The following is a 57,671-nucleotide window of genomic DNA, read 5'->3' as shown; positions in this document are numbered from 1 at the left end:
CAAAATCAGTAAGGTTATCTTTAAGGCCCTCTGCCCACAGGGTATCATCTTCAATAATAAGTATAGATATATCTTGCTGCATGATTACAGAGCGTGCGTGGTAATTGTTTTAAAGGTTTGTCCCTGCTAAAGTAATGATTTTTTTGTATACGGTAAAAGCCCGTTTATCCCCGGTAATACCCCTATTCGTCCCCTTCGCGTCATCAGCTCAAAAATATTTCTCCATATTCAGTAATAAAACCTGATCATCCCATTGATCAATGATCAATGGGGTTTGATTATAACAATGCTTTTTTAAACCATAAGGAATTGAACCTTAAATAATTAAAAGTATAATTAATACTAATAAACCTACATTCTTAACACATTTTTTATGACCATTCAAATCTTACAAGAGCAGGTCTCTAAAAACCTCTCACATGGTAAATTAACCATCAACGATACCCTGCTTGGCCTGTCCAAGTACTCAGGCTTTTTCGGTTTATATAAAATAGAGGGCATCTATTGTACCGGGGCTGCTGTAGGGGAAATTACAGGGAGTCAGTTTACAGTATCGGCAACCGGTATTGAAATCTTGTTCGGCTTCAAAGGGATCAACCTGTCCGGTGGCCAGGGTATCGTTTTTTCTGTGGACGATAGCGGTGAGGCACAAATCAGTTTTACTTACAATCTGCAAAATACCAACCTATCGCAGGTTATATCAAACTTTTTCGGTTTAGAGGTTAGCAACTATCTTCCGTCATATATTAATACATTGGGCAGCGGCACCCCTACATTAACTATTTCAACAAGCCCGGTAACCTTCCAGTTCGGTTATGCGGTAACCCTTAATATTTTTGAGGGATGTCCGCTTAACCTATCAGTAACTTTAGACCTTGGCAAAAACGATAAGGATTATACCTTAAATGCCGGCGGCAACGTCTCGCTTGCCGACCAGGAATTTACCCTTACATATAGTTCGCAGGATTATACTTTTACCGGCGCCTGGCAGTCATCCGGTGCCCCGCTCTTAACAAACGTTATTGATGCCATGGGCTTTAGCCCCCAATATTCGTTATCCGACTATAGCATCATAGATATCACCCTTGATTCTGCAACCTTCACCTACACCTATAACACCAGCGATAAATCAGCAGTACCGCAACTCAACTTCTCGGGTGTTACTACTATTGATAATGAGCAACTAACAATAGATGTTGGTGCCACCAGCCAGTCGGAATATTATGCCGCCGTTTATCTTAACGCGCAAACTTCCTTATCATCCCTCTCATCCGGGCTATCACTGTTTGACGGCATTGTGCTTGATAACGCGCTATTAGTATTATCTGGATTTGAAAACCCAACCTTTGCCTTTCAAAACATACCCTATACCGGCATTACTAAGGGGGTAGAGCTACGCGCTGTACTTACCATGGCTGCCAACGGCAGCGGGGTTTTAGCCACCGCCCTTGGTTATCTTGAAGATGTATTTGACGGAACTACGGTAAATGTTACCATTAGTTACGATGATGGCGATTTTTCACTAACCGGCGAAGTTGATACCGATACTAAGCTGAATTTCCCTAATTCAGTAAATAAATATTGCACTATTAATGATATATCCCTCACCATCAGCACCGAATCGCCGCAAATAACTTTAGGGTGCGGGCTAAGTGTTGATTATAATTTTGATACCAGCAACATACCGTCGGTAACCCAGGTGCAGGTTAACGGCGAAATTGCTTTTGGCTGTACCGAGCAAAGCGCTACAGTTGAATTTACCACCATAGAAACTACTTCTTTAACCGATCCTTTCGGGATATCAGGTCTTACTATAGACAATGTAGGGGTAGCTGTTGGCGGCACCATAAGCGACTCGGTAGGGGCCGATATTTTTGTTTTGCTGCAAGGCGATTTTATAGTACAAACTGCTAATGGCCAGGTTCCGGGGAGTTTGGGGGTTAGCGTTGAACTTGTGGATGAAGCCATCAATATACCTTATTTAGAGTGCAGCACCACCAAGTCGTATACACTTCAGGAGGTGTGGGACGCTTGTTCTATCCTGCCTGCTCCGCAATTTCTGGGCGATGTGACCATCGATAAACTGAACTTTTACTTTTGTGATCAGTCCGGTATCACTTTGCCGGATGGTAAGGAGGCAGACAAGGGAGTTAATTTCCTGGCCAATTTCTCTATCGGCGATTTTGTGATGTTTTGTAGCCTGTCACTCAGCTCAGATGCTGTCGCGGGCGAATTGCTCATGTCGCCGATCTCGCTCAGCTACGATAGCATCCCAATCGCCTCTGTCACAGGTAACAGTCCCGGCAACCTTGAGTATGGTATAAGCAAAGGGGGCGCCGCATTTGATTGCAATTTAAGTACCAATGGGACAGAAACGATCAGCACAACTGTTGACGCCACCATTTTAGGCATAGCCGGAGTTCAAGTTGCCGCGAACATCGCTATCGGAGACAATGACAGTAATACACTATCGCTTAGTTTAGATACTAATATCGATATTATCGGAGATACCACTTTTGATTTTAATTTCACCAGCCTTACCGATATGTTACTTACCTATAAGGTTGTTGTACCAAACTATACTTATGCGATAAGTAATGTACTGGGGCTGGGGAATATTAACATTGGCGGCACCGGCTCAAACGCTACCGATCTTACCATAAGGTTGCTGATAGGCGCGTCCGAAAGTGTATATACAGCAAGTATTAGCTGCGATTTCACCTGGTTCAATACCCCAATTACTTTAAACGCCGATGTTTCGGCCAATTTAACCGACCTGACGCAGCTTATGTCCGTTATTGAGAACGAACTGGAGAACCAAGCCTCCGAACTGCTGAATAAGGTGCTGGGTAGCGATGCCGGAAAGTATATTGAGGCCATCATACAGGGCTTTATCGAAAATGGCGAATACGTTTTGAATATACTTGTTAGCGCTTTCCATGTGGCATCTGATGACCTGGCTACTTTATTTAGTGATATTGTACAGATCAACAAAACCGGCCACATAGATTACCAGGTAAATTTCCACGTTGACCATTCTATCACTGTTAATCCACCCCCGGTGTCGCTTGACTTTGGGCATATTGATACTATCCTTCACACAAATGTAAGTGTGACTATCCCACTGCCTAATTTCAGTATTCCGATAATCAACGTATCAGCCAACCAGCATTTAGATTTTGCAACTACGGCAATTCATGTGGATGTTTCTGATACCATACCGATTGTAGATCCGCCGCACCTGGATATTGAGGGTTATGGCGTTGGTTTAACGGCTACCTTAAATTTTGATGTGGATGCGAGCATACCACTTGGAGACTTTTTCGATACCAACGGCGATCCTAATTCTGATGTAGACCTTGATGTGCACGTTAATGTAGTAGGTAAAGCACAACTTCTGGATTGGAGCGATACAGCCAGTTTCAGCTTCACAATAGATTAATAAAATGGCAATAGAACTTAGGCCATTAAGCGTAAAATGCAATATTGCCTGCCATTATTGTTATCAGCAGCCCCAACGCGATGCTGAAGCAAAGAACGGGCAGTACGATATGCAGAAAATGAAGGACGCCATCCTGCGCGAAGGCGGCCCCTTCATTTTATTCGGTGGCGAACCTTTGCTGGTGCCACTTACCGATCTGGAAGAGCTTTTTGCGTGGGGGTACCAGCAGTTTGGTAAAAATGGGATCCAAACCAATGGCTCGCTCATAACACCGGCGCATGTAAACCTGTTTAAAAAGTACAAGGTGCATGTGGGGATATCTGTGGACGGGCCTGTATTGTTAAACGATATACGCTGGGCAGGCACATTAAGCAGAACCAGGGAACTGTCGGAAAAAACCCATCAAAACATAAAGCTACTGATAGACAATGGTGTAGTACCTGGTATTATCGTAACCCTGCATACCGGCAATGCGCTATCCGATACACTGCCCGCCATGGGCACGTGGATGAAAGAATTGGACGATATGGGTATAAGATCGGCCCGGTTGCATTTGATGGAGGTAGACAATGCTATGGTAGGCGAGAATTTCAGGTTAAGCCCCAGGCAAAATATTGAGGCCATGCTATATTTTCATGCGCTTGAAAAAAGTTTCAGGAATTTAAAGTTCGATGTTTTTGGCGAAATAGAACGCTTATTAAAGGCCGACGACAAACAAACCAGCTGTGTTTGGAATGCCTGCGACCCATATACCACAAGCGCTGTAAAGGGTGTGGAAGGAGATGGGAAAAAGACCAATTGCGGCCGGACTAATAAGGAAGGGATTGATTTTGTAAAGGCCCCGCTACCATCATATGCAAGATATATAGCACTATACAACACCCCGCAGGAATTTGGAGGTTGTAAAGGCTGTCGTTTTTTTGCCATGTGCAAAGGGCATTGCCCGGGCACATCTATAGAGGGCGACTGGCGCAACCGCACCGAACATTGCGACGTTTGGAAAACCTTATTCAGTATTAAAGAAAAAGAAATGATAGATAAAGGCCAAAAGCCATTATCTACTTATCGCCATTTACCATTTATTGAAGCAGTATTGTTAAAAAACTGGGCTAAAAATAAAAACCCCTCACTTAGAGGCATATTGCACCACATTAAACAGGCGCAACCAGCATGAATAACTACAGGGATATATCATTAATGTGGGTGTCGCTTGCGGCCCGGGGCCGCTGGCATTATGTGTTTGCTGATATCCGGCGATCGCTGATCGGCAGCACACTATCGGGCGTTCATGATGGCGTGTGGTTAAACCGCGACCTGAACCTTTATGGCAACTCGTGGGCTATATTTTTATCCATGGTTAAAGCATATAACATATCGTATACCGCGCAAATGGTAAACCACCGGTCTAATACAGCTCGGGTATGCTATAGCGTTTATCTTACAAATGCCAATGCAGAGCCGGATAAGGCACCGCCTACAAGCCCGGCACCGCAGGTGCTGTCTTTCTGGGACATTGCCTGCGCTTCGCCCGGAAGCCAGTTCAAAACACCAACATTGATCGCGCACGACAAAACCGCAGCTTCGTTATTACTTTGGGAAGACATAGGCCTAAGCTTGTTTGCAAACGCTCCCGAAAGCCTTTCGTGCAATAAATGCGAGCAATTGCTTGTATCGCATTTAAATTGGATGCGGGACAGCGGGCATGGCACAGATGCCGGCCTTTTACAGGAAATACTTTCGTGGCCGGTGGAGTGGTCGTCTTTTCACGGCATTGAAGAATTGCGTACCCCAATATTTAAATTACAGGCTACTAATTGGGCCAACCCATACCACCAAAAGCACTGTGTGCAGGTTATGGGCGACAGCTACCCCGCCGAAGGTGCTGCCGGCTTATATTTCCCCTATCAGCAAAAAGCCTTTAAACCTGTATCAGATTCGGCATCATTCAAAAAGGGCATCCTACATAACACTCCGGCAAAATGACAGTAAATACCGAACCTCAAAACGCCATGGCGGTGCCACAAGCCAACGGAAACGACACGCTTACTTTTCTGCGGCTGTTAAGCGATAACCCGATAGTAAAGGTGCCCGGTCCGCAGGCTAATGAAACTACCATATTCGGCGGTAAAGTGGCAATCCGTTTTTCTACAGTACCAGATGTTAAACTGGAAGATGCACCCGCAGATCACCACCATATTTACAAGGCGGAAGCACTGCTGTTACAATGCTGGCCCGAAATTTACACCCAATTTGGCCATATCATTAATGAGTTTCATCCCAAATATATGCCCGACAATACCGGCGATGGGGCTTTTGGTTCCATGAGCCATCAGCCAGCAAACGTGTATGGAAGCATGTGGGCCACGGTGAACGATCGCATTTGTTTAAGCCAGGCCTTTGTTCATGAAATGGCCCATAATAAACTGTTTGCCATTGGCCTGCCGTTTGCAGACGCGGCGCCATTGTTTTTAAACAGCAATGAAGAATTGTTCGACAGCCCCATAAGGGTCGATATTCCGCGACCTATTTCGGCCATATTTCATGGTTTTTATGCCTTTACGCATGTGCTGGCGCTCGATCGCAAAATACTTGAACATGCCGGGCTTGATGAGGAGGAAGAGAACTATGTGATCGGCTTAATTAATAAAAATGCTAACAGGGTACGCATCGGGATGGATACCGTTTCTAAATGTGCCAGGTTGACCCCCTTTGGCGAAAAATTTGTTAACGACACGATCGATTGGGCTAAGGAAGAATTGCGGCTTAGTGAAAAGTATATTAAAAAGATAAGGCAGGGGCAGCAATTATTGATTGTTGGGCCAACAGGGGCAGGAAAGACAACCTTCTCTAAAACATTATCTAAAAAAACCGGTGTGGGCTTTATTCCGCTCGACTTGATCTGTTGGGAATACTGGTATCAAACCCCTTTACTGCAAAACTGCTTTTTAAGATCGGTTGGTGAACAAAAATTAGCTTTATGGAATAAAACACTAAAGCAGGAGCAAAAAAAAGAGCTATTTAAAGAACTGGTTAATAAAAAAGTAATTGACCAGGATACCATGGACCGGTTAAAGTATCAATTGTTATTTTTTGCTATTGAAAAATTTAAAGGCCAGATAATTGATACCGGCAGCGGCCACGTTGTTTTTAAAAACGATAAATACCTTAAACTATTAAAAACGCTATTGCTGCAAAATGATATCAGGGTGGTACAGTTAAGGCCGTTGGCACACGTTGAGCAGGCGACCTCAATTTTAGACGGCCGGATAAAATACCGCGGATATACGGACGAAGAGGTTGACAGGGCAAAAAAGAACATGCTTAATCCATCCTATCGTACTTTAAGCGATCATGTGATAGATTCAAACGACCCGGTTGAGACCTGTATCAGTACCTTTTTTGAACTTACTGAAATAACACCGGTATTAGAGGCGAACTGATAGCCCAAAGAGCATATCGTTCTGGAAAACATGAGCTACCTCAGCGATCAGTTTGCGCTTGGTCTCTTCTTTATTTTTCAAGGCGGCTTACATTTAATGTTACCCAATTATTATATTGTGGTTATCGTGAAGGCTTTCCTGCTCTAATAGATGTTGGATCAGCAGCCATAACGCAAACCGCATGTTATATGCACCTTTTATAGTCAGTTTAAAAAATCTTCTTCTATTATAGCGTTATTTAAAAATACTCCTGTATTATTCCCTGTTGATATAGCGTAAGAAACAGCACGTAGAGGATTAGTATTGTCTCCACAAGCGAATATATTATCTACTGTCGTTTTCTGAAATGTATCTACTTTGATAAGTCCCTGTTCTGTCAATTCACAGCCCAATAATTCAGGGATTTTACAATGTTGTTCAAAAGGAGGTCTTGAATAGATTGCTTTTAATTGAAAAGTTGAATTGTCTGAAAAAATTATTTCTTCAACTATTCCGTCTTTGTGTTTCAATGAGGTAATTTCCCTTTCAACTATTGAAATATGGTGTCTTTTGATTTCATCGGTTTGCTCTTGTGTCAATTCCGATTTCCCATTGGTAAATATGGTTAGATCCTTTGTCCAGTTACTAATGAGTCGGGCCAAATGAAATGCAGCGTATCCATTTGCCAAAATCCCAGTTTTTTGATTCTTTACTTCATATCCGTGGCAATAGGGACAATGAAGTACCGTAATTCCCCAACATTCAGAAAATCCCTTAATGTTTAGCATTGTATCTTTTAGTCCTGTTGCAAAAACTAATTTTTTAGCTGAAAATATTTTTCCTGATTGAGTTGAAATCTCAAAGCCTTTATCGGTTTTCGTTCCATTAACGGCAAGGTCAGTTAAGAATTTTACCGTGTCGTATTTCAACACCTGTCCTTTTGCTTTTTCCGCAATAACGCCTGGTTTTTCACCGTCTTGCGTAATGAAGTTATGTGAATGGGGTGTTTGCCGGTTACAGGGCAACTCGCTGTCAATGATTAAAACATTTCTTAATGCCCGTCCCAAAGTCATTGCTGCCGAAAGGCCTGCATAGCTTCCACCAATTATGATTACATCAAAATTTTTGTTATCTGTCATTTCGTTAAAATTTAAAAATGTTGTTAATGGAAAAGGTAAAGCTAAAACTGATAAAACAAGTCCCCTTGTTTTATCAGTTCTCATCTTAATATTTTTTTCGTTTCAGTCAATTGTTTTTTAGATGTGTGTCGTTTTCCAAATGTGGCGGAATCAGTTTGTACATTACAGGGGTTACAATTCGCGACAGTATAGTTGAGCTGATGAGTCCGCCGATCAGTACAATAGCTAACGGTGCGATCAGCGGATTAGGGTTCAAGGCAATTGGAAGCAAGCCGCAAATGGCAGTGATGGATGTCAATACCACCGGCAGGAAGCGCGTTTCGCCGGCCATCGCAATTGCTTCATCTATGCTATGGCCCTCCACACGTAGTTGGTTGGTAAAATCAACCAGCAATAGTGAGTTTTTAACCTGTATACCTGACAGACCTATAAAACCAATAATAGATACCATTGACATTGGGTTGCCTGTCATGAGTAACAGAACCACCCCACCCAGTATGCCCAGTGGTATGATTGATAGCACGATGATGATTCCTTTAAACGTTTTGAACTGCAGCAATAGTACACCGACGAAAAGAAACGTGCTCAGGATGATCACCGACAAAAAGTTACCGCCTAATGCATCGCCTTCAGATTCTGCTTCTCCCGAAAGTTTGTAATAGTAACCTGGCGGCATCTTCAATTTATTCAATTCAGGAACGACCTCTTTCAGGATATCGTTGGCCAGTACATGCGCTTTAGTTAGGGAGGTCACCTTCGCAAAGCGTGATTTATTAAAATGGTTAATCGCTGTGGGCGACATTTCAAACGAAACAGTGGCGATCTGATCAACCAGGACCGGCGTGCCCTGCACATTGTTGACATACAGGTTTTTTAAAGCATCGAGGTTAGAGAACTTATCCCTTGGAAGCGTGATCACCACGTTGCGCGAATCGCCCCGGTCATCGATATAGTCCCCGACAGTTAATCCCGCTACCGCCATACGGATCACTTTGTCTATGTCACTGGTCAGTACGCCTAAGGTACGGGCCTTCTCTTTATCGATCTTTATTTTAACATCGGATTTATAAACATTCAGCTCATTGTTGACATAAAAAGTACCGGGATGCTTTTTCAGGATCTCTTCGACTTTAAACGAAAGGGACCGTATCATATCCTGGTTTTCCCCAAATACCCTGACTACAATATTCGCTTCGATCGGCGTCCCCTGTTCAAAGTCTTTCACTTCGATCCTGGCATAGGGAAAGTCGTTGAACTTCTTTCTCAGTTGCTTAATCAGTTCGGTCTTTTCACCCGGGCTGGCCTCCTCATCCAGTTGAACGAATACCTGGGCAAAATCAGGCTTTACATCCTGCTGGTGGACATTGTAATAGATCTGGGGATTTCCTTTGCCCACATTAGAGGTATAAAAAACAATCTCTTTGTGTTTCTTCAGTTCACCTTCTACCAGTTTTGTCACCCGGTCGCTTTCGGGGATATCTGCCTGCAGGGGTAATTTGATATTGATCAAAAACATCGGCTTTTCAGAAGTGGGGAAGAGCTTGAACCCGGTTTGTGTGAACAGGAAAAAAGCAAGTCCGCTTAGGGCTAACGATATCCCGATAGTGACTTTAGGCCATTTCAGTGCAAGCGGCATCACCCGGGCATAAGAGCGGGTCAAAAACCTTTGCAGGTGCTTTAAAAAGAAATTACCTTCGCCATGGGTATGCGTTTTTAACATCCGGCTGCCCAAAAAAGGCACCAATGTTAAAGCTACGATCATGGATGCCAAAACACTGGTCATCACAGCCACCGGCAGGCTGCGGATAAATTCACCAGCTGCATCAGGTAAAAAGGCAAGTGGTAAAAACGCGATAACCAGGGTAGCTGTACAGCCTACAACCGCCACACCAATCTGTTTTGTCCCTTTCAGGATAGCATCCATACGGGAGTGGCCTTCCCTGAGCCAGCGCTCAATATTTTCCACCACCACAATACTGTCGTCTACCAGCAGCCCTAATGCTACAACAAGTCCAACAATACTCAGTTGATTTAAAGAATACCCTAAGAAATTCATGGCGATAAGGCCCAGGCCCAAAGAAAGCGGAATAGAGATCATCACGATCAGCGATGCCCGGAACCCCAATGGCAGCAGCGTGATGACGACCAGAACGATGGCTAAACCAAAGTCGAAGCCAAGGTGGCCCAAACGCCTGGATACCATATCGGCCTGATCAAAGTTTTTGACCATACGGATGTTTTGCGGCAGGCTTTTGCCAAATTCGTCCAGTACCGGTAAAAACTCTTTCTGAACGCTGGCAATATTCACATTGCCTTTCATTGCCGCCGTAACCAGTACGCAACGGTGCCCGTTTAAACGGGTGATGTGGTTGATCGTGCCGTCCTTATAACTTACGTTGGCCACATCTTTCAGATAAATGATCTTGCCGTTCGCATTATAAATAACCGTATTGGCCACATCATCAACACTCTTGAACTTGCCGCTGGTTTTTACATTAAAGACCTTGCTGTCCAGGTTGATGCTGCCGCCGGGGATATCCGCAGCTTCACTTTGCAAACTGCCGATGACCACATTAAGCGGTATTTTCAATTGCGCCAGTTTATTGAGCTGCATATCGATCCGGATCTCCTGTTCGGGCATACCGAAATACTTCACCTCCTTTAAATTGGTGATCTTTTCTAATTGCGTTTTCAGGATGTCTGCTTTATCCCGCAGTAATTTACCGGAAGCGTTATCTGACACGAGCGCAACCTGCAAAACTTTTACGTCTGATGAAGATACCTTTTCTGTTTTGATCAGGTAGATATCTTTCGGAAGTTCACTGTTCTTTAACGCGTTGATCTCAGTGGATATTTCCTGGTATTTGTTGTCCACATCTACGCCATATTTAAACTTGGGCTGGATGACCGCTACACCGTCCTCTACGGTTGTCAGGATCTTTTCAATGTTTTCCAGTCCATAGATCTTGTTTTCGATGGGTTTTACAACCTGCTCTTCCATATCCTTTGGACTGGTTCCCGGATAAATCACCGTGATGATGTATTGCGGCGGATGGTTGGTCGGATCTTCCGAACGGGGCATGGTAAACAGCGTAAGTAAGCCTACAACTGCCACCAAAAGGAATATGATTAGGGTGAACTGATAGTTCTTAACGGCAAAATTTGTGATTTTCATGGCCTTACTTGATAATTTTAATGGTGGATTGTTCGTTGAGGTAGGCGCTGTTGGAGATCACGATCTGGTCTATACCTTCCAGTTTATCCTTCAGGTACACATTTTCGTTATCAAACTTCAGGATGGTAACCGGCACCCTTTTTACCCTGGTTGCGCTAATGGTGGTAAATACGAAACCTTTATCGCCGTCAGCTTCTACCAGTGATCCGTATGGGATAATCATCACGCTTTTATCTTGGTGTGTGGCTATCTCCGCTTTACCAAACATGCCAACCGCGGGCTTTACGCCGTTCAATTGCAGTTTCAGTTCTATCTGGAACGAGCCTAGTTCACGATCAGCCGCCTGCGACTTACGGAACACAGTGGCATCAAAGGTTTGACCGGCATATCCGTCGAGCGTTACTTTGGCGGTTTGTCCGGGCTTGATGAGTGCCCATTCGCGGTCGGTCACACCAATTTTAAGTGAATAACTATTTCGCTGTTCTGTAGAGTTGGTCAGCAGCACCGGCATCCCTCCGGCAATTACTTCGCCTTCGTTTGCTATTTTCTTGCTTACAAAACCGTCAGATGCCGCGTATATCTTAGAGTAGCGCTCATTAAAGGCTGTTGCTTCCCTGGTTTTTTTGGCAATATCCAAAGCGGTTTTGGTATTCTGCAATTGTTCCAAAGTGTAAACACTGTCTTTGTAAAGGTTCAGTGCGCGGCTATAGTCACGCTGTGCCTTTTCCACACCCAAACTGGACTGGGCTAAACCAGCTGAAATTTCAGTAGAATTGAGTGTTGCCAGCAATTGACCCTGTTTAAAGAACTGGCCTTCCTGTACCAGGATACGGTTGATCACGCCCCCTATCTTAAAGGCATATTTGGCTTCATCCTCCGTACTGACCAGGCCTGTGGCGGTGATTTGATCGGGTACACCTAATGTAGACACCGATGCGATTTTAACCGGTATGATATCCGGTTCTCCTATTGGATTTTCTTCCTTGTGTTTTGCTTTGCAGGAAACCATTAAGATTAGCGCTGCTATGATAATGCTGAATAATTGTATTTTTTTCATGACTGTATGTTTTTTTAAGGTATTCAAGAGCCCTTCGGGGGTTTTCATGATCTTATTTTTATTGAATGGTGAAACTGGCGTTGGCACGTTCGATGGCCGTATTGGCTATCCAGGTATCGTAAAGGGCAATATTAGCTTGTAGCTGAGCATCGATCCATTGGTTCTGTGCATCCAGCAGTTCAATGTAAATGGCCGTTCCCTGTTTGTATAACTTGAGCATGTCACTGTAATAAGTCTGACTGGTCTTCAATTGAGACTGTGCCGCCTCGTATTGCGCGATAGCGCTTTGCATACCGGCCTGGCGTACCTTCAATTCTGTAAGCAGTTGTTGCTGCACATAATCGGTTTGTGATGCTAAGGCTTCCCTATCAGCGATAGCCTGCTTTACCCGGTAATTGTTTTTCCCGGAGGAGAACAGGTTCCATTCCAGGGAAATCCCGAATAAATAATAACGGCTTTGGCTATTGAACTTCCAATCAAAAGCCTGCGAACCCAGATCGATAAAGGTTCCCAGCTTAGGGATGATATAAGATCTGGCCAGCCCGGTGAGGTTACCGTTGATATCCCTCGCAGTCCTCAGTTTGGACAATTCTTCCCTGCCGCTAACGCTGTTTCCCATGAGCTGCTCCCCGGTGGGAAGTGTCTTCATGTCATCCAAAATGACGCTGTCTGTAAGCGGCCGGTTAAGCAGGAAGTTAAAATAGTAGCGGGCTGATTCTGCTGTTTTCCGGGCTCCGATAAGCGAAGCATTCATCCTGGATACTTCATTCTGGCTTCTGAGCACCACGGTCCGGTTTACCTTGTTATTCTCGTACAGTTTAGTATTGATACGCTGCCCTTCTTCAACCAGGCGCAGCGATGATTCGTAGATCCTCGTTGCACTGGTTGCTTTCAAATAGGTATAGTAAGCCGTTTTGATTTCTTTAACCAGTTCTCGTTTATAAAGCAGCACCTCGGTTTTTTGCAGGTCTACCTGTTGCGCTTTGATCCGTTTGTTATAGATCAGTTCTGCATTCAGGATGGGAAGCGTTGTACGAAACTTTGCATCATAAAAATTGTCCGGATTAAGCTGTATCCGCTGATTTTGCAGCTGCGGAAAGGCATTGCTGCCGGTCAATTTATTCAGCGTGGAATAAACTCCGTTAAACAGGTCGCCGGTAGGGAAATCTATCGTACGGCCGCCATCAGCTTTCGTATAGGTTGTTGAAAAGGTTACATCCGGCAGGAACATGCTTTTCGCTTCCTTCAGCGCATAGATATTTTTTTCGAGCACAAAGTTTTGTTGCTTGATACTCTCATTAGAGGCAAGGCCCTGCCGGATATACTCATCCAGCTTGCCCTGCGCTTTTGCAAAGGGTGCAGCCAGTAAGGCTGCCGATAAAAGCAAAAGCTGATAAAATGTTTGACTCGTTAATTTCATTTTAAATCATTGTTATAATTTTAAACACTGTTCAATAATATATTAAAAAAAGGGGTTAACTTTTTTCGAGCAAGGCCACAAAAGACTCGTAGCCGTTCTGCATGAGCTCTTCATTCGTCTTGCCGACAAAGCTGGTATTGCGGTGTTTGCAAAAAAGCGCGCAGATGCCGTGTACTACGGAGATGATCAGGAAAGTAAAGTATTCTGTGTCCATATCTACGAACTTGCCTTTCTGCTGACATTCCTTTATCATGGCCTGCATATAACCGATCGCTTCTTCTGCGATCTGAAATCCCTCGGACTGGGAATCTTTAACCGGTTCATCAACAATAAACATCAGGTTATAATAATCTTTATTTTCCTGGGCAAATTGAATAAACACGCGTCCGGATGCCTTTAACCGCTCAAAAGGATCACCAACTTTGTCCAGTACTTTCAACTGGTTCAACAACAGGCGAAAGCCTTCCTTATGCAATTCGTGGAAGATCTCGCTCTTATCTTTGAAGTAGAAATAAAGTGAACCCTGGCTATAATTAATCTCAGCGGCGATATTGCGCATACTGGTTTTTTCATAGCCCTTCTCCAAAAATATCTTACGCGCACCGTTAAGGATGCGTTTGTGCATTTCCTGCTTCTCTTTTAGTTTTCTTTCTGCTATGCCCATTTTTAGATGATGATAAGATACAAATATAAGATCGCCGTTTGTGTGGCCAAATTTCGGATTGGAGTTTCTGCTTAATTCTGTATGCCGGGGCTTATTTTGCCCATAATGCTTACTGCTGCAACTCTGGGTAAAAACTTGAAACCGAATAGCATAAAACGATTTTTCCAGCCCTGCACCACTCTTGGCTTCTGCCTTTTTTCCAGGGCTTTAACCAGTTCTTTTGCGACATCTTCAACAGAAGACATTACAAACTTGGGAAAATCACTGGTATGCCCGCCTGCGTTTGCATGGAAATCGGAGTTTGCGGCGCCAGGGTTAAAGCCCAATACAAAGATGCCCTGGGGCTTAAACTCATACCACAACGATTCGGAGAAATTGGCAACAAAGCTTTTGGTGGCCGCGTACACAGAACCACCAGGCAGCGAAGAATGGGCCAGCAGCGAGCCGATATTGACCAGCGCATCCCCCCTGGTAGCTTGCTGTAAAAAGCTATAAGACAAAGTTACCAGAGCCTGCATATTGAGCTGCATGGTGGCCAGCTGGTCTTCCAATGGTATATCCGTAAATTTTCCGTAAGTACCGTTACCCGCGTTATTGATGAGCACATCGTACTTTTCAGCGCTGAGATGTGCCGCCAACTTTTGCAGATCCTCTTTATTGTTCAGATCAGCAACCAGGATGGTATGGCCGTTGCCATTTAAACTGCTTAACGCCTCTTCGAGGCGGCCCCTGTTACGGGCTACCAGAGTGATCTGGTAATTCTGTTGAGCCAACTGCCGGGCTGTTTCGAGTCCGATGCCTCCGCTGGCGCCTGTGATCAATGCTTTTTTCATGATTGTTTGAATTAATTTTAAACCGGTACAAATTTATTGAACACTGTTCAATAAAACAAAAACAATAAGCATCATTTTAAAAAACTGACATTAAAAACATAAAACGTTGGACGATGAAATTCATTTGCAGCAGGTTATCATCCTGAAAGTGATAGAATCAATTTGTTTTATTGTATTATGAACACCTCGTAAAAATGTTCCATTATTGCCGACTTTTGTATCATAATAGCTACCAGGAATTAACGGAGGTTTGCATCGTATTAAAAAATAAAATATACGATAATGGCAAAAACAATTTTTATAACAGGCGCATCCCGCGGATTAGGCCGGATATGGGCTGAAGCTTTTCTAAAACGCGGCGACCAGGTAGTGGTAGCGGTAAGAAATCCCGACTCGTTAAATGAACTGGCTAACGAACATCCTTTAAATCTGCTGGTTTTAAAACTCGACGTTACCGATAAAAAAGCTTGCTTTGCTGCTGTGGCAAAAGCCAAAGCTCATTTTGGGGTAATTGATGTACTGATCAACAATGCAGGATACGGACATATGGGTACGATTGAAGAATTGGAAGAACAGGAGGTCCGGAAACAGATGGAAACCAATGTATATGGTTTGCTATGGATGACACAGGCCATTATACCAATCATGCGCGAGCAAAAATCTGGACACATTATCCAGCTTTCCAGCGCTTTGGGTATCGTCGCATTTCCTACAATGGGAATATACAGTGCCTCTAAGTTCGCTGTTGAAGCCATCAGTGAATCATTAGCGGCCGAAGTAAAGGGATTCGGGATTAACGTAACCATTGTGGAGCCAAACGGTTATTTAACCGATTTCAGTACTTCATCAATTGCGCAAAGTAAGCCAATTGCTTTATATGATGATGTAAGGGCGGCACTTCAGGCCACAAATAAGGCCGAAGATTGGGGTGTGCCGGAAGCCACGGCAGAGGCGGTGCTGAAACTGACCGATACGAAAAACCCTCCTTTAAGATTGATCTTAGGTAAGGCCGGTTTCGAGTGGATCAAGTACGTTTATGCTGAACGCATGAAAACCTGGGAAGAATGGCAGGAGGTCTCTGTTGCCGCTCACGGAAAATAAATAGCTAAATTTGCAGAATCCGGTTAGCCGGATTTTGCTTTATCTTAAAACGGAATCAATGATTCATTTCAATAAAATAAGCAGCCTTAATCAGGCCCTTAAAATAAAGCCGCCAGAACACCCTTTGTTCTGCATTTCGTATGGCGCTAAAGGTGATAACAGCGTTAGTGATGTGGAATTCTCCTCAGACTTTTATGTCATCGGGTTTAAAGGATTGGATTCCGGGAGCGTATATTACGGTAAAACAAAATATGATCATGATTCTGGCAAGATGTTTTTTATCGGACCACGGCAAATCATTGCTTGTAAAAACATCAGTTTGCAGGAAGAGAGCTTTTTCATTGTTGTGCATGAAGACTTTTTATCCGGGACTGCTTTGCATCATGAAATAAAGAAATATGGTTATTTTGATTACCAGGTTAGCGAAGCCTTGCATCTTTCGCCAAGCGAGGAAGAAACGATCTGGAATCTGGTATATACGATGGACAAGGAATATCACAACAATACCGATGACTATAGTAAAACCATTATAATTAGTCACCTGGATACCTTGCTTAAATATGCGCAAAGATTTTATAAAAGGCAGTTTATTAACCGGGCCGAATTAACGGGAGCAATAGCTACCAGATTCCATATCATACTTGCTTCTTACTTTGAAGAAAGAAAAATAAAAGAGTCGGGGCTTCCTACTGTAGCCTACATGGCGGAAAAGCTAAACGTTTCTTCCCGCTATTTGAGCGACCTGCTTAAGCAGGAAACGGGCAAGACTGCTTTAGAACTGATCCATCTCTATTTAATTTCTGAAGCTAAGAATTTGTTAACCGAAGGAAAAATGAATATCTCTGAGATTTCGTTTTCACTGGGCTTTGAAAATGCCACCTACTTTTCGCGTTTATTTAAAAAAGAGGTGGGAGTTTCCCCAAATAAGTTTCGGGCTCATCTATTAAATTAATTGGTGCCAGTTTATAATATCTAACACCAATTAAGCAATTGCTACGTGCACATTTAGGTACTTGAAAGTTTACATAATGCACCGCTCGCTTTTAATTTTAAGATCCCATGCCCAGCGAAAACGGATAATGATAGGTACGACCATATTTTTGTGATATAGCCATGTTTTCAAGATCAAAATAAGAAAATAGAATTCGCTTCCTTTCCTGGGATGGGAAAGATCATAAATGATTTATGCGCGGACTATTACATGGCTCAAAACTTAAAGCGTTTTTTTTGATGCACAATGTAAGAAACTAATTGATAATCTGTTGAGTGAAAATAATTACCCCATAGCGAATGTATTGAATCACGCAATGGGGTAAATTATCAGTATAACTAAAACAGTTCGGCCTTTATCGTTTTAACCGGATTGCCCCGCTCCAGGGCGTTATGCTCCTGCCACTGGCTTTGTTGTTGCGCCATCAGTTGTTCTGTTTGCCAAACCATTATTTTAGCTTCGAGCCGGGCCAGGCAAAGCTTTTTGTTCTCCAGTTGTGAGCGTGTATCCATTGCCATTACTTGTAAGCCAGATGGCAAATGCGTTCCCCGCACCGCAGTTTCTACCTTATTTACGTTTTGCCCACCCGGGCCAGATGAACGGCAGGTTTCCAGCTTCACATCTTTAGGGTTCCAGTGCATTAGTTCTTTCACATCAAAAGCGGCGATGCCCACAAACCAGTTTTTACGCTTGTGGTATTTGCGAAATGGGCTTTGCGCTATCCATTGAATAGTGCCGGTCCATTTCTTTACAAATGTTTCCAGATGATGGCCGGTGGCGATCATTGTTGCAGATAGTAAAGTTCCATTCAATTCGCCTGTTTTGTTTTCCAGTACTTCAATTTGGATACCTTGCTGTTTGGCCTGTTTCATCAACAAGTTTTGCACGCAGGCTACAACCCGGCAGCATTCTGCCGGGCCTTTGCCTGAGGTGATTTGTATCATCATCTTTTTCATCACTACTCCTTATTCATTCTAACAATACGTGGATAAAACTTGCCCTGGATATCAACCAGATCGCTTTGTGCAGCTATCACCGTCTCAATGTCCTTGTAAGCCAAGGGGTTTTCTTCAACCGTGCCGCCAATTAAGGTTACGTCCGCATTGGTCAGCATTTTTTTCATAGCCGACACTGTCATGTTATCCTTAGCCTTTTGCCTGCTCATGGCCCGACCGGCACCGTGTGATGCAGAGTATAAAGCATCACTGGTTCCTTTGCCCGATACCAGATAGGCCGGCGTGGTCATACTACCGGGGATAATACCCAGTTCGCCCTTATGCGCCGGTGTGGCACCCTTGCGATGGATGATCACATTTTGACCATCGGCCAACTGATCTTTCCAGGCAAAGTTGTGGTGGTTCTCCACTACTTTCAAAGCTTTCAAGCCTAATGTTTTTAGCAGATTAGCATGAATACGTTCATGACAAGCCTTAGCATAATCACCGGCCAGGGTCATGGTTAACCAGTACTCCTGGCCGGCCTCGCTATTCATATCCAGCCAGGCTAATTGCTGCGCATGGCGCGGCAGCTTGCAGGTATTCATGGCGATCTGCGTATAATGCCTTGCTATTGCCGAGCCTAAACCACGACTACCTGAATGCGTTAACAAAGCCGTGTACTTTTTAGCCGGCAAGCCTAAGGTATTATCAGCTAACAATTCAATCTCGCCAAACTCCACAAAATGGTTGCCGCTGCCCGATGTACCTAATTGTCTTACCGCCTTGCTGCGCAAGGGTTTCAGAAATGAGATCTCATTAAACACCGGGCTATCCAGCACTTCATGCTCCTGCCTGATATCCAAACCACCTTCCATCCCAAAATGGGTGTGGTTTTTTAAGGCTTGTTTAATCTGGTATTCAAACCGTTTCAGGAAGCCGTCGCTTTCGTCAATAATAGACAGCGCCATACGGCAGCCTATATCCATACCCACAGCGTAAGGTATTACAGCATTATCTGTAGCCAACACTCCACCAATAGGCAAACCAAAACCCATGTGCGCATCGGGCATTAATGCACCTTGTACGCTTACAGGCAGCAGGTTAGCCAGCTCCATTTGCTTTTTAGCCGATTGCTCAATGCCTTTTCCGCCATAGGTTTTACAATACACCGGTTCATCCCGGAGTTCATGCGTTTTAAACAGAGGTGCATCTGTTTTACCAATTACCTTTTCGGCTATCTTGCTTAACATTATACCTTAATATACAAATATTATTCGATAATATCAAGTTGCTCCGGCACCTTATAACGCTCCAGCGTTTCATACAATTGTTTCTTGATTTGTTTGACCAAGATCCTTGGGCCAAGCACCCGAAGTTTTGCGCCGAAGCCCAATAACTCACGCTCCAGTTCAAAATTCATAATTACACGGATGCTGAAGATCTTACCTTTATCATCTTCACTCAATAGCTTTTGAGTATGGTGCAGGGGTTTAGTGATTACGTAGGGTGCGTTTTTGGCATCTATCCAAAACACTACTTCCACATCGTGCTGACCGGGTGATTTGGTTACCCCTATTACGTCGTTATAATAAGTTGAAAAATCGATAGTGGTATTCTCGATATAATCATCATCGTGCGCGGTAATGGTTTGGATCCTGTCCAAAGCCAGGTTAAGCAGCGGTTTGTAGCGTTGATGCGAGATGCCTAATACAAACCAACGATTGCGATATTCTTTCAACAAATATCCGCTAAAGCAAAAAGTACTGGCCTCGCGCGCTTTGAATGATTGATAGGTGACACACATGGTTTTCTTAGCCACAATATATTTGCGGATCACTTCAATCCACTCCAACCCTTTCAGATTATCATTCTTCTCAAAATCTATCACCGGTGCGCTTTGCGTTTTTTGAGTATAAATCTTATCCTCCAACTTACTCACCATCTCATTCAGGTCGGTAAAATGGTTAAAGCCCTTAAACTGTTTTAACAGACCAGATACTTCGCTCAGTACCTGCATATCCTGTTGGTTAAGCGGACTGTTGGTAATGCTATAATTCTTATCGCTGTACGTATAATACTTTTTATCAACCACCACAATAGGCGCTTCGTACCCCAGCTTATTACTGCGCATCATCTCCATATCGGCCTGTACAGTACGGCGACTAACGCCGGTATCAATACCCTGGTATTCGTATAGGGCATCGCTGCAGGCATCTATCAGATCGTCAAGCGTCCATTTTTTAAAACGGTTTTGCAGGCATTGGTCAATGGTGCGGTAGCGGATAAGGGCGTTACGGTTAACTGGCATGGGATCAAAATTTTCAGAATTAAAGAATTTTCAGAATGCTAAAACCACAACTAATATTCGTGAATCTTAAAATTCTGTAAATTCTGATTAAAGATTATAAAATATTTTTTACTGCGCAAATAGATTGCGCACTTGATGTTTCTCTTTGTACTGTCGAAAGGCTAAACCTGTTCACAAACGCCCCCTCTCTCAATCCGGGGAGAGGGGTTTTAGCCCGGAGACTTTTTAAATTGTTAAATTACAAGCTCAGGTTTATGAGAAAGCAAAATACAAATTCCTCACTCCCCCTTCAGGAGGCCGGGGGGTTAAAGGTTAGCAACAACGAGTTAAAGGCATTAGGCATTAACGATGTAGAAGTATTGGTGAACTTTAGTCGCGTGGCTAATGGTTTGCTTAAACACAACGTAATGGCCAAGCCCGAGATACTGGCCAACCTGGAAGCCCTGATAGATGACCCGATGCCTTACGCATTAAAGAAAGGCGGCAAATTTAAAAACCTGGCCGAGGATGTAATTGCCATGCGTAAAGAGGGCAAGTTTGTCAAACAGGAACGCAGCAACTTTAAGCTGAAAGAAGAAATAGCCGACTTCCCGGTATGGGGTTTGGAAAATATTGAGGTAGGCGCTTTAGCACAAATGCGTACTGCCGTACAATTACCCATTGCAGTTGCCGGTGCTTTAATGCCCGACGCGCACCAGGGTTACGGCCTTCCTATTGGCGGCGTCTTGGCTACTACGGCCAATACCATTATCCCATTTGCTGTGGGTGTGGATATTGCCTGCCGGATGTGTTTAAGCATTTTTGATTTACCTGCCGAAGCTATTGATACCGAGACCGACAAGTTGAAAAATATATTGGTAGATAACACCTACTTCGGGATGGGTTGTACTACTAAATCGTACTTTGATAGTTCGTTGTTTGATAGTAAGACTTGGGGCGAAACCAAGTTGATCCGTACACTTAAAGATAAGGCTTATGCGCAATTAGGCACCAGCGGCACCGGCAACCACTTTGTGGAATGGGGCGAGTTGGACATTGCCGAGGGTGCGTTGGCTGAGATCCCGGCCGGTAAGTATTTGGCCTTGCTCTCGCACTCCGGCTCGCGTGGGTTTGGGGGTAGCGTGGCCGACTATTACAGTCGTATAGCCATGACCAAAACCAAACTTCCTGCAGAAGCCAAACATTTGGCCTGGTTAGATTTGGATAAAGACGAAGGCCAGGAATACTGGATAGCCATGAACCTGGCCGGCGAATACGCCAGCGCCAACCACCACGAGATCCACAATAAAATTGCCCGTGCCCTTGGGGTTAAGCCTATCACGATGATAGAGAACCACCACAACTTTGCCTGGAAAGAGCAACTGGCCGACGGTACTGAAGTTATGGTGCACCGTAAAGGTGCCACCCCGGCCGGCGAGGGCGTGTTAGGCATTATCCCCGGCAGCATGAGCACGCCCGGCTTTTTAGTGCGCGGTAAAGGCGATGCAGCCAGCATCAACTCCGCCAGTCACGGTGCAGGCAGGGCAATGAGTCGTAGTGCGGCTTTTAAAACATTAGACCCGATTACTATTGCCGCCAATTTGGTTGATAAACGCATTACCCTGATGGGTAGCGATGTGGATGAGGCGCCGATGGCCTATAAGGATATCCATACCGTTATGGCTGCGCAGCACGATTTGGTTGAGGTATTAGCCAAATTTGAGCCGAGGATTGTGAGGATGGCGGATGCGAGGGAGAAGCCGGAGGATTAGCCCCCCGGCCCCCTAAAGGGGGAGTTTGCAGTGGCAGGTTAGCAGGGAGGGTTAGCCACCACAACAAAACGGTGGCCCGTGCGATTCCCTCCCATGGGGAGGGTGTAGGGAGGGGTTTAGCCACAATGCACACCACCACCTCGTTGCGAGCGATAGCATGGCAATCCCCGCGGAGGCAGAGCAGTATAAATATAAATTACAACAATGAAACCAATACCATCAACTGCAGAAATATTAGCTTTTAAAATGCTTAGCAGACCTGTTAACAAAAAATGGATCGACTGGGCCTACGACATGCTTGTAGCTGGGTTTGAAACTGAAAACCTGGTGATGCTGGCTGGTGAAACTGAGCCGTATAACCAGTTTGAACTGCAAAGTCTTGCAGACAAAATTTTTCATGAACTTGAATTGAGTTGGGATAATCGTGAACAAGTTTATAAAAACTACGTAGCCTATTTAGTTACCAAAGCAATAAACGGCGAAATAGCACCAATAAGTGTCCTTGGCATTATTAAGGACGTATATATTGAAGATGATCACGAACCGTTGATCCAGGATTTTTACCTTCTATATTGGGCACATGACGACCTGGGATATTCTGACCAGCAATGGTATTGGCCGGGAGCAACACGCGAAAATATAGACGAAATAACAAGGGTACATTTTGTGAAATGGATAGAAAGGTTTGGAAAAGAGTACTAAAAGTAAGGCACACACGGCATGCGTACAGCAACCGTGTGCCTCTTGTCATTGCATCTTTACCATTCTTACGAACCACAAGCGAGGACACTTGCGGTAGCGGATGGAAGCCAGAGGATTGAGAGTGAGCATAACCAGAGTCTAAAGCTACCGCTATTACTTAAAACCCTTATGGAATATTTATTTATATTATAAGTTCACTTTCTAATTAAATGTAATGAACGAAGAACACGAAATAATTGACGCATACAATAAGCTTATTTACAGCAAATACACTGCTGAAGAGTTGACTTGCTTATCTGATAACGGATATCAATATAATGGCGAAAATGTACTCGCTTTAAACAATCCAGCAGTAGTTACCGCTTCCCAAATCGGGCTATTGACTCGATTAGCTGATGTTTGCAAAGAGTTAAAGAAAAACAGTTTTCAAAAGAATCCTAATATATCTCAAAGCGAATTAATTATAGCTACAGGTGATATTAAGTATCGTTTGGGTATACTATATCTTTACCAACCATATATTGTTAACCTATCTTCATCATACGGCTTTTTGAGAGGAAAAAAACATTATTCATATAACCAAACAAGAGAAGATTTACGATTCAATGGAGAACTACCCATTGCTTTTGAATGTTTGTATAAATTTTGGCAAAGACTTGGTGATTATTTAATCTCGTTTTTTCCTGAATTATTACTCGAAAAAAATGGCCTCACCTATTTTCACGCTCCCTTTGATTATATTTCGAAATATTATAGCCACTTAGAGACGTCTGAAAATTACAAATGGTTAAAAGACTTTTCGGTAACAACATATCCCTTATTTAATAGGCATCGAAAATTTTTTGTTCATTATTCAGGTTACAACAACCAATTTTTTGAGAAATTTTTAGGCGCTAACCAAAGTGATTCTAATGCTATTAAAAAACTTGATGAGGAAAGAAAAAATTGGACACCTTTTCTTAAAGATCAATTGACATTTTGCAATGAAGGTTATTTAAGACTGATGCATTTTTTGAATGAACTTGATATTCAAAGAAATAATAATGATGAGTTTACTTATCAACTTAAAAGTCTTTAAAATATGTTGTTCCCCGCCTGTCCAAGCGTGCCGCTTGGACACCTCCATTTTTAGCGCCCCGCTAAAAAATTACCAATTTGATATTTTACAGAAGCGGCACGCTTCCAAAACCCATTCAGTCAAGCGGCACGCTTAACCGGGCTAGGGCAAACATATTGGTTCTATTCCCCCGCTCCAGCAAGCTGGCGCAGAGAATAATAGTTTTTTAACTTAAATATCGTTACGTTTATTTAAAAAAATATTTAAGCTTGATGTTATGAAAAAAAACACGCTTTTGTTTAAATTGGCTTTGTTAGTTTGCCTGGCCGGCTTATTTGTTAGTTTAAAGCCCGCGTCTGCCATAGCCAGCCGTAACTTTATAAATGTTAATCATTCATCGCGACTACAAGGGGTACAGCCATTTTGCAAGTTTACCTTTGTCGATCATCGCGGCCATAGCTTAAGGCTTAGTACAAATGTCCTTCACGCCACACATAAAAGTTTAACATTTATTTTTGCTGGCGGCGAGCGACTGGTTTTTAATTTTACAATGATAAGGCCAGGGCATTTTGTTGCTGAATCTGCCCGGTCTAAAGATCCTCAAATCCTATTTTATCCTTCGCATAGCAGTCATACAGTGCCAATGGTAGGGGCGGTTATTATATCTGCCACTAAACCGATATCCGGCAATTTTAGCCACCTGGTCAGCGATGATCACGACCACCTTACATTGGTATCGGGAACATTTACCTTTTAATTAAGCACGTAAACACGCAATATATTAATGGCGAATTTGTAAATGTAAAGCCTCGCTGGGTTAATTGGTGGGGCAATTTTAACCTCCCATACAGCCGGAGGTTAGTGCAAATGTGCTTTCCCATAAACCTTTTCGCCGGCTTGTACAGCGATGGCGAGATGGTTTTCGTCTGGCGGTTTGGGGCAGCTATACCCCGCGCTGAAGGCGCAATAAGGATTATATGCCTTGTTAAAATCGAGCGTCACTTCACCATTTTTAAATTCGCCTTCGCGCATATCTATATAGCGGCCGCCGCCGTAAGTGGCTTTACCATTGGTTTCATCGGTAAAAAGCAATAGCAGGTAATCTTTGTAGGCAGGAATATTTGCCAACGCCAAACTGCGGTATACCGTTAACTGCATAGGCGTATTTTTTAGCGTAAACTTTAGCACTGCGTAGGGCGCATACTCGCGGCCCGCACCGCTGAAAACGGGCATAATAAATGTTTGAGGGTTTTGCAACAATTGATACTTGGCCTTCACCTGGTAGGTGCTGTCGGCATTATAAAATTGAAGATATTGTAGATCCTCTTTTTTAATTGGCGAATTTTTATCTTCTAAAAAGTCGTTCATGTAATTTTTCCGGAACGCCGCAATCTGCGCCTGGTAATCCTGGGCAAAGCTTTTTAAACTAATTAGTAGCAGCAATATAGGCAAGTACTTTATCTTCATTTCATTTAGGTTTGCTAAACATAGTAATAATCTAAAACTTTTTTCAAAATAATTCCACCTGCGCAAATACACTGCGCAGTACCCCTATTTCTTTGTATCAACATTAAGAAAATAAAGGAGGTTCACAATGAAATTCAACCTGTTAAGCAAATTAAAAAACCAGACCGTTAACCACGCAGGCGAAAAAGCCTACGTGCTGTCGCCAGAAATGGAGCTGTACACCGCCGTGGTTACCTGGAGCTTAAACGACTCTTTTTATGAAAAAGACGAGGCGCGTTTAAATCGCCTGCGCAAATTGATATATGAGTGCAAGCCCGAGTTTGTGGGTAAGCTGGCTGTATATGCCCGCACCAAAATGTATATGCGTTCGGTACCGCTGGTGCTGGTTACTGAATTGGCTGCGCTGCACTCGGGCGATAATTTGGTCGCCCGGGTTACCGATGGCGTAATCGGTCGTGCCGACGAGATCACGGAATTGCTGGCCTGCTACGAAACGCTGAACAAACGTACAGGTACTAAAAAGCTGAACCGCCTGAGCAAGCAATTGCAAAAAGGTTTGAGCACAGCGTTCAATCGTTTCGACGAATACCAGTTTGGTAAATACAACCGTGACGGTGCCATTAAACTGCGCGATGCCTTGTTTTTGGTTCACCCAAAAGCCAAGGACGACTTGCAGCAAGTACTGTTCAACAAAATAGTGAACGGCGACCTGCAAACGCCCTACACCTGGGAGACCGAACTATCGGCCTTAGGTCAGCTAAACTTTGACAGCGATGAGGCCAAAGCCATAGCGTTCCGCGCCAAGTGGGAAGAACTGATAGACAGCGGGAAGCTGGGCTACATGGCCCTGCTGCGTAACCTGCGCAACATACAGGAAGCCGGCGTAAGCTACGCGCATTTTGAAAAAGTATGCGCCCGTTTAGCTGATGCGGATGAGGTTGCCAGGGCAAAGCAGTTTCCGTTTCGTTATCTGGCCGCTTACCGCGAGTTGTTAAATGCAGGTGGTGATGCGTCAGAAAGAGGCATAGCACAACGTTTAAAGGCTTTACTGGCAGGTAACAAAGGCTATGCGGGCGAATTACTGGACGCTTTGGAAAAAGCTGTACAGGCAAGCGCTGCCAATATAAAAGGTTTCGGTTACGAAACCCGTGTGCTATTAGCGTGCGATGTATCAGGATCAATGCAAACACCGGTATCGGCTAAGAGCAAGATTTTGCTGTACGATGTAGGTTTAATGCTGGCCATGCTGTTGCAAAGCCGTTGTAAAAACGTGGAGGTGGGTATGTTTGGCGATACTTGGAAAGCCATTGTGGTGCCGCGTAATAACATCTTAGGTAACGTACAGGAGTTCTATCGCCGCGAAGGAGAGGTGGGTTACAGCACCAATGGCTACCTGGTTATCAAGGATATATTACAGCGCAAGGTACAAATGGACAAGGTGTTTTTATTTACCGATGCGCAGTTATGGAATAGTTCATCAACCACGGGCGATCACATACAGCCTTTATGGTTGCGCTACAAAGCAGAGGTATCGCCAAACGCGAAACTCTACCTGTTCGACCTGAAAGGTTACGGCCAGGCGCCATTGCAAATATTGCGCAATGATGTGTACCTGGTAGCTGGCTGGAGCGATAAAGTTTTTGAGGTGTTAGCTGCCTTGGAAAACGGAGACTCGGCCCTGGATGCTATCAATAACATAGAACTGTAAGCCCCCCGACCCCCTAAAGGGAGAGTATAAATTATTCCCCCTTTAGGGGGTTAGGGGGCTTTTAAGGATGCCGTAGACATGGGTTACTTCGGTCACTGGTTAGGGGGAAATGGCATGGTAATAATCATTACGATGTGGGTTCGAATCCCAAAGCAATTTCCCCACTCCTGTGTCGCCCGTTGCTCCTTGTAAGCAGATTAAAAAGGTGTCGTAAATAAGTGTTACTTCGATTTCCAAAACTGAGGCCGCCGGTTCGAGTCCGGCCCTTGCAAAAGGTAGCTCAGACGGTTAGAGCGCAGCGAAAAAACACGCTTATTACCTGTTACCCTTTTTATAAAAGAGATTAAAAACATAAGGATGCCGTAGAAACGGGTTACTTCGCACCAAACTTGAGATGCTGTGGTCAGTACAGTTTAACTGTATGGGGTTCGATTCCCCACAAATATCCCGCGTTCGATTGTTGCTCTTTATAAAAAATAAAAGAAGGTGCCGTAAATAAGCCTTACTTCGATTGGGGCCTGTTGGCGGGCATAGCTACGCGCAGGTGTGAATGGTTTATTGCTTTTAGCCCTTCTTTTTAAAGAAATTGAAAACAAAAAAGGTGTCGTAAATAAGTGTTACTTCGCTGTTAACGTCCAGGTCGCCGGTTCAAGCCCGGCCTTCAGCGTCACGCTTATGCGAACGCCGTTGTAGCTCAGTTTGGTTAGAGCAGGAGCACCGCAAGGTGCATTTCACTTGTTGCTTTTTACCCTTTTAAAAAAAAAATAAGAAGATGTCGTAAGTAAATGATACTTCGAACTGTAAATTCAAATAATGGTCATTCACAAATAATAGCTCTTCTTTTAATTTATAAATACCTAAACCTAAAAAGGTGCCGTAAACAGGTGTTACATCGGTTAGAGCATCCCGGAAGGGAAGGCCGGTGGTTCAAGTCCACCCAGCGATTTATTTCGCACAGTAGCTCAGTAAAAACACACCTGTTGCTTTTCGCCCTTTTTAAAAAACATAATGAAAGATGCCGTAGGCGGGTGATACTTCATCCGGTTGAAACCGCGTAAGCGGTCGGGTTCGACTCCCATTAAACGCACCTGCCGATTGTAGCTCTTTCATTTATATTTTGTAACCTTATATATTTACCCTATTTATACTGGCGCAAAACGCAACAGCACAAAAAAATGTGCTGAGACAGATTGCTGATTGCATTAACGCAGAGGGGGGAATGCTTTATCGCTCACTTTTTTCAATGCGGGAATAAATTTCGCCCCCTTGTGTTCGTTGTTTATCATTAATAGGTTAGCGTTAGTCCCCCTCCAAGGCCCATATCACTATCGTAATGCGTTGATAACGAGAAATATTTCATTACAATATATCTTAAGGCGGCCGTGTATTCCTTGTCGGTATTGACCATCATATTCAGGCGCAAACGGCTGGAAACCGGTATGTCTTCCCTTCCGAGTTGGAAGCGCAGTTTACCGTTGCCGTCAATCCGCATATCAGCCAAAAACAGCATAGGCAGGGTGTATGCTACACCCGCTACCACCGTATGCCGGTTATCCTTATTGCTCACCTGGCCGAACAGGTTTTTAGCGTCACTGCCAAAGATGTTTTTTTCGTCGGGATCAAATTGCTTATGATGGTAATCAAAGCCCACATAAGGGTACAGCCACTGCATTCTGCCGATATATCGCCCGATCATCGTTTCACTTTCGTAACCCATCATCGCATCGGTACCTAAATGCCACATCGTGCTTACCTTCCAGCGGGTGTTGGCCAACATAACCTGCCCGTCGGTGCCATTGCTCTCCAGCCCGATCTTACCCATCAGGTGCGGCATCCGGTCATCCCGGAATAACATCCGCTGAGCGAGTTTAGGATCGGGCACTTCAGGATTTGGCGGCGAGTTCTCATAACTGAATATCCTGCCCATGCCGCTCATCATGTGATATAAAATATGGCAATGAAAAAACCAGTCGCCACCGGGTTCGGAGGCGTTAAATTCGATAGTGTCCCGTTCCATCGGCATAATGTCCACGACGTTCTTCATCGGGGCATATTCACCCTGACCATTAATCACCCTGAAGTCGTGCCCATGCAGGTGCATTGGGTGGCGCATCATACTGTTATTGTAAAGGATGATCCGCAGGTTCTCGCCTTTTTTGATCAGTATTTTATCTGACTCTGATACCGTTTTGTTATCCATTGTCCAGACGTATCGGTTCATGTTGCCGGTCAGATCGAATTTCAGTTCCCGCACCGGGCCTTTGGGCAAGGTTGTATGATGAGGATCACGCAGCATCCCGTAATTGAGGGTAATGATGTCTGCGTTGTCCGCTGCCATATCCATACCTGCCATACTCTTGTCATTTGGCATCTGCATACCCGGCATGCCGGCTTTCTTATCCTCCGCCTGTGGTTGATCAGCTCCCGTTACCTCGGGGTACATCACCGTATTCATGTCCATGGTTTGGTTTTGCATCTTCATGCCCTCCATTTCTACCATGTTACCACTCATGTCCATCATGTCGTTCATCATCTTCATCCCGGCAAAGTATTTCAGCTTAGGCATTTTTCCGGCGAATACTTTTTGACCTTTTCCCAGCCAAAGCGAAGCCGATTTGGTACGGTCTTCCGGCGTAACTAAAAATTCATAACTTTTATTTTCAGGGATGGTGACTACAACATCGTAGGTTTCCGATGGCGCTATGATGAGCCTGTCAACTTCAACAGGCGATACATCATTACCGTCAGTAGCCACTACTATAACTTTGCCACCGGCATATTTAAGCCAGAAATACGAGGTAGCACCACCGTTGGCAATGCGCAGCCTTACTTTATCACCTGCTTTATATTGCGGTTGCTCGTTTTGATTTTTACCGTTGATCAAAAATTGATCATAGTAAACATCGCTCACATCCATCGCGTTCATCCGCTTCCATTCATTGGCGACTTTTGTTTTGAAATGGCCGGACCTGATCGCTTCCAGGTAACTTTGGGTACTCCCTTTTTGTATCGCGAACCAGTCCGAGGCCGCGTGTAAACTGCGGTCAACTTCTTTAGGGTTCATGTTCGTCCAGTCACTTAATACCACAGGCAAGGTCGGGATATCCCATTCCTGCCGCTTATTCATGATAAAAGATCCGTACATCCCGATCTGTTCCTGCAAGCCGGTATGGCTATGGTACCAGTGGGTACCGTGCTGTTTGATCGGGAATTTATACAAATGTGTTGCGCCTGGCTTGATGGGCATCTGGGTGAGGTTGGGCACGCCGTCATAACGGTTAGGCAGGTACAGGCCATGCCAGTGCATGGAGGTTTCCTCCTTTAGGTTATTATGTACATAGATCTCAGCTGTGTCGCCCTCGGTGAAGGTCAGTGTCGGCATGGGAATTTGACCGTTCGCAGCTATCGCCCGCCGGGGTTTGCCGCCATACATTACGGTGGTATCAGCAAGGTAGACATCGTAGCGAACAGTACGGGGCGGTGTATGATTAGTCAGCATTTTTATCGGGCCCAGCTTTGATTTTGCGCTTTTCAGATCATTGGCAGCTTCCTTGTCATCACCCATTTTCATTCCGTCCATACTTTCCGCCTTTTTACCAGCATCTTTGGGCATTTGCATTCCGTCCGGCTTTGCAGTACCTGGCTTCTCCTGATCCATTTTCATGCCGTCCATCTTCATTCCATCCATACCGCCTGCTTTTTTCGCTGGAGCTTTCTTCGGTGCAACTTTAGGTTTTTCTTTGACCAGTTTCATGCCGCATTTAGGACAATTGCCCGGTTTGGCCGAATGGATTTCCGGGTGCATGGGGCAGGTATAGGTATCGGGCTGCTGCTTTTGCATGCCAGCCATATTTTTCATATCGCTTTGGGCGAATACGAGCTGCTTTAAACAAAGCATCATCGCCACGAAGAGTATTTTTTTCATCTTTAATTTTTTTGTAGTAGACTATCATTGGTCAGTTTAACCCAATTCATCAGCAAGGCCTTATCTTCTTTAGAAAGAATGGCGCTCCGGTGGATCAGGGTATAGGAGAACAACGGCATCGAGCCTTCTTCCAAACTTTCACTAATCGCCCTTAATTTACTCCTTTGTTTCCTGGAAGAGTAGGTTCCAAACTCATTGAAGTTCAGTTCCTCCTTTCCCTGCCGGATATGCCTGTCCATTATATACCGTACCGGCTGAATACGCGCGTAGAACGGGTAAATAGTGGTATTGCTGTGGCAATCGTAACACGAGCGCTTTAAAACGGCTTGCACGCCCGGCTGTACCGGCAAAACTTTGCTGATGTCATTCACGGGCTTATCTCCGCTTTCATTGTGATCGCGGGGCACAAACTGTATCAGGATAAAGAGCGCAACGATTACAGCAACCGAAATTTTAAAGGCACGTTTCATGACGGTTATTTTAATTCTTCCCGGACCACACCACAGGTAGACATGTCAGAACCCATGTAGGGGTTTTTAATTTCCTTTGTTTCACTCAGCCAGATCGCCCCTTTTTTATCATTATACATCGGGCAATGATCTACAAACAAAGGTTGTCCTGCGCCAAATAGTTTAACCAGGTCGTACATATCCTTGCTTAACATGTCAAAATGCTCCCGTTGGTGGGGCAACTTCCCGCCACTCATGCCGATATGCTCAGCCATTTCTTTCGCGTCATCGGCGATGTCGGTAAAGCTTTTCTTTTGCGTTGGCGTTAATACGGATTGATCAAGTTTTTCAAAACCTGCTGACAGCGCTTTTCCGGCAGTAGCCGCATCGCTGCTGTTATCTTTGGCCAGGGCATTTTTCAGCTGTAAATAATTACCAACGAGTTCCTTTACGGCCGCGGTAGTTTTTGGATCAACGCCGCTCTTTCCGGTAGTCGCTGTGACACTTGCGGCGGCATTTGCCGAAGCCGTTGTGTCTTTTGTGCTGTTGGCAGTAGATTTATTTGCATTATTACAGGCAGCCATAGACAATGAAGCCAGGCTGATAATTGAAACAATAATTAGATTTTTCATGGGATGAGTATAAATTTATTGATCACCCTGTGCAAAATGGCTGCACAGAATGATCAAATAGTAAAAATGATTAGTTAGCTTATTTATTCAGGGTTTCGGCAACCTTACCACAAGTCAGCATCTGGCTGCCGTAGTAAGGGTTTTTGATCACATCTTCAGCCGAAAGCCAATAACTCTTTTTCATCGGGCAATAGGCGTAATAAACCGGCTTGCCGGTTAGTTTGATCGCTTTCGCCAGTTTAAAAAAGTTAACCGAAAAATTAGCGAAATGTTCCCTTTGATGGGCGATATCCTTGCTTTCAGAAATATGCCTGGCATCGAAAGCCAGTTTCTCCTGAGCGGCCATAAAGGCTGACATGTCGGCCGAAGGAAGCGACTTCATATCCACACCGCTGATTGTTTTTAAAAATTCACCGGCATGTGTGGCAGCATCAGCGCTGTTGGATTTGATCAATGCATCTTTAATATCGTAATAAGATGCCAATAAAGGGGTAAGCGCAGTTGACTTCGTGTCCTGCGCGAAAAGCAGTTGGGTGGAAACAGTTGCCATTACGGCAACCAATAAAAATATCTTTTTCATGATCTGAATTAATTATTAAGTAATAGAAAAATTAGTACATGGCAGAGCCATGTAGTTCCGATGGTCTATTAATTAATCAAATCTGAAAGCTTTGCAGCGCGATGCGGATAGGATATGGCGGAGGCCGCCGTCGTCCTTCGATCGTTAAGAAGTGATCGGATACTGTAGCTGTAACCGGCTTTAAAAAGAATTGGTAATAACTAACAATATAAGTAAATGGAGCCAGTAATATAACCTGGTTCGATTGAGGGGTGACTTTAGCTAAGTTATTAAAAGTATTAACCGCTGACTGGCAGCAGGGGTCGTTGTCAGCAATAGAAGTTCCATTTAAAGATGGTTCCCCGTGAAGAGCAGGCAGGGATAGTTGTTGGTCATCATGATGATGTTCCTTAGCTTCATCACCTTGATGACTATGCTCAGTAGCTTCGCTACCTTCGTGATGGTGTCCGGCAGTTCCCTCATGCTCATGGATAGACATACGTAAAGCGCAAGCAAACCCCATAGCGGTGTTTAGCAGGAATATGAATAACAATAAAAGTGCTTTACTTTTCATTTTCGCTTACAAAGTTAAACAACAGGCCATAAAATTGTTTTATATAATTTCGTTTAAAGTTTACATGCTGTTGTTATGACTGTGACATAAGCAACTGTAAAACAATCCATTAACTCATAAATACGACCTAAAATTAGAAACTAATTTCAGGTGGTCGGATTGGTGTTCCAAAGCGTGCATTCGTAAGGACTGAAAAGGATTGGAATAAAATAAAAACCCTCTAAATCAGCGACTTAGAGGGTAAACCAACAAGCTAAAACTTGCTTTTGTGCGCCCACCTGGCTTGGTAGGCTATCTCTATTTCGTATTGATTTTCAATTACTTACGACGGGTACAGCAGGCACCGGGTGCCGCTTTAGGGACATACCTGTCCAGCGGTATAAAGGTACCGAAAAATACCAAAAATCGGCCGGAAAATTTAGTGGGTTCCAGGTTCGAGCCCAACCATGCGCATCAATTGTAATTTACGCTCGACGTTGTAGATCTGCTTGCTAACAAAGTGAATATCAATCAAACTAGCCCGAAGCGTTGTGCTTTAAAATGACCCGGCGTAGACGCTCCTGATATTCGTCGCCCCAGAGGCCGATTGATTGGATTAACGGAATGAGCGTGTTGCCAAAGTCGGTCAGATTATATTCTACCTTGGGGGGCATGACCGGATAGATTTTTCTGCTCACCAATTCGTGATCTTCCAGCTCTTTCAGTTGTACATTCAGCACTCGTCGTGTAGCGTCCGGGATCTTCCGCTGCAATTCACTGGGCCTTAAGTGTCCTTCGTGGATAAACCATAGTATCCTGATCTTCCATTTGCCATACAGTACCTCACCAACCAGGTCAAGTCCGCAATTGAGAGCAGGCGTAATCTTTTTCACGTACATAAATACAAATATACAATACCCTCATTGGTGAGCAATACGGATAAGTTTATCCCTATCTGATTCGTAAGCCCGTAATTGTATAGTATCGAAGTACTGTAGAGATTTGTACAAAACAAATATTATGGAACAGCAAATCAATTACAGTAACGAATTATCCGGTAAGATAGCCCTTGTAACGGGTGGCACAAAGGGCACTGGAAATGCGATAGCCGAACGCTTAAAGTCGGCAGGCGCAACGGTGGTGATCACGGCAAGGAACAAGCCCGAACAGGCAGATCCGGACTTGTATTTTATTCCGGCAGACCTGAGCCAGCGGGGAGCGGCAGATGAAGTTGCCAAAGCAGTATTAGCGCGTTATGGCAGACTGGACATACTGGTTAACAATCTTGGTGGCTCCGAAACACCCGCGGGCGGTTTTGCCGCACTTACTGATGAGCACTGGGAAAACACCATCAGAACCAACTTACTTGCACCAGTAAGGCTGGACAAGGCGCTATTGCCCCAGATGCTGGAGAACGGCAGCGGGGTAATCATCCATATCGCTTCTATCCAGGGTATATTGCCGCTATATGATTCTACCTTGCCGTACGCTGCTTCAAAAGCAGGTTTGATCAATTACAGTAAAAGTTTATCGAATGAAGTTACGCCAAAAGGTGTCCGCGTGCTAACTGTTTCGCCAGGATGGATAAATACAACCGCATCGGTAGCCTTTTTGGGTGAGCTTGCAAGAAATGCTAATAGTACTGTAGAAGACGCTCGGCAAGGTGTCATGGATGCATTGGGTGGAATACCTTATGGCAGGCCCGCCGAACCGCAAGAAGTAGCTGAATTGGTTGGCTTTTTGGTTTCACCAAGAGCGAATTACCTGACAGGAACAAATTTCGTTATTGACGGCGGAACGGTACCAACTATCTAATAATCAAATAAATAAATATCATGGAATTACCACAATTAGTAGCGCAATTTGTAGAGACGCAGAACACTTATGACAGCGAGGCTTACACTGAGTGTTTCACCGAGAATGCTATCGTACATGACGAAGGCAAGACCCACACCGGCAAAAAAGAGATCCGCCGGTGGATAGAAGAGGCAAACGAGAAATATAAATCGGTGATGAAACCGCTCCGATATGATGAATCCGGCACCAACGGAGTATTAACCGCGGAGGTTTCAGGCACATTTCCCGGCAGCCCGATCGTGCTGAAATTTCATTTGGGACTAAAGGACGGTCTTATCGATTCATTAAATGTGACCGAATAATTCAAAGCCGAAAGGCCGCAATGCTATATATTATCAGAAAACCGCCTCCCTAAGTTAGGCGGTTTTCTAAAATCGAATGACTAGTGCTATGTTAGTTAGAAATCAAATTGGTATAAGCATCGTGAGGTCATTTCAAATTATTAAATCAGTCTGAAGGTGAAACTGAATTTTACAAACTTGTTGCCACTACCTGTGTTAAAGTAACAACGGGCATCTGATTCCAAGCCATCGAAGGCCTATTACCCATCATTGTTAACTACCTTTTTATAATGCAAGCGCTTGCATTATAAAAAAGCTTTTGTACATTAGCTGATTATAAATATATAGGAAACTGGCAGGTATATGAAAACGCACCGAAAAAACGGTAGCTGTGTTAAATAAAGATATAGTGTAATTCATTTTACTGCAATACAGAGTATGTACATTTTAAAAAATCAAATAAGTAATCGGCATTATGAACATTAAGATCACTCCCCTGCTATCTCTAAAAAAGGTACTCTTATATTTGTCCGCAATTGCTATTTTCGTGACCGTACCTGCTGTGGCACAGCTACGTCTACCTAAACTTATCAGCAACGGAATGGTTTTGCAGCGGGATACGAAAATAAACATTTGGGGATGGGCTAACGCTGGTGACGATGTGTCTGTATCATTTAACAATAAAATCTATTCAACTAAAGCCGACAATAACAATCATTGGCAGATCCAATTATCTCCAGAACGGGCAGGAATAGCTGGTAATTTACTCATCTACAGCAGCAAAGAGCGTATCGAGATTAAAAACGTCATTTTCGGTGATGTTTGGTTATGTTCAGGTCAGTCAAACATGGAATATGCAATGGATCGGCTTGCCCGGAAGTATCCAGACGATATTGCAGGCTCATTAAATCCAGATATTCGCCAATTTACAGTAAAGCATGCTTACGGTTTCAAGGGCGCAGATGATGTGGAGGGCCAATGGATCACTGCCAGTCCGCCCATGATCGGAAAGTTTACTGCTGTGGGATATTATATGGCCAAAGCGCTATATGCAAAATATAAAGTTCCAATTGGTATTCTGCATAGTAGTTGGGGAGGCACACCTATAGAGGCATGGATGAGCGAGTCTTCACTTAAAGATTTTGATAAATTTTTGAGCCAGATGCGGCGTTACCGTGATACGCTTGATATACCTGCTGCCGAAAAGAAAGATAGATTGATGACGGAAAGCTGGCATCAGGACGCTGCCCGGTTAGATCAGGGATATTTTCCCAAAATTGACGCCTGGGCTTCTGAGCCAGACACTTCAAAATGGTCGGGCATTCATGTTCCTGGTTTTTGGCAGCAAAACTTAGGGAATATAATTGGTGTGGTATGGTATCAAAAGCTGGTAGTTATTCCAGCTGAATTAGCAGGAAAAGATGCGTGGCTGGAATTGGGCAGGATTGATGACATTGATAATACTTACTTCAATGGCGTAAAAATTGGCACATGCGGCAATAAGTATCAGGAAAGGTTGTATCGGATACCTGGTAACTTGATAAAAGAGGGTAACAACATGATAACAGTTCGGGTTACAAATACTGATGGATCTGGTGGTTTTATTCCAGGTAAAACTTACCGCTTTATTTCTGACGGCCAATCTATAAATTTGGAAGGCGAATGGAAATGCAGAATTGGGGCATCGCTCCCTCCTTTACAAATCGCGTCTTTTACCAGGCCGTATAATCAGCCAACATCTTTGTATAATACCATGATTGCGCCCTTATTATCGTATAAGATAAAAGGAGCGGCATGGTATCAGGGCGAAGCCAATACTGAAACGGCTCCGCTATACCGTGTGTTATTGCCCGCCATGATAAATAGTTGGCGTGACAAGTGGCATGAAGGCAATTTTCCGTTTCTAATAGTGCAATTGCCCAATTTTTTGGAGAAGGTAAACGAACCGGGAAATAGTAATTGGGCCGCATTGAGAGATGCCCAGCTTAATGCTGTTAACATCATATCGAATACAGCATTGGCAGTGGCTATAGATGTGGGCGAAGCCAATGATATCCATCCGCTCAATAAGAAGGCCGTTGGCGACCGGCTAGCATTAGCTGCTGAACGCCTCGCTTATGGTGAAAAAAAACTTGTATTTTCTGGTCCGATATTTAAATCGATAAAATCTGATGGAAATAAACTTATTATTGATTTTACACATATAGGAAGTGGGTTGCGTACGCCCTATAATGAGCCGTTAAGGCAGTTCGCTATAGCCGGATCCGACAAAAAATTTATCTGGGCTAATGCCAAAATTGTTAACAACAAAATTATAGTTTGGAGTGAAGCTTTACCGCATCCAACAGCTGTAAGGTACGCTTGGGCCAATAATCCCGAAGACTGTAACTTATACAACGCCGAAGGCTTACCGGCATCTCCATTTCAAGCAGAACTTAAATGAATTGCTGGCGGAAGCAATTCATCAAAACTAAGTGTTAGTTACAGTGACTGCGTAAGTTATACAAAGTAAAAAAACAATTACTTATCATAATGGGGCATTATCATATCGACAGGATCAGAAAACGAAATAGATTGTCAGGGGAAATTACCGGTTATTACAACTACCATGCCCAACATATTTGTGCTGAATATTCTTCAAAACCGGAAATTTTCATGAACGAATTGATGATTCCCGGACGACCAGCTTTGATTCCAGCAATATGGTATTTGTTGCTAAAGGAATGTTACCATTAAGCTGCTGGATTATATGTTTTGCTGCAATTTCTCCCATCATAACTGCCGGGTTATCTATAGTCGTTAGTCCAGGCTCCACCATGCTGCTCATAAAGTCATTATTGAAACCTACAATAGCAATATCTTCGGGAATTCTGACACCATTATTAACAAGCTGCTTCATACACGCAACTGCATGAAAATCGTTTGTTATAAAAAGGCCGTCAGGCAACGGACACATTTGTGTAATGGCCTGCGCCGCCATTATTCCATCGTCTTCATGATTAAAATCTTTGATTAATACATAGTCTTCTTTGAATTCAATACCATGATCTTCAAGCGCCCTCCGATAACCTGCATAGCGTTGTGCTGTGCCGGTTATCCGTTCATCCGGCAACTTGCCGTTGATACCAGCGGCAACAATAGCTATACTTTTACATCCTTGTTTGATCAAATGAACAGTTGCATCATATCCGCCCTGTTCATTATCAATTATAATCTTGGTTCCTTTGCTCTGAAGATCTACCCGGTCAAAAAATACAATAGGGATGTTCTTTTTTAAAAAAGGATCAAAATGATCTAAGTTTTTTGTTGTGTATACAAGTGTAGCAATTAAACCGTCCACTCTTTTATGAAATAGGTTATGAGCGTTGTGTAACTCCTTTAAATCATCTTCGGAAGATTGAGTAATTAATATATCATAGCCAGCTGCGGAAGTTACGTTCTCGATAGCTGAAAGAGCTGATGTGATAAAATAGCTATTTAGCTTATGCACCATTACTCCGATGGTTTTAGTCTTTTCCTTACGCGCAAGATTACTCGCATAATTATTGGCCCGGTAACCTTTTTCTTTCGCAAGCGCTTGAACCCTGCTAATCGTCTTTTTACTGATCGCAGGATGGTTTTTCATCGCTCTGCTGACGGTGGATTCTGATAGATTTAAGGCTTTGGCAATGTCAAGTAATGTTATTTCTTCATCTTTCATTTAAAAATAGTTTAATAACCAGTCAAAAATAAGGCTTTATAAAAGGAAAAAAAAATAAATCTATGCAAGCGCTTGCAATTACGAAAAATGTGTTTACTTTCGTGAGCCAATTTATTAATCAAACCTTTAAACTAACCAAGTATGAGATCATTCATGTACCTTTTATGTTTCCTGGGGCTCCTCTCAGCCAGTGCTACCAAGGCCGATACAGTGGCCGGAACGGTCAGGGACGAACTGAACCAGCCCGTTCCGGGAGTAAACGTAAGCGTTAAGGGCAGCACCCTTGTCACCCAAACCGACCAGGCCGGCAACTTCACGATAAACACGCCGAGCCCTGCGCCGACACTTATCTTTACGTTAGTCGGATTCGAAACACAAGAAGTAAAGGCTTCCGGAACGGCCCGTCTTGAGGTTCTGCTAAAGCGAAAATCAACATCACTCAATGAAGTGGTCGTGGTTGGCTACGGTACACAGCGGGCTTCTATGGTATCCTCATCTATCAGTTCCATATCCAGCAAGCAGATCGAAAATCAGCCGGTAAGGAACATCGCCGAAGCCTTGGTAGGGCAAATTGCTGGCGTACAGATACAAACTGCCAGCGGAAGTCCAGGCACTGCCCCAATCATCCGGGTAAGAGGGACCGGTTCTCTGGGTGCGGGAAATGACCCCCTATTCGTGGTAGATGGATACCCGCTCAGCAGCAGCGAGAACTTCGACCAGATCAGCCCGGATGATATAGAAAAGGTAGAAATACTAAAAGACGCGGCAGCAGCTGCGATATATGGTTCGCGCGGAGGAAATGGCGTAGTGATCGTCACCACCAAGCGGGGGAAATCTACAAGAACGCAGTTCAATTACAGCACATTTTTAGGCGTGGACAATGTATCGAAAAAGGTGTCGGTTCTTGATAAGGATCAATACCTCGATTATATAAAAACAGCGCTTTTTTACCCCGGACGTGCAGGTGTAATCCCGCCTACCAATCTGAACGACCCTGCATCGATGCCTAATACCAACTGGCAGGATGAAATCTTCCGGACCGGGACAAACCAGAATCACCAAATATCTGCCAGCGGCGGAAATGCGCTGATACAATTCTTTATGGCAGGAAGCTTTAACCAGCAGGAGGGCATTGTGCTTGGCACCGGGTACAACAGGTACAATTTCAGAGCGAATATGGATGTCAAGCTATCGTCCAAGCTCAAAATAAGCTTCAATTTCGCCCCATCCTACACTTCCCGTGACGACCGGCCTGTTAGCAGCGATCAGTTTGTTAATAACTACTTCGCGGGAATGCCGCTTTCTGCTGGCACCATCGGTGTGAATACCCTGGCCTTGGTTCAAAATGCGTTATACCTACCGCCGATTGTTCCCGTCAGGCTGGAGAACGGAGACTATGGCAACCTGAGCACCGATGCAAACACGAAAGGGACCACAATCGCGTCGGGTTATTTTAATCCGGTTGGTACCGCCAATCAGATGATCGATCGCACGGGAACTATGCGCCTGCTTGGCAACCTGAACCTGGATTACGAGATCACTAAGGGCCTCAATTTTAAAGTAAATGTAGGGGGCGAGTCCCTGAACAACCGCCGAAACATGTTCATTCCTTCTACAATGGCTTATAACTCGTCTACACTGGCCACTTTCAGCAATCCGGTCCTAACTGGGATTCTTAGTCAGCAACGCGCTAATCAAAACTACAACTGGCTTTGGGAGAACACGATAAACTACGACTTAAAGCCGTCAGATCAACACCACATTACTTTCCTGTTGGGATACTCAGCACAAAAAAACACCGCCGAGTCAACAGGAATCGCCTCCGCCGCCGGATCTTTTGCCAGTGATGCTATCGATTATATAAGTACTTCAAGCAATATCACCGGCACAGCCTCCCGTACGCTCAACACACTTATTTCTCAATTCGCCAGGATAAACTATGAGTACAAGGATAAGTACCTGTTTATGGGTGCGATCCGCCGTGATGGGTCTTCCCGCTTCGGAAGTAACAACCGCTATGCATTTTTTCCTTCAGGTTCTATCGGGTGGCGGATCTCCAAAGAATCCTTCCTCGAGAACAGTGAACTCCTCTCTGAGCTGAAGATACGTGCCAGCTACGGCGAGACGGGGAACAACAATATCGGCGATTTTGCCGGAATTGCCACCCTCGGACAATCTAACTACACCTTTGGGACGGGCACCGGCACCAGTGCTTTCGGCTTTCTGCCTACAGGTTTTACCAACGCGGACCTTACCTGGGAGAAGAATAAGCAGATCGATCTGGGCCTGGAGGCCGGATTTCTAAATGACCGGTTCTACGTTACTGTCGATGTTTACGAACGTAACACCAACGGGCTGCTTACATCCACCCCTATTTCGTCGCTTGCTGGTTTTTCGGGATCGTATCTCCGCAATGTGGGCAGCATTCGTAACCGTGGTTTCGACCTGCAGTTGAATACTCGTAACCTGACCGGGAAATTTAAATGGTCCACCGACCTTAATTTTTCAATGAACCGCAACAAGATCACCGACTATTACAAAGAAAGCGGAGATTTTTACGCGGCAGTATTCGGATGGAACACCGTTTTCCAGGTGGCTAAAGGTGGTTCGATCGGCGATATCTACGGACTCGTGACCGACGGTGTATTTAAAAACCAGGACGAAGTAAATGCAGGCCCGAAATGGCAAACAGGCTCCGCACCAGGCGATATTCGTTTTAAGGACATGGACGGAGATAACGTGATCACCGACAAAGATCGCGTGGTATTTGACAATACTCAACCTAAATTCACCTACGGGTTCACCAATACTTTTTCCTACAAAGGGATTGATCTTCGCATCCTGGTTCAGGGCGTACAGGGCTCCAAAGTCGTCTACGCCGTCGACCGTTTTATTATGGGCGGAGGCGGAGGTTATAATGCCGCGGTAGAGATCCTGAACAGGTGGCAATCTCCCGATAATCCGGGTGATGGCATTGTGCCCAGATACAACGCAACCGGCAACAGCAGCGATTTCTCCAGCAGGTATGTCCGGGACGGCAGCTATCTTCGCGTGCGAAACATAGCCCTGAGTTACCAACTGCCCGCAAAGCTGGTGAAGTCACTTCGCCTCAAAGCGGCCAAGGTATCATTGTCAGGACAAAACTTGTTCACCTTCTCTGATTATCCCGGCTACAACCCCGAAACTAATATTGAGGGTCGCAGTGCCTTCCGCACCAACGTTGACCAGGGCAGCTACCCGTTCGCCCGGTCGATCGCAGTTGGTATTAACATAGGATTCTAATCGTCAGTTTACGAAGAATAAAATCATGAAAAAATTCATCCAAATAGTATTCCTGCTGTCTCTTATCATGAGCGCGGGATGTAAAAAGAGCTTTATCGAGCTTTCGAACCCGAGTGCGTTCACCGAGAGTAGTTACTACCGCACGGCTGCCGATCTGAAAAGCGCAGTAACGGCAGCGTACAGCAATTTACAGCCTATCTACGATTTTTGGTACCGCTGGGGTGACGTTGCCTCCGACAATACCCAGGGCCGCAATGATGGCGCCGCCGAAAACCAGATAGATGTATTTACACTGGGCACCACGTATATAAACGCTTACTCTACCTGGCAGTTGCACTATAAAACGATCGCATCAGCTAATATTATTATAGAAAAAGCACCGGCAGTGGTAATGGACGAAGCGCTGAAGGCGCGTTATGTGGCCGAAGCAAAAGTGATCAGGGCCTTGTGCTATTATAACTTAGTAAGGTTATTTGGCGGCGTTCCGGTAATTACCACCACGATAAAGGCTCCCGACGAAGCACTCGCTTATCGCCGGGAATCAGTTGAAAAAGTATACACGCAAATTATTAATGATCTGCAGGAAGCAGAAAACGTGCTTCCTGCAAAATATTCAGGCACAACCAATAACGAGGTGGGCCGCTTAACGTCCATCGCCGCTAAGACCATGCTCGGGGAAGTGTTTATGGTACAGAAGAAATGGGCCGATGCTACTCCAAAGCTGAAAGAAGCCTATGATCTCTGTGCGGTAAACGGCGTGAGCCTGATGCCCAAATACGACGATATCTTCGACCCGACCAAGAGCAATAACCAGGAAATAATTTTTGCAGTGCTTTATCAGCGTGGCCGTACTCCGGTAGAAGGCAGTGCCTGGGCCAATTATTTTGCACCTATCGGCAGTGGGACTGCCATCGCGAAAATAGGCACCACGTATGGCTACAACGCGATTTCGCCTTCACTGAGTAACGCTTTTGAAACGGGGGACAACCGCAAGGCGATCTCAGTAGGCGTATATACTTCGGGAGCAACCAGCATCCTGTATACCAGAAAGTACTTAGACCCGGGTCAGATAGCTATTGCAGATACCGAAAACGACTGGATCATTTACAGGTATGCCGACCTCCTGCTGCTTTACGCCGAATCGTTAAATGAGTCAAATTTAACGGCAGACGCGCTCACGCAGTTAAACAAAGTGCGCGCGCGTGCCGGCTTGGCAGCTTTGAGCCTTAATACTTCGGATACCCGCGCAGCCATAGAACGCGAACGCCGTGTAGAGCTGAGCTGTGAGGGGCATCGCTGGTTCGATCTTATTCGTACTGGTAGAGCAGAAGCCGTAATGACCGCTCACTTCGCAGCTTTCCCGGTTGCAGAATCTTCAACTGCTGTTGCTCGTATGGTAAGCCGCAATTTCTTATTGCCCATCCCGGATGCGGAGCGTACGGTAAATCCCGATCTTACACAAAATACAGGTTATTGATATGCGCAGATTATTATTCCTTTTCATTCTTGGCGGCCTCACGCTTACAGCACTGGCTCAAGGGCCAAACGCGAATGATTCCGTCAAGGTAATATTAACCCCGGATCATCCCGATTGGATCTATAAGCCGGGGCAAGAAGTCACTTGCAAACTGAGCGTGCGCCTACACGGGCAGCCGATGAAAGGCATAAAGATCTATTATGAGATCGGGGCCGAAAAAATGCCTCCCGTATTAACGTCATCCTTCATGCTTAGCGACACCGCTACCGCTCTGAACTGCGGGACGCTCGACTCTCCGGGCTTCCTGCGATGCAAAGCAATTGCCGAGGTGAACGGAAAAAAATACACGGGTCTGGCTACAGCAGGATTCGATGTATACAAGATCCGTCCGACCGCACAACTTCCAGAAGACTTTGTAAAGTTCTGGACTGAGGCGCGAACCGAGGCCTTAAAAATATCCTTGGACCCACGAATGCAGTTGCTTCCGGCACGCTCTACCGGTGCTGTAAACGTCTATGAAATAAGCTTTCAGAATTATCGCATCGGCTCGCGGATCTATGGTATACTCTGCGTACCCAAAAAAGAAGGGCGATACCCGGCCATCCTAAAGGTACCCGGTGCCGGGGTAAGAGGATATAAAGGAGATGCCGGCCTGGCGGAAAAAGGCTTTATCACAGTCGAAATAGGCATACACGGCATTCCTGTAACACTTGCCGACAGTGTGTATACCAGCCTGGCAGCCACTGCGCTAAACGGCTACCCCGCCTTTAACAATGACAATAAAAATAGTTTTTACTATAAACGAGTGTACATGGGCTGTGTGCGTGCCATCGATTTTATATTCGGTCTCCCACAGTTCGACGGCAAAAACATGGGCATGTTGGGCGGCAGCCAGGGAGGGGCACTGTCGATCATTACCGCCGCCCTTGAGCCACGTGTAACTTGCCTGGCGTCATTTTACCCTGCCTTGTCTGATATGAGTGGTTATTTATACGGACGGGCAGGCGGCTGGCCACACACCTTCTACAATACGGCCCTCAAACAGGCGGACCCGAAACGGCTGGAAACTGCACGTTATTATGATGTGGTTAACTTCGCGCGCATGCTTAAAATCCCCGGGTTCTATTCATGGGGATATAACGACGAAACCTGTCCACCAACATCTACATTTTCGGCATACAACGTAATCTCATCGCCTAAGGAATTCTTTCCCTTCCCCGACACGGGACATTGGACCTACCCTGTGCAATGGCAACTGGCTACGAATTGGCTGATAAAGCACTTACGTCATGAATAAACGATCAATCCTGCTACTGGCCTTGTTCCTGTTGCACTTGGCAGCATACGGCCAGGAACGACGCAACACCGGGACAGCTGTTTATTCGAAGATTTGGGGGATAAACGGTGAATTATGGAACAGGAAACTACTTCCTGATTTCACTTGCGCTGGTTACCGGGAGGGGAAAATACTCGTCCCGGTCTACCCGGTAAGCGTGAACCTCCTTGATTTTGGAGGCAAAGGCGACGGCCAAAGCGATAACACACAAGCCCTGCGCCGTGCTATAGCCAAGTGTGGGTCAAAAGGCGCGGTGTACATCCCCGAAGGGCGCTTCCTTTTCAGGGACTCGATTGTAATCCGAAAGAGTGCGCTAAGTATCCGGGGCGCTGGAAAAGAAAAAACAACGCTATATTTTGTAAAAGGCCTGGAAGAACTGTACCCCAATTATAACAAGGAATACAAAAATCAGTCAGCCTGGTCATGGGGCGGAGGGATGATCTGTTTCCAGGACGGATCCAGAGATGCCGGCATCGAACACCTGAGCATCGAATTTCCCGACAGTATATGGACCGGCCACAACTATCGCGAACGCGGATACAACGCGGTGGGCTTTACGGGCGGAGCCAGTCACGGGTGGATCACTGACGTCGACTTTCGGGGTTGCGACATGGGTATCTGGATCGGCTCCTCGGCGCATCATATTACCGCGAGCGGATGGTCGCTAAAGTTGGGACCTCACCGCGCAGCCGAAAACATCTCCGGGCATCACGGGGTAAACATTAACGGCGGCTTCAACCTGCTGGAACGGTTCCGCGTGGATGGTAAATATCAGCACGACCTCTCTGTGGAAGGGGCCCAAAGTACGTTCAATGTATTCCGTGCGGGCAGCGGGAAAGACCTTTGTATTGACCATCATAACCACGAGCAAACCAGGAATCTTTTTACCAACCTGGACATGGGCCTGGGTAACCGCCCCTATTTTTCAGGTGGGATCAGTACTCCGCGAGGCATCTCATTCGGGGAGACATACTGGAACCTGCGGGCGCAGCGGGACATGCACTATCCCGATCAGTACAATTCGGACGCAGTTCGGTCTAATGGGAATATTGTTGTCGGCATACAAACCTCGCTGCCTTCCGCGCTGAATGACAGAGATGGGAATTGGTTTGAAACACTGCTACCCGGCACGCTCTCGCCGGAAGATCTGTACATCGCCCAAATGAACTTCCGACGCCCCACACGTATTGCTAACATCTCGGATAATTACCCCGGCTCAGCAGCACCTTTAGGCGCCTGGTCGGCGATCCAGGCAAGGGCAAAAGATAAAAACGATGAAGCGAAAACAGTCGCTTTTCGCACAATATGGCAGCAATTCTTCCTGGCTCACGGGTCGGAGCGGTATGTTCCCCTGATATCGGCGACGGGTAAACGGGTAAACCTGCCCGATAAACCGGATAAACCACGGTTTGCACTCACCGGCAAGCAATGGCCTGCAAGGCCGGGTGAGTCGTCGATCTGCCTTTGGGAAGATGATAAGACCGCGGCGGCCAGCATAAGTATCGACGATAATAACGCCCAGGATCTTCCAGCCTGGAAAAAGATCGACCAACAATATGGCGGACTAAAGCCGACATGGTTCCTTATTACTGGAAACATGAACGGCTCACTGGACCTTTCCCGGAAACCGGTCACCGGCACCTGGGAGATATGGCAGCAAATGCTGAACGAAGGGTTACACCTGGAATCACATTCCGTATCCCATGTTAGCGATCCGGTAAGAGAAGATGGCTGGCCCGGCCCAGATTGGGAAATGGGGTTTTCTGCTGGGGTACTCAATGACAACCTTAAAGGACAGCATACCCGGTTGTTTGCTCCACCGGGCTCCGCGATACCCGAATTTGGCATATCGGCTAATTGGCGGCCGGGTATGTCTAAATATTTTGCTGCAGCACGTGGGTTCAGCGGAATTCCGATCAATGAAGCTAATAAAATCGACTACTTTGATATCCGTACGACCGCAAATCCGCTGAATCATGTAAGCGGCGATCCAAAGTACATACAATACAGCGCAATACTCGATAGTAACCAGGCAAGCCCGAATCATAAATACTACCGCGGATGGGCTACTGTTTTTACGCACGGCATTTATACTTCGGACCTGGCTTCCAGCCCCAATCCGCAAACTGCGGCGTTAGCGAAAGTTTTCGATTTCTTTAACAGGCATCGGGATGAGATCTGGATCGGAAGTATTACAGAGGTAGCACTTTACGCCCAGGAGCGCGACATGGGAAAGATAAAAACAACAGCTATTACCTATAACAAAATCGTACTAAGCCTCAGCTCGGAAATGGATCCTACCATTTTCGATTATCCGCTCACGGTGAAGGTCCGGCTACCGGCATCGTGGTCGGGAACAGCCGCCAGCCAGAACGGTAAACCCGCCGAAGTGAAAATAATCTATTACGGTAGAAACAAGTACGCGCTTGTAAAAGCAAAGCCCAACATGGGGGAAATCCTGTTAAGCGGATCAAGATGATGACGAAAAGACTAATCATAATCACGCTGTTATTTGCAGGTAGCAGCTTCGAGTCTACGGGGCAGGACACTCATGGCCGCTTGACGACGGCCGACAACAGAAAACTAAGTCCATATACTGGTTATACCCGCCGGCATTGGCTGGAAATTACGGAAAGGATCATTTCTGGTGCGCTGCCTTATTTTGAAACGTCTACAGGAATGCCCGCTTTTCCACCCGACAGCGTACACCGCGTCGTTGAAGATTCAAGCCCATTAGCTTCAAAAAAAGAAGGACTGGAACGGGTACTAACCGCCGTGATTTTTTATTCGACTGCCACGGGGAATGACTATGTACCGGGATATACCGGGTCAATCTCCGCTCCTTTCCTGAAGGCGATCACACGGGGTACCAACCCTGCAGACCCGGCTTATTGGGGGGCGCTCCCGCCTAATGACCAGGTTGGCTCTATGTTTGCCCTGGCCATATATCTAAATCCCCGGCGCTTTTGGGATCCGCTTACCCCCGTTCAGAAACAAAATCTCCTTCGATATTTAAAAGAACAGGCATACAACTCTTCGTACTACAATAATCACTATTTCTTCCACATGGCCCCGGTGCCGTTGCTTGAGAAGCATGCGATGGAATCCAACCGCGAAAAGTTAAATGAGCGCTACGAGTTCCTCATGAACTGTTACCAGGGCGACGGCTGGTTCATTGACGGCAATAACCAGGGATTTGACTATTATAACTTTTGGGGATTCCAACTTTACAACCAACTGTTATATCGTTTCGACCCGGTCTGGCGGGCACGCTATAGTGCCCGTTTAAAATCCGTTAGTGCCGAATTTATGCAAACAATGCCCTACTTTTTTGGGCGCGACGGGGGACCGATCCCATTTGGCCGCTCGCTAACCTATCGTTTCGCCAGTATTTCAGCTCTGGGCTGGAATGTGCTCAATGGCATGAGTAACTTACCTCCCGGCGAGGCCCGCCGCCTGGCTTCAGGATGTCTGAAGTATTTCTGGGACCAGGGCTGCCTCGGCAAAAACAACCTGCTCAACATCGGCTTTCGTGGCGATAACCCGGCCGTGGGCGAATCATACAGTTCTCCCGGATCACCGTATTGGGCCACGCAGGCTTTCGTATGTTTACTGATCCCGGAAAAAGCCCCCTTTTGGACGGCAACGGAACAGCCGATCCCAGCAGATCTAAAAGGCGGCCGAAAAGTGATCAATGGAGCAAAGATGGTCGTCCGGGTAAGCCCTATAGATGGTGAGGCCCGGTTTTTCCCGGTGGGACAACCGTTTTCGCATCCCCGTAATAAATGGCAAACAGGTATTAAATACGATCAATATGCCTACTCCAGTTATCTCGGCTGGGCCCTTACCGGCGATAAAGGACCTGATCTGGGCGCCGGCAGAACTGGCTATTCTACAGATGGGCGGAAATGGCAATATCGCGAACGTGCGAAAGCAGTAATGATCTCCGCCGATCACACAATAAGTAAACACGCACTGGCTGACACAAGTGCCGCCATCATCACCCACACAATCATTGGCGATAATGGCGAAGTTCAGGTTTTCTGGCATACCGGCCCAACGCCGGTTTACCTCTCTATGGGTGGCTACGGAATTTCTGTATCTGATACGGCAGCCTTAGAACGTCAATCATCCGCAGGAAAACTACTGCTTGCAGGCAACGGATATCGAACCATTATAAAAAAGGTGCTTGCACCGGACGGTGACCTATACAGCAATATCGTAGCGCCGGGGCCAGGTTGGGGAGCATCCCACCTATTTGGGGGCATTGGCGTATTTCCTTATTGGCAAAGTAAGGCGCCCGTTGCGGGCAGAACGCCGGTAGTGCTGTTTGTGAATGGAACGCGGAGCCGCTCCGCAGATGGAGGCATTGTGGAAGCTAAGGAAATACCGGGAGGGCTTTCTATTCGTTTTGAAGAAAAATCATATCTTATTATCATTCCGAAATGAACAAGCTGTATATATTACTTATATTATTTACATCGCCCGTTTGGGGACAAACGATCAGGGTCACTAACAAAAGTGACCACGCGCGTCAAAACGAGGTGATCAGTATTCGCCGGGAATTGCTTCGGAGCAAGAATGATGCACTGTATCCTGTGATCAGGCACAATGGGAAAGAATTGGTCACCCAGCGCATCCACAACAACCAGGATACGCGCTGGGACGAACTGCTTATCCAGGTCAGCGTCCCCGCTAAAAGCCATATTGACTTACAGCTCGCTTGGTCGGAACCTGCTGCGGCAACAATTTTCCAGCCGGCTACCAACGTCCGTTTCAGTCTCAAAAGCAAGGACGGAAAAGCGTCCCCGGAAATTTTAATGCAGCAACGCTTACGCGGATTCATACAAGATATCGCCAACCCTTATTACCAGATGGAAGGGCCCGCCATAGAGAACGACAAAGTGGCCTTCCGAACTTTCTTCGATTATCGAAACGGGAAAGATATTTACGGCAAGATCGTCCCCTATTCGGTGCTGGATATTGTAGGGCTTAACGGCAGTTGGCACACCCTGCAACCCTGGGGAATGGATATTCTCAAAACAGGTGGTTCGCTGGGTGCCGGAGCCTTCGCCGTGATGGAAAATGAAAAATTATATCCGCTTGCCGATGCTGATACCAGTACGTTCGTATTTTTGTACGAAGGCCCCCTGCAAGCTGCTTTTCGCCTCAACTTTAAGAATCAGGATACCGGTACTTCCAAAAAGAACGCAAGTGAAACCGTTATAATGACGAGCGGCGATTTCTTCTACCGGACACTTCTGCAGCTGGATCTGGATAATAAGCAGGACCTGCTGACGGGAATTGCTAATTTCATTCAGGCGGTACCGGATATAAAACGACAGAACGATACCTATACCTCACTGGCCACCTATGGAAAACAAGCAGAGGGCACGGGGGGGCTTCTCGGCCTTGCATTGCTTGTCCCTACTGCAGATTTCCTGGGACATGGCATAACCGACACTAATACAACCATTCGGAACACGGTTTATGCAAAACTCCGCGCATCGCGGGAAAAATGTATTTTCTTTATCGCCGGCTGGGAGCGTACGGACCCGCGCTTCGCTACGAAAGGCGGATTTGATGCGTATATCCGCCAGACGGCAGAACGAATTGCAACACCCTTAACTATCATTATCAATTGATCACTACCTTATGAAACGAAGAGAATTTGCACAACTGATTTCATTTGCAGCTACCGGTCCGCTGCTAACGCCATTAATGAGCCAAGCTTTCGATGCCGGCAGCCCTGTCGCTATAGAAGACCGGGATTTGCCCGTGGAGTTGCCTGCCAATATCCGCCAGATGATAAAAAACGTTTTATCGGTAGACTATAAGTCGGTAAATACCGATTGGTTTGGCTCTATCCAGATTGAGGGCCTTCTTCGTTTCGCCAAAAGGGGCTTCCGCGAAGGAAGGAGATACAGCGAAAACTGGTTCAACTACCACGTAGAAAACGACAAGAAGCTGAGCGACGAACAATACTACAAACAATACGAAGGTAACAAGGCCCGTATTCTACGGGAAGGCCCGCTTGCCTTTGCCATTTATTCGGCTAACCTGGGTGTAGCGTTTCCGGTGCATGAATTGTACCTGCTTAATAAAAGTGCGACGGCCCGGGAGGTTTGTATCAATGTAGCCGACGCCATACTCCATTACGCCGCCCGCGATCGCTTCGGGATGTTGGCGCATGACGATTTTAACTTTACCGATTTCGCAATTCCCGATACCGCATATTGGGCTACGCGTGCTAACGCCATCGCAGCTTTGCTGAGTTCACAAAAAGGCGTTGCCGATGTATACTGGAAGCAATCGATCTATCAGCTTGAACAGGGTATCACTTATTTTCTTGACAGAGAAAAAGGTTTGGTGCGCACCGGTTTGTTCAAAGGCGAATTTGGTCAGACCTATTGGTGCCGTTCTCAAGGCTGGTTGCTTTGGGCCATAGCGGGACTTCTGCGTTATCTGCCTCCTGCACATCCAAAATTTAAAAGCATCGCCGCAGATATGCAGCGGATTGCTGAAGGCCTGAAGAAATACCAATCGCCGGGAGGCGCCCTGCGTGTGCTTGTTGACGACCCGGCATCGCCCGAAGAAATGACCGGGACATGCATGGTTCTATCAGCTTTAAAAGAGGCCACAAGAAAAGGTTGGATACCCAATCAATACGATGACATGCTCCAAAAGGCATGGGGGTTCGTCCAAAAATCCGTAGATAGGAACGGCAATGTTCATAATGTTTATACAGGGTGGGCGGTCCCCGCTGAGAAGAGAGAAATTAGCAGAATGGATGAGAAATTTGCAGGATATGTCCCTGGAATTGTCATGTTAGCTGCAGACGAAATGACAAGATAGTTATGCCATCACAAAAACCGTCAATTACATATGCCGAAGCGGAGCAGATTGTGTCTGCAATAGTAAAAAAAGCGTCGTCGGATGGCGAAAGGCCAATAGCAGTAAGCGTAGTAAACGCTTCAGGCCAATTAATCTGTTTTGCTGCCATGGACGGAGTTGTGCCGGCTTGTATTAAGCTGAGTCAAAGCAAAGCATATTCGGCTTGGATAGGGCAACGTGATACGTTGCATTGGGCCAATATTGCAAAAAATGATAAGCTGGTGGATTTTGATATGCGAAACTGGACAGATGAGAACTTCTCAGGGTTTACCGGCGGGGTCATCATTACGGTAGACGATCAGGTTATCGGGGGGATCGGAGTAAGTGGAAGAAATGGTATGATGAAGGAAACGGATATTATGATGCAAGATAATGAACTCGCTGTTTACGGGAAAACAGTAATATTTAGTTAAATCTTAAGTACAATAAAATGGATAATAAAAAAATAACAGGAACTGATATAAGGATTTCCCCGCTCATTTATGGTGCATTTGCTATAGGGGGCTGGTTTTGGGGAGGGGCTGATGAAAATGACGCAGTCCGCACAATATCGTATGCAGTAGATAACGGTGTTACAACTATCGATACCGCGCCGGTATATGGCATGGGATACAGTGAAGCTATCATAGGCGATACAATCAAAGGTAAGCGTAATAAAGTGCAATTATTGACCAAATTCGGCATGGTATGGGATAAGCAATCAGGCGAATTCATATTTGATACGCAAGATAACGAGGGGAATAAACTTAAAGTTTATAAATTCAGTGGAAAGCAGAGTGTTATTGAAGAATGTGAAAGAAGTTTAAAGCGATTAAAAACAGATTATATTGATCTATATCAGATGCATTGGCCTGAAAGCACGACCCCGATCGAAGAAACTATGGAAGCGTTGGAATTCTTAAAAGACCAAGGTAAAATACGTGCTTGTGGTGTTTGCAATTGCCCTGTCGATATTTTGCAAAAAGCAAATGAGGTTTTCCCGATCATGACCAATCAGGTTGCTTACAGTATGGTAAACAGGGAAATAGAAAAAGATCTTGTGCCATTTTGTTTAGAAAAAGGGATAGGCATATTGCCACATACTACCTTGCAAAAGGGCTTGTTAACCGGTAAGATAAAACCAGGACATCAATTTAATGAAGGGGACCACAGGCCTAACACCTTTTTCTTCAAGGAAGAGAACCACCTCAAAATAATGAATATATTGGATTTAATTAGGCCCGTTGCCGAAAACCGGGGAATCAGTTTAGCCCAATTGGCTATTAACTGGACAATGCAGCAACCTGCGGTAACCGCCGTGCTTGTGGGAGCACGGAATGTTGCTCAAATGGAGGAAAATATCAAAGCTGCTTCATTTGTACTGGGGTCTGAGGAACTGAAGTCAATTAAGACAGCGTTAATTCAATATGATATTTAAATCTAAGTACGAAAAATGAAAAGTCTTATTAAAAAGAGTCTGATTGGTTTATGTTCGATTGCAATATTGGTTGCTGCGGTTTGTTTTTTTCAAAAAAATTTTACTACAGCCGGGGCAATACTCGCTGCTTTCTGGTTACTTCTATCTATCAGAATGATGCTTTCAGAGCAATTAACTAAATATGCATATACAGTTTTAATTATAGCAGCGGTAACGATCGCATTGACTTACCCTACATATTTTATATCGCTTGGTAATTTTCAGACAAAACAATTGATTGTTCCACTTTTACAACTGATCACATTCGGGGTGGGATGTACAATGAGTTGGAAAGATTTGTCCGGAGTTCTTAAAATGCCTAAAGCGGTATTTGTAGGCACGTGCTGCCATTTCACGATCATGCCATTGGTAGGTTATTCTATTGCTAAAGTTTTTGGCTTTCCACCGGAAATTGCTGCCGGAGTTGTGTTAGTAGGATGTTCTCCAAGTGGACTGGCCAGTAACGTTATTGCCTTTATAGCTAAAGCGAACCTGGCCCTCTCTGTAACTATCACTGCTGTTTCAACTTTATTAGCACCAATATTAACACCTCTTTTAATGAAACTTTTAGGAGGACAGTTTGTACCTATCCGATTTTCGGACATGTTCTTTGATATTCTTCAATTAGTTATCATCCCTATTTTTTTAGGTATACTGGTAAATCACTTTTTTAAAAGTAAAGCTGCTCATATCAATAAGATCATGCCCAAAGTTTCTATGGCGGGAATTACCATGATCATTATAGTGATTACCGCTGCCGGAAGAAACAATATGTTACAAGTTGGGATTACGCTTGTCTTGGCTATGTTTCTCCATATGACAATTGGGTTATTTTTGGGTTATTGGGGCGCGAGACTGTTTAGGTTATCAGAAAATGATTGTCGCACAATTGGAATTGAGGTTGGCATGCAAAATGGTGGCCTGGCGTCGGGTATTGCTGTTAAAATGGGGAAAATTGCGACAGTGGGTTTAGCTCCGGCAATTAACGGTCCGATCATGAATACTGTGTTTTCCCTCATTGCTACATGGTGGGGAGGCAAAGCGGTAAAGAAATAAGAAAATCGCTATAAAGACTTCAACAATTTCATACTTAAGATAGCCATATAATCCCAGTGTAATACTAACTGATATCCAGATAAAATTTTCAATATCACGCAAGCGCTTGCACTATATTAAGTACTTGTTAGATTAGCATTAACATCCGTCTATTTATATAAAGGGCTGGCTTTATCCCAGGCCATATACATTATCAAGTAACCGACTCAACATATTCTTTAAACTAATGGATCAATTACGATTTAAATTTTCATTGCTGTTATCAGCATGGTTATTAAGCCAAACATTATATGCGCAGCATCGTCAACTTACCAGCGATGCTTTGGTTGACCGCCGTGTGAACAAACTGTTGGCCAGAATGACGCTTGCGGAAAAGGTTGGACAGCTAAGTCAGTATGTGGGTAGTGCGAATTTGACCGGACCCGAAGCCGCAGCGCTTTCCGATTCGCTAATCAACCGGGGCATGGCCGGTTCTGTGATTAATGTAACTGATATGGCCATAATGCGCAAATTGCAGCAAGATGCGGTTACCAAAAGCCGCCTGAAAATACCGCTGCTATTCGGTTATGATGTTATACATGGTTATAAAACGATATTTCCGGTGCCTTTAGCCGAGTCATGCAGTTGGGACCTGTCCGTTATGCAAAATGCAGCCCGCATTGCTGCTATTGAAACTTCTGCTGCAGGCTTACAATGGACATTTGCACCAATGGTTGACATCGCTCGTGACCCACGCTGGGGCAGGGTAGTTGAAGGCGCCGGAGAAGACACTTATTTAGGCTCAGCAATTGCCACTGCGCGTGTAAAGGGTTTTCAGTGGAATTTAGGCGGCACTGATGCGGTGCTCGCCTGTGCCAAACACTTTGCCGCCTACGGCCTTCCACAGGGGGGCAAAGATTACGGCCCGGTTGACTTGTCTGACCGAACCTTACACGATGTTTATCTTCCTCCTTTCAAGGCGGCGGTTGATGCCGGTGTGCTTACTTTTATGACATCATTTAACGAGATTAATGGCATTCCTTCTACTGCAAACCGATATTTGCTTAACGATATCCTTCGCCGCCAATGGGGCTTTAAGGGTTTTGTTGTTAGCGATTGGAAAGCTGTGGTGCAAATGATAAATGAAGGTTTTGCCACGGACGAGGAGGATGCAACCCGGCTTGCTTTTAAAGCCGGTACCGATATGGATATGACTGACGGTGTTTATAATAAATACCTGGCAAAGCTGGTCGAAAAGAAGCAAATAAAAATCAGTCAGATTGATAAGGCGGTCAGGCGTATACTGACGGTTAAGTATAAACTTGGGTTGTTTGATGCCCCATTCCGTTTTTTCAATGAGGCGCGTAAGCAACAAAATACGATGAAGCCTGAATTCATAGCCGCCGCAAGAGATATGGCGCGCCGTTCGATTGTATTACTTAAGAACCAGAATAGACTATTACCGCTATCCAAATCCGTCAAGCGTATTGCTATTATTGGTCCCTTAGGTAATAATAAAACACAATTGTTAGGTTCATGGTCGGCGCAGGGAGATAGCACGGCCGTTGTAAGCCTGCTGGAAGGCATCAAAAATAAAACGGGCCCGAATACCGACGTGCAATTTGCCGCAGGATGTTCTATTACCGGTAAAGATTCCAGCGGTTTCGCAGAGGCGGCAGCACTGGCAAATCATAGCGATGTAGTACTACTTGCACTTGGCGAAGAAGCATTAATGACTGGGGAATCGAATAGCCGCTCAACACTCAGGCTGCCAGGGGTACAGCATCAGTTGGCCAAGGTGATTCTGGCCACCGGCAAACCGGTAATAGCTATACTAATGAATGGCAGGCCGCTTGATGTCAGAGATTTACAACAAAAGGCCGACGCGATACTTGAAACCTGGTTTTTAGGCAGCCAGGCAGGTAATGCTATTGCCGATGTGCTTTTCGGGGATTACAACCCATCAGGTAAATTAACGATTACTTTTCCGGCAACGGACGGTCAGATACCGATCTATTATAACCATAAGATTTCGGGACGTCCGGGTGATATGGCGCATAGTTCCACGAACAGATATGTTGACCTGCCTAATGCGCCGCTTTATCCTTTTGGGTCGGCCTAAGCTATACCAGTTTTAATTATTCCGCCCCAGAGGTGGCAAATCGTGTTTTTTCATTCTCTAAACCCTTAACAGTTAGTGTACAGGTAACCAATACCGGTTCATGTGAAGGGGAAGAAATTGTTCAGCTCTACGTGCATGACCAGGTAGCCAGCGTTACCAGGCCCATTAAGGAATTAAAAGGTTTTAAAAAGATCATGTTGAAGCCCGGTGAAAAACGGACCGTGATATTTACCATCAAGGCAGACGATCTGGGTTTTTATGGGCTGAACATGAAATATACTGTTGAACCTGGTGAATTTACTATCATGACGGGGGCTAGTTCCACCAATCTGAAAAGTGTAAAAGTTAAACTGGTCAAATGATGAATACTTTTTTAACAATAATATAAATCCCGCACGTAAAAACGGTGTCCAGTGGGCTAATATTACGTTATTCAAAAGTTATTTCCGTCAATCCATGAGGTAATTCCTGATTTGATTTCTATTTTACACTTTAACAAATACATTTTGTATAATTTCTTTATAGGGCCTGTTGAGCAGGGTTACGATGCAGAACTTGTTCTTTAAAAATTATCAAATACCCATTATCGGGATATCAATAACTTTAACAACCAGGCCGGGTAACTTTCCTTATCGGTCGAGCCATCGCCCTTTGTGATACTATCACCGAAACAAACGATGTCGTTAGTGGGCAGGTGGTGGCAGGTAATATAATCATAAACAGCCAGTGCGATCATCCGGTAACCTGCAGGTGTGGGATGTACCCCATCAGTTTTGCCCGCATTACTTTCGTTTTGAATCAGTGATTCATTGTTCAGTCCAATTTTACCCAATACCTCGAATCGATAGCTTAAATCAAGTAGCTGAACGTGTTCTTTCGCGGCTACGTCCCTGATCACACCATTTATTTGCCTGCGGCGGCCCTCCACTCCTTCTGGCTGA

General features: G+C 45.1%; 44 protein-coding genes (2 of these 44 cut by a window edge). 25 read left to right on the top strand and 19 right to left on the bottom strand.

What is annotated here, in order from left to right:
- A protein-coding gene (locus AC07M6_RS18940; protein ID WP_494892149.1) for a response regulator transcription factor crosses the window boundary here: on the bottom strand, positions 1–82 show its start. 668 nt of this gene lie to the left of the window's left edge; 82 of the gene's 750 nt are visible here — the first part of the coding sequence; it begins with the start codon at positions 80–82; its stop codon lies beyond the left edge, outside the window.
- A gap of 291 nt (positions 83–373) precedes the next feature.
- Between AC07M6_RS18940 and AC07M6_RS18935 the strand changes: the two genes are divergently transcribed.
- The 4 genes from AC07M6_RS18935 to AC07M6_RS18920 are packed head-to-tail and all read left to right on the top strand — an operon-like array spanning position 374 to position 6,882.
- Complete coding sequence (locus AC07M6_RS18935) at positions 374–3,442, top strand: hypothetical protein (protein WP_494892148.1); 3,069 nt, start codon at positions 374–376, stop codon at positions 3,440–3,442.
- 4 nt (positions 3,443–3,446) lie between these two features.
- Positions 3,447–4,616 carry a radical SAM protein gene (locus tag AC07M6_RS18930; protein WP_494892146.1) on the top strand — a complete coding sequence of 390 codons (1,170 nt, stop codon included), beginning with the start codon at positions 3,447–3,449 and terminating at the stop codon, positions 4,614–4,616.
- Complete coding sequence (locus tag AC07M6_RS18925; RefSeq protein WP_494892145.1) at positions 4,613–5,425, top strand: hypothetical protein; 813 nt, start codon at positions 4,613–4,615, stop codon at positions 5,423–5,425. Before AC07M6_RS18930 ends, AC07M6_RS18925 begins: the two co-directional genes overlap by 4 nt.
- On the top strand, positions 5,422–6,882 hold the full coding sequence (locus tag AC07M6_RS18920; RefSeq protein WP_494892144.1) for an aKG-HExxH-type peptide beta-hydroxylase: 1,461 nt from the start codon (positions 5,422–5,424) through the stop codon (positions 6,880–6,882). Before AC07M6_RS18925 ends, AC07M6_RS18920 begins: the two co-directional genes overlap by 4 nt.
- A 203-nt stretch (positions 6,883–7,085) precedes the next feature.
- Here the strand turns inward: AC07M6_RS18920 and AC07M6_RS18915 are convergent, their stop codons facing one another.
- The 6 genes from AC07M6_RS18915 to AC07M6_RS18890 form a co-directional block, all read right to left on the bottom strand.
- On the bottom strand, positions 7,086–8,084 hold the full coding sequence (locus tag AC07M6_RS18915) for an NAD(P)/FAD-dependent oxidoreductase (protein WP_494892143.1): 999 nt from the start codon (positions 8,082–8,084) through the stop codon (positions 7,086–7,088).
- 22 nt (positions 8,085–8,106) lie between these two features.
- On the bottom strand, positions 8,107–11,175 hold the full coding sequence (locus AC07M6_RS18910; RefSeq protein ID WP_494892141.1) for an efflux RND transporter permease subunit: 3,069 nt from the start codon (positions 11,173–11,175) through the stop codon (positions 8,107–8,109).
- A gap of 4 nt (positions 11,176–11,179) precedes the next feature.
- Entirely contained in the window at positions 11,180–12,232 is a 1,053-nt protein-coding gene (locus tag AC07M6_RS18905) for an efflux RND transporter periplasmic adaptor subunit (RefSeq protein ID WP_494892139.1), read from the bottom strand.
- Positions 12,233–12,290: 58 nt separating this feature from the next.
- A complete protein-coding gene (locus AC07M6_RS18900) occupies positions 12,291–13,652 on the bottom strand; it encodes a TolC family protein (RefSeq protein WP_494892137.1) in 1,362 nt (453 codons plus the stop codon).
- Between the two features lie 55 nt (positions 13,653–13,707).
- A complete protein-coding gene (locus tag AC07M6_RS18895; protein WP_494892135.1) occupies positions 13,708–14,316 on the bottom strand; it encodes a TetR/AcrR family transcriptional regulator in 609 nt (202 codons plus the stop codon).
- Between the two features lie 71 nt (positions 14,317–14,387).
- Positions 14,388–15,149, bottom strand: a complete 762-nt coding sequence (locus AC07M6_RS18890) for an SDR family NAD(P)-dependent oxidoreductase (protein WP_494892133.1) — start codon at positions 15,147–15,149, stop codon at positions 14,388–14,390.
- 282 nt (positions 15,150–15,431) lie between these two features.
- Between AC07M6_RS18890 and AC07M6_RS18885 the strand changes: the two genes are divergently transcribed.
- Complete coding sequence (locus tag AC07M6_RS18885; RefSeq protein ID WP_494892131.1) at positions 15,432–16,250, top strand: SDR family NAD(P)-dependent oxidoreductase; 819 nt, start codon at positions 15,432–15,434, stop codon at positions 16,248–16,250.
- A 58-nt stretch (positions 16,251–16,308) separates the two neighbouring features.
- Positions 16,309–17,202: a helix-turn-helix domain-containing protein gene (locus AC07M6_RS18880; protein WP_494892129.1), complete on the top strand. Its 894-nt coding sequence runs from the start codon at positions 16,309–16,311 to the stop codon at positions 17,200–17,202.
- A 377-nt stretch (positions 17,203–17,579) separates the two neighbouring features.
- Here AC07M6_RS18880 and prfH read toward each other — a convergent pair whose 3' ends face one another.
- From prfH to AC07M6_RS18865, 3 genes are read right to left on the bottom strand one after another with little or no spacing between them, the layout of a single operon-like run.
- Entirely contained in the window at positions 17,580–18,188 is a 609-nt protein-coding gene (gene prfH / locus AC07M6_RS18875; protein ID WP_494892127.1) for a peptide chain release factor H, read from the bottom strand.
- 11 nt (positions 18,189–18,199) lie between these two features.
- Entirely contained in the window at positions 18,200–19,429 is a 1,230-nt protein-coding gene (locus AC07M6_RS18870) for an RtcB family protein (protein ID WP_494892125.1), read from the bottom strand.
- Positions 19,430–19,449: 20 nt separating this feature from the next.
- Entirely contained in the window at positions 19,450–20,487 is a 1,038-nt protein-coding gene (locus AC07M6_RS18865) for a helix-turn-helix transcriptional regulator (protein ID WP_494892123.1), read from the bottom strand.
- 254 nt (positions 20,488–20,741) lie between these two features.
- On the opposite strand from AC07M6_RS18865, the gene AC07M6_RS18860 reads away from it, so the two are divergent.
- The 3 genes from AC07M6_RS18860 (at position 20,742) to AC07M6_RS18850 (ending at position 24,018) form a co-directional block, all read left to right on the top strand.
- Entirely contained in the window at positions 20,742–22,238 is a 1,497-nt protein-coding gene (locus AC07M6_RS18860; RefSeq protein ID WP_494892121.1) for an RtcB family protein, read from the top strand.
- A gap of 204 nt (positions 22,239–22,442) precedes the next feature.
- A complete protein-coding gene (locus tag AC07M6_RS18855) occupies positions 22,443–22,940 on the top strand; it encodes a hypothetical protein (RefSeq protein ID WP_494892119.1) in 498 nt (165 codons plus the stop codon).
- 214 nt (positions 22,941–23,154) lie between these two features.
- Positions 23,155–24,018 (top strand): hypothetical protein, encoded by an 864-nt coding sequence (locus tag AC07M6_RS18850; protein ID WP_494892117.1) that lies wholly within the window; start codon positions 23,155–23,157, stop codon positions 24,016–24,018.
- A gap of 837 nt (positions 24,019–24,855) precedes the next feature.
- On the opposite strand, the gene AC07M6_RS18845 is transcribed toward AC07M6_RS18850, so the two are convergent.
- Entirely contained in the window at positions 24,856–25,464 is a 609-nt protein-coding gene (locus AC07M6_RS18845) for a DUF1684 domain-containing protein (RefSeq protein ID WP_494892115.1), read from the bottom strand.
- A gap of 127 nt (positions 25,465–25,591) precedes the next feature.
- Between AC07M6_RS18845 and AC07M6_RS18840 the strand changes: the two genes are divergently transcribed.
- On the top strand, positions 25,592–27,172 hold the full coding sequence (locus tag AC07M6_RS18840) for a TROVE domain-containing protein (protein WP_494892113.1): 1,581 nt from the start codon (positions 25,592–25,594) through the stop codon (positions 27,170–27,172).
- Between the two features lie 1,285 nt (positions 27,173–28,457).
- On the opposite strand, the gene AC07M6_RS18835 is transcribed toward AC07M6_RS18840, so the two are convergent.
- The 6 genes from AC07M6_RS18835 to AC07M6_RS18810 all read right to left on the bottom strand — a co-directional run bounded on the left by AC07M6_RS18835 (position 28,458) and on the right by AC07M6_RS18810 (position 34,189).
- Positions 28,458–31,097 carry a multicopper oxidase domain-containing protein gene (locus tag AC07M6_RS18835; RefSeq protein WP_494892111.1) on the bottom strand — a complete coding sequence of 880 codons (2,640 nt, stop codon included), beginning with the start codon at positions 31,095–31,097 and terminating at the stop codon, positions 28,458–28,460.
- Between the two features lie 2 nt (positions 31,098–31,099).
- On the bottom strand, positions 31,100–31,567 hold the full coding sequence (locus AC07M6_RS18830) for a heme-binding domain-containing protein (protein WP_494892109.1): 468 nt from the start codon (positions 31,565–31,567) through the stop codon (positions 31,100–31,102).
- 5 nt (positions 31,568–31,572) lie between these two features.
- Entirely contained in the window at positions 31,573–32,178 is a 606-nt protein-coding gene (locus AC07M6_RS18825; RefSeq protein WP_494892107.1) for a DUF3347 domain-containing protein, read from the bottom strand.
- Between the two features lie 79 nt (positions 32,179–32,257).
- The gene (locus AC07M6_RS18820; RefSeq protein WP_494892105.1) at positions 32,258–32,758 is read right to left on the bottom strand and encodes a DUF3347 domain-containing protein; all 501 of its coding nucleotides are present in this window, start codon (positions 32,756–32,758) and stop codon (positions 32,258–32,260) included.
- Positions 32,759–32,834: 76 nt separating this feature from the next.
- A complete protein-coding gene (locus AC07M6_RS18815; RefSeq protein WP_494892103.1) occupies positions 32,835–33,311 on the bottom strand; it encodes a hypothetical protein in 477 nt (158 codons plus the stop codon).
- A gap of 515 nt (positions 33,312–33,826) precedes the next feature.
- On the bottom strand, positions 33,827–34,189 hold the full coding sequence (locus tag AC07M6_RS18810) for a winged helix-turn-helix transcriptional regulator (protein WP_494892101.1): 363 nt from the start codon (positions 34,187–34,189) through the stop codon (positions 33,827–33,829).
- Between the two features lie 121 nt (positions 34,190–34,310).
- On the opposite strand from AC07M6_RS18810, the gene AC07M6_RS18805 reads away from it, so the two are divergent.
- From AC07M6_RS18805 to AC07M6_RS18795, 3 genes are all read left to right on the top strand, one after another.
- The gene (locus tag AC07M6_RS18805) at positions 34,311–35,105 is read left to right on the top strand and encodes an SDR family oxidoreductase (protein ID WP_494892099.1); all 795 of its coding nucleotides are present in this window, start codon (positions 34,311–34,313) and stop codon (positions 35,103–35,105) included.
- Between the two features lie 20 nt (positions 35,106–35,125).
- Positions 35,126–35,449 (top strand): nuclear transport factor 2 family protein, encoded by a 324-nt coding sequence (locus AC07M6_RS18800; RefSeq protein WP_494892097.1) that lies wholly within the window; start codon positions 35,126–35,128, stop codon positions 35,447–35,449.
- A gap of 454 nt (positions 35,450–35,903) precedes the next feature.
- A complete protein-coding gene (locus AC07M6_RS18795) occupies positions 35,904–37,871 on the top strand; it encodes a sialate O-acetylesterase (protein ID WP_494892095.1) in 1,968 nt (655 codons plus the stop codon).
- Between the two features lie 210 nt (positions 37,872–38,081).
- On the opposite strand, the gene AC07M6_RS18790 is transcribed toward AC07M6_RS18795, so the two are convergent.
- Positions 38,082–39,128, bottom strand: coding sequence for a LacI family DNA-binding transcriptional regulator (locus tag AC07M6_RS18790; protein ID WP_494892093.1), 1,047 nt, complete (start codon positions 39,126–39,128; stop codon positions 38,082–38,084).
- Positions 39,129–39,269: 141 nt separating this feature from the next.
- On the opposite strand from AC07M6_RS18790, the gene AC07M6_RS18785 reads away from it, so the two are divergent.
- The 12 genes from AC07M6_RS18785 to AC07M6_RS18730 all read left to right on the top strand — a co-directional run bounded on the left by AC07M6_RS18785 (position 39,270) and on the right by AC07M6_RS18730 (position 57,092).
- Positions 39,270–42,410 (top strand): SusC/RagA family TonB-linked outer membrane protein, encoded by a 3,141-nt coding sequence (locus tag AC07M6_RS18785; RefSeq protein ID WP_494892091.1) that lies wholly within the window; start codon positions 39,270–39,272, stop codon positions 42,408–42,410.
- Positions 42,411–42,435: 25 nt separating this feature from the next.
- Complete coding sequence (locus AC07M6_RS18780) at positions 42,436–43,887, top strand: RagB/SusD family nutrient uptake outer membrane protein (RefSeq protein WP_494892089.1); 1,452 nt, start codon at positions 42,436–42,438, stop codon at positions 43,885–43,887.
- A 1-nt stretch (position 43,888) separates the two neighbouring features.
- Positions 43,889–45,184, top strand: coding sequence for an acetylxylan esterase (locus tag AC07M6_RS18775; protein ID WP_494892087.1), 1,296 nt, complete (start codon positions 43,889–43,891; stop codon positions 45,182–45,184).
- Positions 45,177–47,702 carry a glycosyl hydrolase family 28-related protein gene (locus tag AC07M6_RS18770; RefSeq protein ID WP_494892085.1) on the top strand — a complete coding sequence of 842 codons (2,526 nt, stop codon included), beginning with the start codon at positions 45,177–45,179 and terminating at the stop codon, positions 47,700–47,702. The genes AC07M6_RS18775 and AC07M6_RS18770 overlap by 8 nt, the downstream gene beginning before the upstream one ends.
- Complete coding sequence (locus tag AC07M6_RS18765) at positions 47,699–49,672, top strand: DUF2264 domain-containing protein (protein ID WP_494892083.1); 1,974 nt, start codon at positions 47,699–47,701, stop codon at positions 49,670–49,672. The genes AC07M6_RS18770 and AC07M6_RS18765 overlap by 4 nt, the downstream gene beginning before the upstream one ends.
- Positions 49,669–50,868: a DUF4861 family protein gene (locus AC07M6_RS18760; RefSeq protein WP_494892081.1), complete on the top strand. Its 1,200-nt coding sequence runs from the start codon at positions 49,669–49,671 to the stop codon at positions 50,866–50,868. Before AC07M6_RS18765 ends, AC07M6_RS18760 begins: the two co-directional genes overlap by 4 nt.
- 10 nt (positions 50,869–50,878) lie before the next feature.
- Entirely contained in the window at positions 50,879–52,078 is a 1,200-nt protein-coding gene (locus AC07M6_RS18755) for a glycoside hydrolase family 88 protein (protein WP_494892079.1), read from the top strand.
- Positions 52,079–52,080: 2 nt separating this feature from the next.
- Complete coding sequence (locus AC07M6_RS18750; protein ID WP_494892077.1) at positions 52,081–52,530, top strand: GlcG/HbpS family heme-binding protein; 450 nt, start codon at positions 52,081–52,083, stop codon at positions 52,528–52,530.
- Between the two features lie 17 nt (positions 52,531–52,547).
- Positions 52,548–53,534 (top strand): aldo/keto reductase, encoded by a 987-nt coding sequence (locus tag AC07M6_RS18745; protein ID WP_494892075.1) that lies wholly within the window; start codon positions 52,548–52,550, stop codon positions 53,532–53,534.
- Between the two features lie 15 nt (positions 53,535–53,549).
- The gene (locus tag AC07M6_RS18740) at positions 53,550–54,629 is read left to right on the top strand and encodes a bile acid:sodium symporter family protein (RefSeq protein ID WP_494892073.1); all 1,080 of its coding nucleotides are present in this window, start codon (positions 53,550–53,552) and stop codon (positions 54,627–54,629) included.
- Between the two features lie 226 nt (positions 54,630–54,855).
- Positions 54,856–56,730, top strand: coding sequence for a glycoside hydrolase family 3 N-terminal domain-containing protein (locus AC07M6_RS18735; protein WP_494892071.1), 1,875 nt, complete (start codon positions 54,856–54,858; stop codon positions 56,728–56,730).
- A 32-nt stretch (positions 56,731–56,762) separates the two neighbouring features.
- The gene (locus AC07M6_RS18730) at positions 56,763–57,092 is read left to right on the top strand and encodes a fibronectin type III-like domain-contianing protein (protein ID WP_494892069.1); all 330 of its coding nucleotides are present in this window, start codon (positions 56,763–56,765) and stop codon (positions 57,090–57,092) included.
- 221 nt (positions 57,093–57,313) lie between these two features.
- Here AC07M6_RS18730 and AC07M6_RS18725 read toward each other — a convergent pair whose 3' ends face one another.
- Positions 57,314–57,671, bottom strand: partial view of an SGNH/GDSL hydrolase family protein gene (locus tag AC07M6_RS18725; RefSeq protein WP_494892067.1) — the final stretch only. The gene runs 386 nt beyond the window's last position; the window shows 358 of its 744 coding nt (coding positions 387–744); the start codon falls outside the window, past its right edge; the stop codon is at positions 57,314–57,316.

The organism is Mucilaginibacter sp. GW821-FHT07H05 (genome assembly GCF_059418485.1).
This window is presented reverse-complemented; position numbering and strand designations above follow the sequence as displayed.

Bases quoted from the DNA above. Each gene is read 5' to 3' on its own strand.
- AC07M6_RS18935 (WP_494892148.1), top strand. From the start codon at position 374: ATGACCATTCAAATCTTACAAGAGCAGGTCTCTAAAAACCTCTCACAT.
- AC07M6_RS18930 (WP_494892146.1), top strand. From the start codon at position 3,447: ATGGCAATAGAACTTAGGCCATTAAGCGTAAAATGCAATATTGCCTGC.
- AC07M6_RS18925 (WP_494892145.1), top strand. From the start codon at position 4,613: ATGAATAACTACAGGGATATATCATTAATGTGGGTGTCGCTTGCGGCC.
- AC07M6_RS18920 (WP_494892144.1), top strand. From the start codon at position 5,422: ATGACAGTAAATACCGAACCTCAAAACGCCATGGCGGTGCCACAAGCC.
- AC07M6_RS18915 (WP_494892143.1), bottom strand. From the start codon at position 8,084: ATGAGAACTGATAAAACAAGGGGACTTGTTTTATCAGTTTTAGCTTTA.
- AC07M6_RS18910 (WP_494892141.1), bottom strand. From the start codon at position 11,175: ATGAAAATCACAAATTTTGCCGTTAAGAACTATCAGTTCACCCTAATC.
- AC07M6_RS18905 (WP_494892139.1), bottom strand. From the start codon at position 12,232: ATGAAAAAAATACAATTATTCAGCATTATCATAGCAGCGCTAATCTTA.
- AC07M6_RS18900 (WP_494892137.1), bottom strand. From the start codon at position 13,652: ATGAAATTAACGAGTCAAACATTTTATCAGCTTTTGCTTTTATCGGCA.
- AC07M6_RS18895 (WP_494892135.1), bottom strand. From the start codon at position 14,316: ATGGGCATAGCAGAAAGAAAACTAAAAGAGAAGCAGGAAATGCACAAA.
- AC07M6_RS18890 (WP_494892133.1), bottom strand. From the start codon at position 15,149: ATGAAAAAAGCATTGATCACAGGCGCCAGCGGAGGCATCGGACTCGAA.
- AC07M6_RS18885 (WP_494892131.1), top strand. From the start codon at position 15,432: ATGGCAAAAACAATTTTTATAACAGGCGCATCCCGCGGATTAGGCCGG.
- AC07M6_RS18880 (WP_494892129.1), top strand. From the start codon at position 16,309: ATGATTCATTTCAATAAAATAAGCAGCCTTAATCAGGCCCTTAAAATA.
- prfH (WP_494892127.1), bottom strand. From the start codon at position 18,188: ATGATGATACAAATCACCTCAGGCAAAGGCCCGGCAGAATGCTGCCGG.
- AC07M6_RS18870 (WP_494892125.1), bottom strand. From the start codon at position 19,429: ATGTTAAGCAAGATAGCCGAAAAGGTAATTGGTAAAACAGATGCACCT.
- AC07M6_RS18865 (WP_494892123.1), bottom strand. From the start codon at position 20,487: ATGCCAGTTAACCGTAACGCCCTTATCCGCTACCGCACCATTGACCAA.
- AC07M6_RS18860 (WP_494892121.1), top strand. From the start codon at position 20,742: ATGAGAAAGCAAAATACAAATTCCTCACTCCCCCTTCAGGAGGCCGGG.
- AC07M6_RS18855 (WP_494892119.1), top strand. From the start codon at position 22,443: ATGAAACCAATACCATCAACTGCAGAAATATTAGCTTTTAAAATGCTT.
- AC07M6_RS18850 (WP_494892117.1), top strand. From the start codon at position 23,155: ATGAACGAAGAACACGAAATAATTGACGCATACAATAAGCTTATTTAC.
- AC07M6_RS18845 (WP_494892115.1), bottom strand. From the start codon at position 25,464: ATGAAGATAAAGTACTTGCCTATATTGCTGCTACTAATTAGTTTAAAA.
- AC07M6_RS18840 (WP_494892113.1), top strand. From the start codon at position 25,592: ATGAAATTCAACCTGTTAAGCAAATTAAAAAACCAGACCGTTAACCAC.
- AC07M6_RS18835 (WP_494892111.1), bottom strand. From the start codon at position 31,097: ATGAAAAAAATACTCTTCGTGGCGATGATGCTTTGTTTAAAGCAGCTC.
- AC07M6_RS18830 (WP_494892109.1), bottom strand. From the start codon at position 31,567: ATGAAACGTGCCTTTAAAATTTCGGTTGCTGTAATCGTTGCGCTCTTT.
- AC07M6_RS18825 (WP_494892107.1), bottom strand. From the start codon at position 32,178: ATGAAAAATCTAATTATTGTTTCAATTATCAGCCTGGCTTCATTGTCT.
- AC07M6_RS18820 (WP_494892105.1), bottom strand. From the start codon at position 32,758: ATGAAAAAGATATTTTTATTGGTTGCCGTAATGGCAACTGTTTCCACC.
- AC07M6_RS18815 (WP_494892103.1), bottom strand. From the start codon at position 33,311: ATGAAAAGTAAAGCACTTTTATTGTTATTCATATTCCTGCTAAACACC.
- AC07M6_RS18810 (WP_494892101.1), bottom strand. From the start codon at position 34,189: ATGTACGTGAAAAAGATTACGCCTGCTCTCAATTGCGGACTTGACCTG.
- AC07M6_RS18805 (WP_494892099.1), top strand. From the start codon at position 34,311: ATGGAACAGCAAATCAATTACAGTAACGAATTATCCGGTAAGATAGCC.
- AC07M6_RS18800 (WP_494892097.1), top strand. From the start codon at position 35,126: ATGGAATTACCACAATTAGTAGCGCAATTTGTAGAGACGCAGAACACT.
- AC07M6_RS18795 (WP_494892095.1), top strand. From the start codon at position 35,904: ATGAACATTAAGATCACTCCCCTGCTATCTCTAAAAAAGGTACTCTTA.
- AC07M6_RS18790 (WP_494892093.1), bottom strand. From the start codon at position 39,128: ATGAAAGATGAAGAAATAACATTACTTGACATTGCCAAAGCCTTAAAT.
- AC07M6_RS18785 (WP_494892091.1), top strand. From the start codon at position 39,270: ATGAGATCATTCATGTACCTTTTATGTTTCCTGGGGCTCCTCTCAGCC.
- AC07M6_RS18780 (WP_494892089.1), top strand. From the start codon at position 42,436: ATGAAAAAATTCATCCAAATAGTATTCCTGCTGTCTCTTATCATGAGC.
- AC07M6_RS18775 (WP_494892087.1), top strand. From the start codon at position 43,889: ATGCGCAGATTATTATTCCTTTTCATTCTTGGCGGCCTCACGCTTACA.
- AC07M6_RS18770 (WP_494892085.1), top strand. From the start codon at position 45,177: ATGAATAAACGATCAATCCTGCTACTGGCCTTGTTCCTGTTGCACTTG.
- AC07M6_RS18765 (WP_494892083.1), top strand. From the start codon at position 47,699: ATGATGACGAAAAGACTAATCATAATCACGCTGTTATTTGCAGGTAGC.
- AC07M6_RS18760 (WP_494892081.1), top strand. From the start codon at position 49,669: ATGAACAAGCTGTATATATTACTTATATTATTTACATCGCCCGTTTGG.
- AC07M6_RS18755 (WP_494892079.1), top strand. From the start codon at position 50,879: ATGAAACGAAGAGAATTTGCACAACTGATTTCATTTGCAGCTACCGGT.
- AC07M6_RS18750 (WP_494892077.1), top strand. From the start codon at position 52,081: ATGCCATCACAAAAACCGTCAATTACATATGCCGAAGCGGAGCAGATT.
- AC07M6_RS18745 (WP_494892075.1), top strand. From the start codon at position 52,548: ATGGATAATAAAAAAATAACAGGAACTGATATAAGGATTTCCCCGCTC.
- AC07M6_RS18740 (WP_494892073.1), top strand. From the start codon at position 53,550: ATGAAAAGTCTTATTAAAAAGAGTCTGATTGGTTTATGTTCGATTGCA.
- AC07M6_RS18735 (WP_494892071.1), top strand. From the start codon at position 54,856: ATGGATCAATTACGATTTAAATTTTCATTGCTGTTATCAGCATGGTTA.